Source organism: Streptomyces glomeratus, from assembly GCF_021462825.1.
GTDB classification, from domain to species: domain Bacteria; phylum Actinomycetota; class Actinomycetes; order Streptomycetales; family Streptomycetaceae; genus Streptomyces; species Streptomyces glomeratus.
The window spans coordinates 55,453-109,317 of sequence record NZ_JAKEEB010000024.1 but is presented as its reverse complement, the minus strand read 5'-3'; the positions used below and the strand labels follow the sequence as shown (position 1 = coordinate 109,317).

Annotated in this window: 44 protein-coding genes, 1 pseudogene and 1 riboswitch; of the genes and pseudogenes, 27 read left to right on the top strand and 18 right to left on the bottom strand. The window is 71.9% G+C overall.

What is annotated here, in order from left to right; all coding sequences use genetic code 11:
• Positions 1-78 precede the first annotated feature (78 nt).
• Entirely contained in the window at positions 79-2,844 is a 2,766-nt protein-coding gene (locus LZ604_RS24790; protein WP_234517665.1) for an alpha/beta hydrolase, read from the bottom strand.
• Between the two features lie 156 nt (positions 2,845-3,000).
• Here LZ604_RS24790 and LZ604_RS24785 point away from each other — a divergent pair, with 156 nt between their 5' ends.
• A complete protein-coding gene (locus tag LZ604_RS24785) occupies positions 3,001-4,146 on the top strand; it encodes an FUSC family protein (protein WP_425577889.1) in 1,146 nt (381 codons plus the stop codon).
• Between the two features lie 136 nt (positions 4,147-4,282).
• Here the strand turns inward: LZ604_RS24785 and LZ604_RS24780 are convergent, their stop codons facing one another.
• Together LZ604_RS24780 and LZ604_RS24775 are read right to left on the bottom strand one after the other, a co-directional pair.
• Positions 4,283-5,128 carry an alpha/beta fold hydrolase gene (locus LZ604_RS24780; RefSeq protein WP_234517663.1) on the bottom strand — a complete coding sequence of 282 codons (846 nt, stop codon included), beginning with the start codon at positions 5,126-5,128 and terminating at the stop codon, positions 4,283-4,285.
• A 165-nt stretch (positions 5,129-5,293) separates the two neighbouring features.
• The gene (locus LZ604_RS24775) at positions 5,294-6,496 is read right to left on the bottom strand and encodes an MFS transporter (RefSeq protein ID WP_344414251.1); all 1,203 of its coding nucleotides are present in this window, start codon (positions 6,494-6,496) and stop codon (positions 5,294-5,296) included.
• Positions 6,497-6,793: 297 nt separating this feature from the next.
• Here LZ604_RS24775 and LZ604_RS24770 point away from each other — a divergent pair, with 297 nt between their 5' ends.
• The 3 genes from LZ604_RS24770 to LZ604_RS24760 all read left to right on the top strand — a co-directional run bounded on the left by LZ604_RS24770 (position 6,794) and on the right by LZ604_RS24760 (position 9,164).
• Positions 6,794-7,603 (top strand): SGNH/GDSL hydrolase family protein, encoded by an 810-nt coding sequence (locus tag LZ604_RS24770; RefSeq protein ID WP_234517662.1) that lies wholly within the window; start codon positions 6,794-6,796, stop codon positions 7,601-7,603.
• A 184-nt stretch (positions 7,604-7,787) separates the two neighbouring features.
• The gene (locus tag LZ604_RS24765; protein ID WP_234517661.1) at positions 7,788-8,312 is read left to right on the top strand and encodes a hypothetical protein; all 525 of its coding nucleotides are present in this window, start codon (positions 7,788-7,790) and stop codon (positions 8,310-8,312) included.
• Positions 8,313-8,669: 357 nt separating this feature from the next.
• Entirely contained in the window at positions 8,670-9,164 is a 495-nt protein-coding gene (locus LZ604_RS24760; RefSeq protein WP_234517660.1) for a lamin tail domain-containing protein, read from the top strand.
• Between the two features lie 92 nt (positions 9,165-9,256).
• Here LZ604_RS24760 and LZ604_RS24755 read toward each other — a convergent pair whose 3' ends face one another.
• Entirely contained in the window at positions 9,257-10,318 is a 1,062-nt protein-coding gene (locus LZ604_RS24755) for an NAD(+)/NADH kinase (RefSeq protein ID WP_234517659.1), read from the bottom strand.
• A gap of 261 nt (positions 10,319-10,579) precedes the next feature.
• Between LZ604_RS24755 and LZ604_RS24750 the strand changes: the two genes are divergently transcribed.
• From LZ604_RS24750 to LZ604_RS24735, 4 genes and pseudogenes are all read left to right on the top strand, one after another.
• Positions 10,580-11,032, top strand: a complete 453-nt coding sequence (locus LZ604_RS24750; protein ID WP_234517658.1) for a hypothetical protein — start codon at positions 10,580-10,582, stop codon at positions 11,030-11,032.
• Positions 11,033-11,213: 181 nt separating this feature from the next.
• Positions 11,214-11,570 carry a PRC-barrel domain-containing protein gene (locus tag LZ604_RS24745; RefSeq protein WP_234517657.1) on the top strand — a complete coding sequence of 119 codons (357 nt, stop codon included), beginning with the start codon at positions 11,214-11,216 and terminating at the stop codon, positions 11,568-11,570.
• 126 nt (positions 11,571-11,696) lie between these two features.
• A complete protein-coding gene (locus LZ604_RS24740) occupies positions 11,697-11,867 on the top strand; it encodes a hypothetical protein (protein ID WP_234517656.1) in 171 nt (56 codons plus the stop codon).
• A 196-nt stretch (positions 11,868-12,063) separates the two neighbouring features.
• Positions 12,064-12,696: pseudogene (locus tag LZ604_RS24735) on the top strand (SDR family NAD(P)-dependent oxidoreductase); the annotation flags it as partial.
• Between the two features lie 216 nt (positions 12,697-12,912).
• On the opposite strand, the gene rpmG reads toward LZ604_RS24735, so the two are convergent.
• Positions 12,913-13,077: a 50S ribosomal protein L33 gene (gene rpmG / locus LZ604_RS24730; protein ID WP_234517654.1), complete on the bottom strand. Its 165-nt coding sequence runs from the start codon at positions 13,075-13,077 to the stop codon at positions 12,913-12,915.
• Positions 13,078-13,249: 172 nt separating this feature from the next.
• Here rpmG and LZ604_RS24725 point away from each other — a divergent pair, with 172 nt between their 5' ends.
• The gene (locus LZ604_RS24725; RefSeq protein WP_234517653.1) at positions 13,250-14,086 is read left to right on the top strand and encodes a DUF1206 domain-containing protein; all 837 of its coding nucleotides are present in this window, start codon (positions 13,250-13,252) and stop codon (positions 14,084-14,086) included.
• A gap of 87 nt (positions 14,087-14,173) precedes the next feature.
• Complete coding sequence (locus LZ604_RS24720; protein ID WP_234517652.1) at positions 14,174-14,887, top strand: DUF1275 family protein; 714 nt, start codon at positions 14,174-14,176, stop codon at positions 14,885-14,887.
• A gap of 180 nt (positions 14,888-15,067) precedes the next feature.
• On the opposite strand, the gene LZ604_RS24715 is transcribed toward LZ604_RS24720, so the two are convergent.
• The 7 genes from LZ604_RS24715 to LZ604_RS24685 form a co-directional block, all read right to left on the bottom strand.
• Positions 15,068-17,992 carry an ATP-binding protein gene (locus LZ604_RS24715; protein WP_234517651.1) on the bottom strand — a complete coding sequence of 975 codons (2,925 nt, stop codon included), beginning with the start codon at positions 17,990-17,992 and terminating at the stop codon, positions 15,068-15,070.
• 232 nt (positions 17,993-18,224) lie between these two features.
• Positions 18,225-19,235, bottom strand: coding sequence for a (-)-alpha-amorphene synthase (locus LZ604_RS24710; RefSeq protein WP_234517650.1), 1,011 nt, complete (start codon positions 19,233-19,235; stop codon positions 18,225-18,227).
• 113 nt (positions 19,236-19,348) lie between these two features.
• Positions 19,349-20,731, bottom strand: coding sequence for a cytochrome P450 (locus LZ604_RS24705; protein ID WP_234517649.1), 1,383 nt, complete (start codon positions 20,729-20,731; stop codon positions 19,349-19,351).
• 281 nt (positions 20,732-21,012) lie between these two features.
• Complete coding sequence (locus LZ604_RS24700; protein WP_234517648.1) at positions 21,013-22,020, bottom strand: DNA polymerase Y family protein; 1,008 nt, start codon at positions 22,018-22,020, stop codon at positions 21,013-21,015.
• 438 nt (positions 22,021-22,458) lie between these two features.
• Positions 22,459-23,610, bottom strand: coding sequence for a glutathione-independent formaldehyde dehydrogenase (locus LZ604_RS24695; protein ID WP_234517647.1), 1,152 nt, complete (start codon positions 23,608-23,610; stop codon positions 22,459-22,461).
• Between the two features lie 259 nt (positions 23,611-23,869).
• Positions 23,870-24,796 carry a DMT family transporter gene (locus LZ604_RS24690; RefSeq protein ID WP_234517646.1) on the bottom strand — a complete coding sequence of 309 codons (927 nt, stop codon included), beginning with the start codon at positions 24,794-24,796 and terminating at the stop codon, positions 23,870-23,872.
• 7 nt (positions 24,797-24,803) lie between these two features.
• Positions 24,804-25,655, bottom strand: a complete 852-nt coding sequence (locus LZ604_RS24685) for an SDR family NAD(P)-dependent oxidoreductase (RefSeq protein WP_234517645.1) — start codon at positions 25,653-25,655, stop codon at positions 24,804-24,806.
• A 246-nt stretch (positions 25,656-25,901) separates the two neighbouring features.
• Here LZ604_RS24685 and LZ604_RS24680 point away from each other — a divergent pair, with 246 nt between their 5' ends.
• The gene (locus LZ604_RS24680) at positions 25,902-27,005 is read left to right on the top strand and encodes an MGDG synthase family glycosyltransferase (protein WP_234517644.1); all 1,104 of its coding nucleotides are present in this window, start codon (positions 25,902-25,904) and stop codon (positions 27,003-27,005) included.
• Between the two features lie 13 nt (positions 27,006-27,018).
• Here the strand turns inward: LZ604_RS24680 and LZ604_RS24675 are convergent, their stop codons facing one another.
• Both LZ604_RS24675 and LZ604_RS24670 read right to left on the bottom strand, forming a co-directional pair.
• Complete coding sequence (locus LZ604_RS24675; protein ID WP_234517643.1) at positions 27,019-27,465, bottom strand: SPW repeat protein; 447 nt, start codon at positions 27,463-27,465, stop codon at positions 27,019-27,021.
• 237 nt (positions 27,466-27,702) lie between these two features.
• Positions 27,703-28,281 carry a hypothetical protein gene (locus LZ604_RS24670; protein WP_234517642.1) on the bottom strand — a complete coding sequence of 193 codons (579 nt, stop codon included), beginning with the start codon at positions 28,279-28,281 and terminating at the stop codon, positions 27,703-27,705.
• A 486-nt stretch (positions 28,282-28,767) separates the two neighbouring features.
• Between LZ604_RS24670 and LZ604_RS24665 the strand changes: the two genes are divergently transcribed.
• From LZ604_RS24665 to LZ604_RS24650, 4 genes are all read left to right on the top strand, one after another.
• Complete coding sequence (locus LZ604_RS24665) at positions 28,768-29,448, top strand: hypothetical protein (protein WP_234517641.1); 681 nt, start codon at positions 28,768-28,770, stop codon at positions 29,446-29,448.
• Positions 29,449-29,837: 389 nt separating this feature from the next.
• A complete protein-coding gene (locus tag LZ604_RS24660) occupies positions 29,838-30,083 on the top strand; it encodes a ferredoxin (protein ID WP_234517640.1) in 246 nt (81 codons plus the stop codon).
• On the top strand, positions 30,073-31,467 hold the full coding sequence (locus LZ604_RS24655; RefSeq protein ID WP_234517639.1) for an NAD(P)/FAD-dependent oxidoreductase: 1,395 nt from the start codon (positions 30,073-30,075) through the stop codon (positions 31,465-31,467). The genes LZ604_RS24660 and LZ604_RS24655 overlap by 11 nt, the downstream gene beginning before the upstream one ends.
• Positions 31,468-31,511: 44 nt before the next feature.
• Complete coding sequence (locus LZ604_RS24650) at positions 31,512-32,747, top strand: cytochrome P450 (RefSeq protein ID WP_234517638.1); 1,236 nt, start codon at positions 31,512-31,514, stop codon at positions 32,745-32,747.
• 113 nt (positions 32,748-32,860) lie between these two features.
• Here LZ604_RS24650 and LZ604_RS24645 read toward each other — a convergent pair whose 3' ends face one another.
• On the bottom strand, positions 32,861-33,337 hold the full coding sequence (locus tag LZ604_RS24645; RefSeq protein ID WP_234517637.1) for an SRPBCC family protein: 477 nt from the start codon (positions 33,335-33,337) through the stop codon (positions 32,861-32,863).
• Positions 33,338-33,500: 163 nt separating this feature from the next.
• On the opposite strand from LZ604_RS24645, the gene LZ604_RS24640 reads away from it, so the two are divergent.
• Positions 33,501-34,694 carry a PP2C family protein-serine/threonine phosphatase gene (locus LZ604_RS24640; protein ID WP_234517636.1) on the top strand — a complete coding sequence of 398 codons (1,194 nt, stop codon included), beginning with the start codon at positions 33,501-33,503 and terminating at the stop codon, positions 34,692-34,694.
• Between the two features lie 58 nt (positions 34,695-34,752).
• Here LZ604_RS24640 and LZ604_RS24635 read toward each other — a convergent pair whose 3' ends face one another.
• Entirely contained in the window at positions 34,753-35,280 is a 528-nt protein-coding gene (locus LZ604_RS24635) for a hypothetical protein (RefSeq protein ID WP_234517635.1), read from the bottom strand.
• A gap of 278 nt (positions 35,281-35,558) precedes the next feature.
• Positions 35,559-35,732, top strand: a riboswitch (cyclic di-AMP (ydaO/yuaA leader).
• Between the two features lie 7 nt (positions 35,733-35,739).
• Here LZ604_RS24635 and LZ604_RS24630 point away from each other — a divergent pair.
• The 3 genes from LZ604_RS24630 (at position 35,740) to LZ604_RS24620 (ending at position 39,930) form a co-directional block, all read left to right on the top strand.
• Positions 35,740-37,170: a C40 family peptidase gene (locus LZ604_RS24630; RefSeq protein ID WP_234517634.1), complete on the top strand. Its 1,431-nt coding sequence runs from the start codon at positions 35,740-35,742 to the stop codon at positions 37,168-37,170.
• 231 nt (positions 37,171-37,401) lie between these two features.
• The gene (locus LZ604_RS24625; protein WP_234517669.1) at positions 37,402-38,409 is read left to right on the top strand and encodes a PP2C family protein-serine/threonine phosphatase; all 1,008 of its coding nucleotides are present in this window, start codon (positions 37,402-37,404) and stop codon (positions 38,407-38,409) included.
• 156 nt (positions 38,410-38,565) lie between these two features.
• Positions 38,566-39,930 (top strand): FAD-dependent oxidoreductase, encoded by a 1,365-nt coding sequence (locus tag LZ604_RS24620; protein WP_234517633.1) that lies wholly within the window; start codon positions 38,566-38,568, stop codon positions 39,928-39,930.
• A 242-nt stretch (positions 39,931-40,172) separates the two neighbouring features.
• Here LZ604_RS24620 and LZ604_RS24615 read toward each other — a convergent pair whose 3' ends face one another.
• Entirely contained in the window at positions 40,173-40,946 is a 774-nt protein-coding gene (locus LZ604_RS24615; RefSeq protein ID WP_234517632.1) for an NPP1 family protein, read from the bottom strand.
• 266 nt (positions 40,947-41,212) lie between these two features.
• Here LZ604_RS24615 and LZ604_RS24610 point away from each other — a divergent pair, with 266 nt between their 5' ends.
• The 5 genes from LZ604_RS24610 (at position 41,213) to LZ604_RS24590 (ending at position 49,228) form a co-directional block, all read left to right on the top strand.
• Positions 41,213-42,232 carry an LLM class flavin-dependent oxidoreductase gene (locus tag LZ604_RS24610; protein ID WP_234517631.1) on the top strand — a complete coding sequence of 340 codons (1,020 nt, stop codon included), beginning with the start codon at positions 41,213-41,215 and terminating at the stop codon, positions 42,230-42,232.
• 129 nt (positions 42,233-42,361) lie between these two features.
• Complete coding sequence (locus tag LZ604_RS24605; protein ID WP_234517630.1) at positions 42,362-43,312, top strand: TauD/TfdA dioxygenase family protein; 951 nt, start codon at positions 42,362-42,364, stop codon at positions 43,310-43,312.
• Positions 43,313-43,460: 148 nt separating this feature from the next.
• Positions 43,461-45,392, top strand: a complete 1,932-nt coding sequence (locus tag LZ604_RS24600; protein ID WP_234517629.1) for an AMP-dependent synthetase/ligase — start codon at positions 43,461-43,463, stop codon at positions 45,390-45,392.
• Between the two features lie 372 nt (positions 45,393-45,764).
• Positions 45,765-48,290 carry a SpoIIE family protein phosphatase gene (locus LZ604_RS24595; RefSeq protein ID WP_234517628.1) on the top strand — a complete coding sequence of 842 codons (2,526 nt, stop codon included), beginning with the start codon at positions 45,765-45,767 and terminating at the stop codon, positions 48,288-48,290.
• 182 nt (positions 48,291-48,472) lie between these two features.
• Positions 48,473-49,228 (top strand): dienelactone hydrolase family protein, encoded by a 756-nt coding sequence (locus LZ604_RS24590; protein WP_234517627.1) that lies wholly within the window; start codon positions 48,473-48,475, stop codon positions 49,226-49,228.
• A gap of 54 nt (positions 49,229-49,282) precedes the next feature.
• Here LZ604_RS24590 and LZ604_RS24585 read toward each other — a convergent pair whose 3' ends face one another.
• Entirely contained in the window at positions 49,283-50,155 is an 873-nt protein-coding gene (locus LZ604_RS24585) for a universal stress protein (protein WP_234517626.1), read from the bottom strand.
• Positions 50,156-50,284: 129 nt separating this feature from the next.
• Here LZ604_RS24585 and LZ604_RS24580 point away from each other — a divergent pair, with 129 nt between their 5' ends.
• From LZ604_RS24580 to LZ604_RS24570, 3 genes are read left to right on the top strand one after another with little or no spacing between them, the layout of a single operon-like run.
• Entirely contained in the window at positions 50,285-51,964 is a 1,680-nt protein-coding gene (locus tag LZ604_RS24580) for an NAD(P)/FAD-dependent oxidoreductase (protein ID WP_234517625.1), read from the top strand.
• 22 nt (positions 51,965-51,986) lie between these two features.
• Positions 51,987-53,486 (top strand): ATP-binding protein, encoded by a 1,500-nt coding sequence (locus tag LZ604_RS24575; RefSeq protein WP_234517624.1) that lies wholly within the window; start codon positions 51,987-51,989, stop codon positions 53,484-53,486.
• On the top strand, positions 53,483-53,833 hold the full coding sequence (locus LZ604_RS24570) for a UBP-type zinc finger domain-containing protein (RefSeq protein WP_234517623.1): 351 nt from the start codon (positions 53,483-53,485) through the stop codon (positions 53,831-53,833). Before LZ604_RS24575 ends, LZ604_RS24570 begins: the two co-directional genes overlap by 4 nt.
• The last annotated feature ends 32 nt before the right edge of the window (positions 53,834-53,865 follow it).

Below are 53,865 nucleotides of genomic sequence, written 5' to 3'. Positions count from 1 at the left end.
CCCGTCGGCGTGTCTGCGCGCCGAGGACGGGACCGCGGCCCGCACCGGCCGCGGTCCCGTCCTCTCATGCGGTACCGGCTAGGAGGCGTCCAGCACCGTACCGGTGACCACGGGCCCGTTCTGCGGTCCGTCGGTGCCGTCGGTCAGCTGCAGGCGAACGGACTCCGTGGGTTCGGCCACCGCGTCCCCGATCGTGGGCACGGCCACTTCGGTGCTGAGCTGCCCGGGCGGCACCTCCGTCCACACGGACAACTGCTCGACCCGGGACAGCGGCCGCTCCGGGTCCGGGTCCTTACCGGAGTTGGCGAGCAGCCACTGCGGATCGACGTCCTTGGTGGACAGTTCGGGGCTGCCGGAGACCGGCAGCACGTCGAACACCGCGGGTATCTGCGTGTCGGCCGGTGCGGACAGCGTGACCCGCCACTTCAGGCTCTGCCCCTCGGTGACCTTGTCGGCCAGGGGAGTCATGGTGATCGTCGGCATCGGGTCGTCGTTCTCCACCGTCACTCCGCCACGGTGCGAACCGACCACGGATCCCCTGACCGCCTTCACGAAGACGTCGTGCTCCACGCCGTAGCCGAAGCGGGTGTTGCCCGTCACCTGCACCGGTACGTCGATGCCGCCGGTGCCGGGCCGCACGGTCACCAGCCGGGTCGTGGCCCTTCCGGTGACGGGGTCGGCGACATACAACCGCACCTGGCCGCTGCCGTGACCGGAGACCCGGACCGGTACGTGGTAGGTGCGGGTTCCGGAGTTCCCTTCCTTGACGTTCAGCCGGCCGAGGTCGACGCGGGCCAGGGGGGCCGGCCGTACCTCGGGAGTGCCGGGCCGCCAGCCCCATGCGTCCATCAGCCATGCCCGGCCGCTGCGGTTGCGCGGTGTCAGCTCAAGGGTGCCGATCCGGCGCAGGTCCACTCCGGCCCGGGCCGCGGCCGTGAGCGGCACACGCACCTCCCGGGCCCAGTACGAGGCGGTCCGGTCCGTTCCGGGCAGACCGTCGACGCGGACACGGCCCAGCGTCGCCCGGTGCCCCGAGGCGTCGGCGACGGCGACGTCCAGCTGTGTCCCGGTGCTGCCGGGCGGCACGATCACACGCAGGGACAGTGCCTTGGCGCCGTCGAGCGACACCGGCCGCGCATTCCGTACCCGTACCGCGGAACCCGGCGCCGACCAGGCCAGCATCACCGCCCGGCGCCCCGCCTCCTTGTCGGTCTCCCACCGGACAAAGTGCGGCGACGCGCCGGGGGTGGCGGAGTCCAGGCAGGCGGTCGCCCGGTCCGGGTCCACGGCGGCGCACAGCCGGCCTCCGTGCACGGTGACCGAGGTGTCCGGAAGGAAGGCTCCGGTGCGGCGCGCGCCCACCGCGTGCGTCAGCACGCGCGCCGGGTCCGCCGACGGCGCCCGCAGGTTCGAGCCGTCCAGGAGGGGACGCGCCCGGTCGTCGCCCGCGACGAACAGCCGGGCCGCCGCCGCGATGTACGTGGCACCCGCCTTCTGCTGCTGCGCCGCGGTCAGCCGGGTCGCGGTGCCCGGTGAGCACACCCGGTCCCGCTGGTCGCCGGAGAAGAAGTCGTCCTCGGCCGGCGCCTGGGCCTGCCCGGGAGTCCACTCGCTGTTGAAGAAGTTGTGGTCGGCGCCCACCACGTACACGGCGCTGTGCAGGGCGGTACCGCGGCTGACCCCACGGGTGCCGTCCACGTACACCTCGCCCTGCAGATCGGACACGTCGCCGTCGCAGCCCGGCAGGATCGTCGCCGACGGCACGTCCGCGACCGGGTTCTGCCCGAAGATCGTCGGACCGATGAGGACGGTGCCGCGGATGCGCCAGCGCACCGGGCCCCGGTAGCCGTCCTGCCCGGCGGGCGGCGCGTCCAGGCTGTCCATGGCGGCGCGGTTGACGCCCTCGCCGCCCCGTGAGTGCCCCACGAGCAGGACACGGGACAGATCGGCGCGCGGCGCCCGGCGCACCGCCGCCGGCGCCGTGCCGGGGTGGGCCGCCCAGTCCGCCCAGCGGGCGAGGTGGAGGCGTACGAGCGAGGAACGGGCCTGCGCTCCGCCGTCCTCCGCGGCGAAGTCCTGCCCGTTGATTCCGTTGGCGGAGACGGACACGGTCACATACCCCTGGGAGGCCAGGAGTTTCTGGTCCCGCAGATAGCCCCGGTAGCTCGGCACGGGGCGGGCGCCGGCCGGGCACGGCCATGCGCCGGTCGCCTCGTTCCCGGCGTAGCAGGTGGAGTGACGACCGTGCAGGAACAGCGCGAGGGGGCGGTGGCCGGTGGCTCCGGTCGGCGCCACGACCACGGCCTTCATCTCCACGGGCGCCGGGAAGCCCGGCAGCCGTACGGAGGGGAGGGTGTACTCGCCGGTGACGGTGCGGTACCGGCCCGGGGTGCCGGGGTCGACGGGGTTCGCCGGCAGCGCGGCCGGCGCCCCGCCCGCCGAATCGTCCGCCGGTATTCGGGAGGCGCCGTCCCTCGCGTCGAGCCGGCGGCCCCCTGCCCGCACTTCGAGGTGTGTCAGGGAGTCGGGGCGCGCATGGCCGAGCGCGAGCCGGAACGTATGCCCGTCCTGGGCGGCTCTCGGCAGACCGAGCAGACGGTCTCCGGCGTAGAACTCGACGCGGGCGTTCCCCATGGGCACGCGTGCGTCGGACCGCCACACCAGCTGACGGCGGGTGCCTTCGCCGGTGATCCGCCAGCGGGGAGGCAGCGTGTCGCCGGTGTCGGCCGAGGTGGCTAACGGTCTTTGCTGATGGGGCTGTTGGGCCTGGGCCGCCGCTGTCGGCGCTCCCATCACCGCGAGTACCGCCGCTGCGGTCGCCCATGTGCGCCGGGCACGGATCACAGTGTTCTCCTCCTCCGGATCGCCGGGTCTCCCCGGGAAGCCACGTCGCATCGGAGGACGGCAAGGGTGACCCGTGCGTTGCCTGTGAAGGACCGGCACTCATGAGTTGTGCAACAGCGGTGCATTTCTCGCGCCTGAGGTGGCACCCAGGCTGTCATGGGACGGATGGCACGACGCATGCGGGCCCTGCGGGGTGATCTGCAGGCCGGGGCACATGCGGTACGACAGGCGGCCGCGGCACCCGGCCGGGAGCGGGATCTTGCAGCGCAGGCGGTGAAGGCGGCGCTGGCCGCATGGGTGGCGTGGGCGGTGGCGGGCTGGTGGCTCAAGGCGCCGGTGGCGTTCGTGGCGCCATGGGTTGCGGTCGTCCTGGTGGAGTCCACCGTGTACCGGTCGATCGCCCACGGCCTGCAACAGCTGGCGGCGATCGCCACCGGCACCGTCATCGCCACCGCGGTAGCGCTGGCCCTGGACGACACCATGGTGGCGATGGCGCTGGTCCTGCCCACCGCCGTGCTGCTGGGCAACTGGCAGCGTCTGGGGAGCCAGGGGATCTACGCAGCGACGGGCGCGCTGTTCGTCCTCACCAGTTCCCCGGTCACGGTCGCCACCTCGGCGGCCCGGATGGCCGAGGCGCTCTTCGGGGCCGCGGTCGGGATCGCGGTCAACGCGCTGATCCGGCCCCCGGTGTATCTGCGCGACAGCCGCGCCGCGCTCCGGGACGCCGCCGACGAGGCGCATCACATCCTGCGGGATGTGGCCCGGGCCCTGGCCGGGAGCCGGTGGGACACCGAGGAGGCCGCGGCCCGGCACGAAAGGGCCCTGCGCCTGCAACGCCTGGTCGACCAGGCGCGCGCGGCGCTCGTCTGGAGCAGGGAGAGCCTGCGGATCAACCTGCGCCGGCGCCCCCGTGTCACCGCGCCGGGCAAGGAGTACGACGACGCCATCGTGGTGCTGGACCACGCTGCCGTGCACACCGCCGAGGTGACGCGGACCGTCCTGAAGGTGGCGGGGGACGAATCCCCGCAGGCCCGGCCGCATCCGCAACTCGCCGAGCGGTACGCGGAGTTTCTGCGGCGGACCGCCGAGGCGGTCCGGCTCTACGGTCTGATGCGGTTCGGCCACCGCTGCGAGCGGGATTTCCAGGATGCAGTGCGGGAGTTGCGGGAAACGCTCGACGGACTCCGCCACCGGCTGCACGGCTCGGCGCCGGAGGATCCCGACCTTCTGGCGACCTACGGGACCTTGCTGGCCCAGGCCCACCGCCTGTCCGACCAGCTCGCCGCCGCGGCGGCCCCGTGATCCGGAGTCGCCTGCCCGGATCGCGGCCGGCCGGCACATCCGCAGGAGCCGACGCCGGCGACCGTGGGACATGCCGTCATGTGACGGGGCGACGGGCCTTGTTCACCACCTCGGGCGCCCGCAGGAACCCGGAGAGTCACGGCGCGGAGCCGGCCGACTTGGCGGCCTGGAGTACGAGACCGGTGACGGCGTCGGGGTGGGAGATCATGGCCACGTGGGAGGAGTCGATCTCCACTGTGTGCGAACCCGCGCGGCGCGCCTCGAAACGCTCCTGGGCCGGATTGATGGTCCGGTCCTGCTTCGCGACGAGGGCCCAGGACGGAAGGGTACGCCAGGCCGCCACTTCGGCCTTCTCGGAGAAGGCGGCCGTGCTCACGGGCCGCTGGGTCGCGGCCAGCACTCTCGCCGTGCGCTCCGGCAGGTCGGCGGCGAAGATCCGGTGCAGCTTGTCCGGCTGAAGGTAGAGGTCGGTGCCGGTCACTCCCCCACCGGCCCGGAACGGAACGGACCGTGTCGCGCCGGCCAGCTCGGTCGGGAACCGGCCGGCCAGCGACATGGCGGTCTCACCCTTGTCCGGCATCAGGGCCGACACGTACACCAGCGACTTCACCCGGCTGTTCCCGGCCGCGGCGGTGCTGATCACCGCACCGCCGTACGAGTGACCCACCAGCACGATCGGCCCCTTGATGCCGTCCAGCACCGAGGCGATGTAAGTGGCGTCGTTGTACAGCCCGCGCAGCGGATTGGCCGGGGCGACGACGGGGTAGCCCTGGCGTTCCAGCCGTTCGACGACCCCGTTCCAGCTGGAGGCGTCCGCGAACGCCCCGTGCACCAGGACGATCGTGGGTTTGGTGCCGGGGGCGGTGTCGGCCGCCTCGGCGGGGGCCGCCCAGACGGCGCACACGGCCAGGGCAGACCCGGCCGCGGTGACCTGCACGCCGCGTATGCGGCGCCGTATGCCGTGGATCGCAGATGCTCTCATGCCCTTCTCGCTTTGCTCGGGGTCCTTGTGACCCGAGTGTTCACCCATCCGGGGCGGCCGGCCCGGCCGCATGAGCCGATCGGGTCACAGGGGGCCGTCGGAGTGACGGAGCCGCACTGCGCCCCGCCCCGGCGTGCCGTTGTGACGGGGCACGGCCAGGTCCGGTCAGGACGGCGGGGGCGGCCGGCGCCACAGGATGGTGCCCACCACGGCGACGAGGAGGGTGTCGCAGCCCGTGAAGACCAGGCCGGCATCGCGGACTCCGAGGGTCACGGCCAGGGCTCCAACGCCGACGACGGGCAGCGAGATGCCCACGTACGCGACGACGAAGAAGGCGGAGATGGTGGCGCCCCGGTGAGCGTCGGGCGCCGCGGAGCTGACCGCGGTCAGTCCCGCCCGGAACGCCAGACCCTGCCCCACGCCGCCGGTCACGGCCCCCACGAGGAGCACCGGCAGCGACGCCAGCAGCAGCGAGGCTCCGACGAGGAGGAGACCGGCGACGAGCACCAGACAGCCGAGCGGCAGCGCCGTGCGCGTCCCGACGCGCCCCAGAAGCAGTTGCCCGCAGGTCGAGGCGCAGAACACGGAGAAGACGACGGCTCCGACCACCGCCAGATTGCGCTCGCCGAGCGTCTGGCCGAGGAAGGCCGGGGCGACCGCGGTGAACAGGCCGAGCAGCGAGAATCCGGCGAAGGCCGCGAGGGAGCAAGGTGCGAACACTCCGCGCACTTCGGGCGGGACCTTCATGCCCTGCGGTCGCAGTGGGGGGCGGGGGCCGGCGCGGCGCACGGTCTCGGGCAGCAGAAGGACGACCACGGCAGCGCCCAGCAGAAGCAGCAGATGGACGAGGAAAGGCAGCCTGAGCGGCCAGGGCGCGTACTCGGCGAGTGCACCGGAGACGAGGGGACCGAGTCCGAGGCCGCCCATGTTGGCCGCGGTCGCCGCGAAACCGGCGCGTGCGCTTCGCTCGGGAGGTGCCAGGTCCAGGACGGCCGCGGTCCCGGTGCCGCTCAGCAGGCCCGCGGAGAACCCCGACAGAACCCGGCCCGCGTACAGCAGCGGCAGTCCGACCTCGCAGAGGAAGCACACGGCGCTGAGCGCGGCCAGTGCGAGCGCGCACAGCAGCACCGGGCGCCGCCCCAGCACGTCGGAGAAGTCGCCGGCCACCAGCAGGGCGGTGATGACGCCCACCGCGTAGACGGCGAAGACCACGGTGACGATCAGTTCCGAGAACCCGATCTGCCGGCGGTACAACCCGTACAGCGGAGTCGGCAGGGTGGTGCCCAGCATGCCGACGGCGAAGACGCCCGCCGCGGCCGCGTACCCCGGCCGGCGGGCCGGTCGACGGCGTTCGGTGTCGCGACTGATCACGTCTCACCATAGGCACCCGGCCCGGCGGGGCGCGGGCCGGAAGGCCGGGCACGGGCTGTGGCCGCGCGGTCTCCGGGCGGTCCGGACGCCCGATGGGAGGGGGCCGGACGGGTGACGGCTTTTCGGGTGACGCCCGCACCGGGCCCGGCACGACATCGCCCCCGCCGCCCGGGCGTAAACACCGTGTCGTGCGGGGCAGTTGGGCAGCGTCATACCCCCGAGCGCCGTCCCGCGGCTGCGAACAGCACGCCGTCGAGCACGTCCGGGTGGGCCCGGACGTGCTAAGCGAGGGCTATGAGACAGTCCCGAATCGCGGCATGTGTGTCCTCGCTCCTCCTCTCCGCCGCCTGCGCCCTCACGGGTACCGCCGCGGCGCAGGCAGCCCCGCAAGCAGCGGCCACCGGCTACGTGGCCCTCGGGGACTCCTACTCCTCGGGGGTCGGAGCCGGCAACTACCTGGCCGGCAGCGGCGGCTGCCTGCGCAGCAGTCGGGCGTATCCCGCCCTGTGGGCCGCATCCCATCCACGGTCGTCGTTCAGCTTCACCGCGTGCAACGGCGCCCGCACGAGTGATGTCATGGACCATCAGCTCGGCCCGCTCGGCTCGCGCACCGGCCTGGTCAGCGTCACCGTCGGGGGCAGCGACTCGGGCTTCGGCCACGTCGTGACGACCTGCGTGCTGCGGGGCACCAACGCCTGCCTGTCCGCGGTGGCCGAGGCGCGCACCTACATGGACGGCACCCTCCCGCACGATCTGGACCGTCTCTACTCGACCATCAGAAGGAAGGCCCCGGCCGCCCATGTGGTGATCCTCGGCTATCCCCACCTGTACAAGCTCCACGGCACCTGTGCGGGCGGCATCACCGACGCCTCACGGTCCGCCCTGAACAGCGCCGTCGACCACCTCAACACCGTGACCGCGAAGCGCGCCGCCGACCATGGGTACACATTCGCCGACGTAGGCGCCGCCTTCAGGGGTCACGAGATCTGCTCGCCCAGCCCCTGGATGCGCAGCGTCAACCTGCTGGCGCCCGTCGAGTCGTACCATCCCACCTCACTCGGGCAGTCCCGCGGCTACCTTCCCGTCTTCGCGCGCACAGCCTGACGGACGCCACCGGCGGGCGCGGCCGGGACGGAGAACCCACGACGTCACAGCGGGACGGACGTCGCGTCGGACCGTCCTGACCCGCCCTCTGGCGAACGCGCGTAGACCTCGGGCACCATCTCCGTGCACCACCTGCACAGCCGATCCCACAGGATGCACGGCCCCACCGCAGGAAGGTCCCCGCATGAAGATGCGCTCCGCCCTCACGGCCCTCGCACTCACCGTCGCACCCGGGCTGGCCGTACTCGGCGGCTCCGGCGACGCGCTCGCCGCCCAGGACGGCGCCCAGGCCGTCACCGTCACCAAGATCTCTCACGCCACGGCCACCTCGATGTTCCGCCAGGTCGGCATCACCTGGTCGTCCTCCGGCAACTGCTCCGACCGCAACAATCCGACCTGTACGTCCTTCGAGCAGCTCAACCTCGCCACGGCCCAGGGCGCCCAGACCCTCAAGCGTGCCTCCGGCTGCGCGCTGAACATCACCGGAGGCACCGAGGCCGGCCATGCCGCCGGCACGTACTCGCACTGGAACGGCTACAAACTCGATTACGGCAAGAACACCTGCATCACCAACTACATCAAGGGCTCTTTCACCTACATCGGCCTGCGGGGCGACGGCGCACCCCAGTACCGGTCCGGTTCCGGCAACATCTACGCCGACGAGGGCAGTCACTGGGACGTCCTCTACTACAACTGCGGAGGCTGCTGACGTCCGTCGGCGGCAGGGCAGACGGAGAACCCCGCTCCCGGTACGGGGAGCGGGGTTCCGTCGAGCGCCGGGCAGGCCTTGCACCTGCATCTCCCCGCAGGAAGCGGGGCGTCTTTCCTTGGACCACCAACGCATGGCACAGCACCGGTTGCCGGGCGGCCTGTTCGAGGTCGAGCATATCCCACACGCATCCGGCGGCGCACATCGAGGCCGGACGGGAGCTCCGCTCTCCGGACCGGCTCCCGCCCCCGGCCGTCTTCACACTCCCCCCACTTCTTCAACACCCCCTACTTACCTGACACTTACGCGTTGGGTAGGCTCCTCGCGCTCATCGGCACCATCGAGGGGGGATTCCTCATGCGCATACGCTCTGTGCTGGCCGCTGCCGCCACTGCCGGGACGCTCGTCGCCGTCGCCGCCGTTCCGGCGCAGGCCACCGAGTACTCGTCGGCCCTGAAACTCAAGGGCGTTCAGTACGACGCGCCCGGGCGGGACTCCAACAGCTGCTCCCGGGGCAACACGAAGGACGAGTACCTGACGATCAAGAACTACTCCCGCGGCACGACGGTCAACCTCAAGGGGTACGTGGTCAAGGACGCCGCCGGCAACCGTTTCACCTTCCCCGCCAACCACTACCTCGAGCCGGGCGACTACGTGAAGCTGCGCGGAGGCCACGGCACGGACTCCGACTCCGGGAACGTCGTCTACCGCCAGAACTGCAACTTCATCTGGAACAACGACAAGGACACCATCTACCTGTACAAGCCCTCCGGCAGCCGTGCCGACGTCCACTCCTACACCAAGTCCGGCTCGGACCGCGACGGCAACGGCTACATCTCCTTCCACGGCTGACGTCCCGTCACACAACGGCCGCCGTCCGGCACCTCCCCATGTGGTGCCGACGGCCTTTCGGCGCGGGGCCCTCCGGGGTCCCGCGCCGCAGGTCACGGAGCCGGGGGCAGATGCAGGTGCCGCAGGTCGTCCGGCAGCGGGCCCGCGGGCCGGAACACGGGTGCCGCTTCCCCGTCGGCAGCCGTCGCGGGCGCGTCGGTGAGCCGCATCCGCTCCCTCAGCCGCCCGTAGAAGTTCGCGGGGGCCAGCCTGACCAGGCGCAGGGGCCGTGGGGCCGCGGCCACCCCGATCCAGTCGCCGGGCTCGAGGATGCCGCGCGACTGCCCGTCCACGCTGACCGCCGCCCGTCCGGAGTGGGGCAGCACCCGCAGGGCGATCGGCTCGTCCACGTTGGCGATCACCGTGCGGTTGAAGGCCATGTGCGGGGCGACGGGGGTGAAGATCAGGGCCCGCATCCGGGGGGAGAGCACCGGTCCCCCCGCGGCGAAGCTGTAGGCGGTGGAGCCGGTCGGGGTGGCGAGGATGACGCCGTCGGCCGAGTACGAGGCCAGCAGCCGGCCCGAGATGTAGACCCCCACACCGACCTGCCGATCCCGCGCCAGTTTCTCCACCACGACGTCGTTCAGGGCGTTGACGTCCAGCGGAATGCCCCAGGAGCCGTCCTCCTCCGCCTTCGCCCGCGGCTGCGGCTGGGGCGGCGGGAGGGCCGGGCCGCGCCCGTAGCAAAGGGTCTGCTCCATCCCGACGGGTATCTCCAGCAGCCTGGAGGACCGCAGCATCAGCATCATGCGTTCCTCGCACTCGGATCTCCCGGCCTGGACCGCGTCCAGCGCCTGCGCCACTTCGGTGACCGGGGTCTCGGTCAGGAAACCGACCCTGCCCACGTCGACGCCCAGCACCATGGCGTCGTTCTGGGCGGCGATGCGCGCACCCCGCAGGAAGGTGCCGTCCCCGCCAAGCGTCACGATGAGCTCCGGACCGCCCGCCGCCTGCACTTCCTCACGGGCGTGGCGGCGGCCTCCCCCGTCCTGCCACACGTCGATGTCGACGCACCCGATGGCGTGCCGGGCGCACCATTCCCGTACGGTTCGCGCCCCGGCCACCGCCTGTGGACGGCCCCCGTGCACGACGAGTCCCAGCCGGCTGATGGTCATGACACCACCTCCCGGCCGCCACACCCGCGGCAGGCCGGAGGCGATGGTCATGGCTTCCGGCGAAGCCTGCCGGGGGAAGGCGGCCCGCCCCACCATCGTCCCGCAGCGCACGCCACGCCTCCTCCCGCGCGGCGGGCCGGACGCCTCCGCGGGACGCGTCCGCACCGAGAACCTCTCCTCCGCTCCGTTTGCCGGGGGCCGACGACGAAACCCGAAGGATCTGTCCGGCACAGCCGCACCCGCACCAAGGGAGTGCCGCGTATGCAGCCCGTGACCAAAGGCCTGCCGGCCGGGGCGGTCGGCACCGTCGCACTGAGCCTGGCCACCTACGGCGACATGCTGCTTCGAGGGCGGCCGTCCAGCGACATGCCGGCCCAGGTCGCCGATCGCCTCGCCGACCGCACCGGCGCCGGACTGGGCGAGGGGGAAGCGAAGTCCAACCGTGAGCAAGCCGTCGGCGCCGTGCTCGGATACGTCACCGGCCTGGGCGTCGGATGCGCGTACGGGCTGCGGCGGCGCCTGGGCGGCCCGCCCTCGCCCTGGACGGCCGGGCCGCTGCCCGGCGCGGCCGCCATGGCGGGCAGCGACCTCCCGGCCTTCGCTCTGAAGGTGACCGATCCGGCCTCCTGGGACCTGACGTCCTGGGCGTCGGACGTGGTACCGCATCTGGTGTACGGCTTCACCACCGCTTCGGTGTACGAGGCACTGCGCTGACGGCCGCCACCCGGGGCAGCCGCCACCCGGGGCATACGGCCTCACGGCGCCCCGCCGCCGTGAGGCCGTAGCCGCTGGTTGAGGCTCTGCGGACGTACAGTGAAGACAGTGCCGGCTTTCGCACAGCCGCTCCCCTCGGCTTGGGGTGCCTGTGGGAGCCGCGGGCCGCAAGGAGCGAGGCATGATCCATTCCGCCGACATCCGTGAATGGCGCAACCGCGACGTGGTGGACCCCAAAGGGCGCAGGATCGGGGCGCTGGAAGCGGTCTACGTGGACACCACCACCGACGCGCCGTCCATGGCCACCGTCCGTACCGGGCTGCCGACCCGGCAGCGGCTCGTCTTCGTCCCCCTCGACGAGGCGACCCTCGGTCCGGGCTACGTCAAGGTGGCGCATTCGAGGGGGCTGGTGAGGAAGGCGCCGTCCATCGGCGTGGACGACATCCTGCCGGCCGAGCGTGAAGCCGAGATCTTCCAGCACTACGACAAGGCCTACCAGCCCGGGGCAGAGCGCGGACGCCGCCTCGCGCGGGGCTGACTGCCGTGACGCCGGCCTGCCCCGGCGCCGACGCGCCCCGGCGCGGAGACGCCCGACGGCCGACCGGCACGTTGCCCGCCGCGGCGACCCGTCATCCGCACCACCGGCCGGAGGATGTGTTCATCCATGGTGTTCTTCCTGTTGCTGATCCTCGTGGCGATCATCCTCGGGCTCATCGGAGCGGTGGTCAAGGGGCTCACCTACCTCCTGATCATCGGAATCGTGATCTTCGTGTTGAACCTGGTGCTGTGGGGCGTGCGCTTGTCCCGCCGCTCGCATCGGCGACGCGTGCGCTAGGCCACCACTCGTATGGGCGACACGGCTCGGTCGCGTGCCCGCCGGTAGGCGGCGTGCGTTCCCGGACGCGGATTCCGGGCTGTCAGCCACTGGCTGGGAGACCGGCGGACCTGCACGGCCACAGGAGCGGGAAACGCCGCCGTGCCCATCCCCGGTCAGGTAACCCCGCGGTGTCCGCCGACCACGGCACCCGGCCCGTGGCGAGTCCGTGGTCGCCGGCATCCGCGACCGGGGCGGCAAAGCCGACTTCGTAGCGGCCGATCTGGGTGAGCCGGAGTCGGTACGGCAACTGGCCGGGGAGGCCGTGGGCCTGGGCGGCGGCTCGGTGGACATCCTGGTCAACAACGCGGGCATCTTTCCCTTCAGCCAGACGGAGCAGACAACGCAGGGCGACATGGACGCCGTCTACGGGCTGAACGTGATGGCCCCGTACCAGCTGGTGGCCGCCCTGGCCCCGGCGATGGCCGAACGCGGGCGCGGAGCGATCGTGAACGTCAGGACCGTGGCCGCCGCGCGGGGCTTCGCGGGATTGGGTCTGTACGGGTCCAGCAAGGCGGCGCTGGACCTGCTGACCAAGGCGTGGGCCGCCGAGTTCGGCCCGCGTGGGGTCCGGATCAACGGGTGGCGCCCGGCCCGACGCGTACGGAGGGCACCGCCGGCCTGGGCGACGACCTCGACGCCCTCGCCGCGGATGCGCCAGCCGGGCGGCCGGCCGAACCCCGGGAGAACCCCGGGAGAACCCCGGGAGATCGCCTACCTGGCCAGCGACGCCGCGAGTTATGTCCAGGGTGCGGTGCTCGCCGTGGACGGCGGCCTCACGGCCGTCTGAGGTGCCGGCTCGGCTGTCGGCGCGCGCACCGCACCCGCGTCCCCGCCGCACAGCCGGGCGGGCAAGGGACGGCGAAACGGGACCGGCCCCTCCTCCGCGCGAGACGGAGAGGGGCCGGGTGCCTTGCCGGCGAGGCGGCCGGGCGTCGGCGACGTGCGACCGGCCGGCGCAACGGATAGCTCGCCTCGGCCGTCCGAGCGCCGACTCCGATCCGGTTCAGCGCTCCTCGCGGAAGAGGACGTGCCGGCCGGCCACCGGGTCGTACTTGCGCAGCACCAGCCGGTCGGGGTGGTGCTGTCGGTTCTTGCGCGTCACATAGGTGACGCCGGTGCCGGCCGTCGACTTCAGCCTGACGACCGGGCGCGCGGTGCTGCGTGCCATGAGTTCTCCTTTCACTCACATCCGCGACCTTGACTCGCGCATGTCAGCCACGTGGCGGTAACAGCTGGTTCCGCCCTCGCATTCCCTGCGCACGCGCCGGCGCCGCGACGGTGACGGGCGGCGGGGTGTATGTCCGACCACCGCCGGGGCATCCGGTTTCGGGGAGGTCGAGATGGACACAAGTGCGATGACGCAGGTCGGCCGGGTACGGGCCCGGCGCGCGGCCAAGGGCTCGCTGACGCGGAGTGCCGCCCGGGCGGGGCTGACCGCACGCGGAGTGATCTACCTGCTGGTCGGCTTCCTGGCCCTGCGGATCGCCTTCGGCGACGGCGGGCAGCAGGCCGACCGCAGCGGGGCCGTCGCCGAGATCGCGGCCGAGCCGTTCGGTGCCGTTCTCCTGTGGGCCCTGGGCATCGGGCTCGCCGGGATGGCGCTGTGGCGGCTGTCCGAGGCGCTGTTCGGGTCGGCCGGGCCGGACGGCCGCAAGGCGACGAAGCGCCTGCAGGCCGTCGTCCGGTCCGTGTTCTACGCATGCGTCGCCTACTCGGTGCTGTCGTTCGCCGCGGGCTCCGGCGACGGGGGCCGCTCCAGCGACGAGCAGTCCCGGGATGTCACGGCCAAAGCGCTCGGGATGCCGGCCGGACAGTGGATAGTCGGCGCCGCCGCGGTCGGCATCGTCGTGGCGGGCGTGTGGGTCGGCGTCCGGGCCGTTCGCCGCGACTTCCACGACAAGCTCGAGTCCGGCGGGATGTCTGCGCGGGTCCGTCGGCTGGTGGACGTCACCGGCGTCGGCGGAGGCGCGGCACGAGGGGTGGTCTTCGCCGCGGCGGGGGGCTTCGCGGTGCGCGCGGCCGTCGACTACCGGCCCGACCGGGCCAAGGGACTGGACGACACGCTCCGCTCCTTTGCAGACACGCCGTTCGGGCCGTGGCTGCTGGTGCTGGTCGCCGCCGGGCTCGCACTGTTCGGCCTGTTCTCCTTCGCCCTGGCCCGCTGGCGCAGGGTCTGAGCGCCCGCGCCCGGACCTGGAGCGCAGGTCCACGAGACCGGGCTCACCAACGGTTACCCTCGGTGACTACCGTCGAGAGGAGCGGCGATGGAGGACCACGGGGAACCGGAGGGCAGCCCGGGACGCGAGATCCGGATCGCGGTGGTGGCGCTGGTGGCCGCGTCCGGTGCGGTGGAGACCATCTCGTTCACCGCGCTCGACCATGTCTTCGCCGGTGTCATGACCAGCAACCTCGCCCTGCTGGGAATGGCCATCGGCCGCGCCGGAGGCACGGGCACCGTCTCCGCTCTGCTGGCCCTGGCGGGCTTCGGCGCGGGCGCCGGGCTGGTCGCCTGGGTGACCCACGGCCGGACGGGCTTCGCCACACACTGGCCTCCACGGGTGATGTACTGCCTGATCGGCGAGGCCGCGCTTCTCGCGGTGGGAGCGGGCGTCTGGGCGGCCTCGGGCGGCGCACCTGACGGGGTGACCCAGGACGCCCTTCAGGCCGGGGCCGCGGTGGCCATGGGCGCACAGGCAGCGGCGATGGTGGCCGCCGGACGGGCCGCCGCTCCCACCACCTATCTGACCGGAACGCTGGCCACATACATCGTGCACGGCGTCGGCAGGGGGCGACCGGACCGATGGGTGCCCGCCCGGCTCGGAGCCCTCATCGCCGGCGCCGCGGCCGCCATGGCGTTGCGCCGGGCGGCGCCCTCGTGGGCCGGGGCGCTTCCCTTCGTGCTCGTCGTGGCCGCCGTTCTGACCGCGATTCGGCCCCTGCGCGTGCGCCGGTCGGCAACGGACGGACAGCGGGCGTAGCCGGCACCTGGCGCAGGCGACACCTGGCGGCCCGGCCGCGTCACGGTCGACCATCACCGGCCGCTGCCACCGCCCGTCACAGTGCCGTGGGGCCGTGCGCTGCCAGGGCCTCCAGGGCCACCACGGCCTCGCCCCTGTACAGCAGGTACGTCAGCGTCGGGGGCTTTCGGTGCACGGCCGTCACTCAGGGGCGCCGGAAAGCCGGGGGCGGGGGAAGGACTCCAGGGCTCCCGCGAGTCCGGTGGAATCGGTGCCGATCTTCCGGTAGGCGGAGGAGAGCAGCTGCCGCACGCCTTGTTCGGTGAGCCGGAGTTCCTTGGCGACCACCGCCACCGAGTGGCTTCGGGCCGTCATTTCGGCGGCCCTTCGTTCCTGGGCGGTGAGTGTGTCCGTCTGCGCGTACCGCAGGGGCAGTGGTCGCAGCCCGGCCGCGGAGAGTTCCTCCCTCGCCCGGGCCGCCAGCCCATCGGCGCCGCAGTGGACGGCGGCTTCCAGACCCCGGTACAGCCGGTCCGCGGCCTGGTGGGGCTGTCCGTTCCGGAACAGTGCGGCGCCCTGGCCGACCAGCGCACGGGCCAGCTCGTAGGAGGCGGGTGAGCACTCCAGGTGGGCGACGGCCTGGGCATACGGCTCGAGCGCGGCCGCTCCGGCCGCCGTCTCGGCCTGGATGCGCAGGGCTTGGCCGATGACGGACGGCGCGCCGAACTCCCGTGCCCGTCCGACGGCGTCCCGGGCCAGGCGGGCGGCCCGCTCGGGGGCGGTGGGGGCGAGCGCGGAGGCCAGGTCCAGCAGCCACGGGCACCACGCCGGATTGCGCCAGCCTCGTGACTCCAGCCACTCCCCCACGGCATGCAGCAGATGCGCCGCCTCACCGTGTCGTCCCTCCGCCAGAAGCAGTTCGGCGTACACCGTTCGCGGGTCGGGGTAGATGACGGCGTTGGGAACGACCTCGCCGTAGCGGTGCGTGTCGGCGAGCCGGCGCGCCTCGGCGGTCCGCCCGCGTGCCAGCAGGATCTGGAGGAGGATGCCGACCGCGAACCACTGGGCGGGCACCCCCTCGTCCACCCGGTCGGCGATACGCAGGCCCTCCCGGACCAGTTCCTCCGCCTCGGCCAGGCAGCCGCGGCGGAGGCGGATATAGCCGAACAGGGTCTGGCCCAGCGCGAGATGGGAGCCGCGCCAGCCCTTCGCCTCGCACTCGGCGATGCCCCGGGTGAACAGCTCCTCGGCCCGTCGTGGCTGGTCGCAGTACATGAACGTCAGTGCGACGGAGACGGGGACCTCGAAGCCCCGGTTCTCGTCGGTCCAGCTCAGTCCGCCGCGCAGGGCCTCCTCGGCATACCTGAGCACGGTCTCCCTCGGCTCGCCACGCTGCAGAGCGTCCCAGGACCGCAGGCCCAGGATGTAGCGCTCCTCCAGACCGCGGCCGGTCAGGCGCCGGGCCAGCCGTGCGAGGCGGCGCGAACGGGCGGAGGAGTCGGGTTCGTCGGCACGGCACGAGCTCCACTGGAAATGGTCGGCCAGCATCCGCAGTCGGGTGCGGGGATGGGGAGCCAGCCGCGCCTCCTTCTCGGCCACGGACGCGGCCTCGGCCACCCGGTCCGTATGGGCCAGTGCCTGGGTCAGCCGGTAGACGAGGGAGGCGCGCAGCTCGTCGGGGATCACGGGTTCCGTGAGCGCCTGGCGCAGATAGCCGACCGTGGCGGTGGGTTCGATCAGGAAGGTGGAGCAGGCGAGTTCGTAGAGCAGGGCGGCGCGCTTCTCGGGGGCGGGCGGCTCCCGCAGGGCCCGGGTCAGCACACGCCGGGCGGCCTCCGGAGCGCCCGCCCGCAGATATTCACGGGCGGCCTCACGCAGGCATTCGACCGCCTCGGCGTTGCCTTCGCACGGAACCTCCAGCAGATGCCGGGCCGCGGCCGTGGCCCCGAGGCCCGCCGTGCGGATGGCCTCGGCGGCCGCGTTGTGCAGTCCGACCCGCAGGGCCGGGGGGATGGCCCGGTGGACGGCCGTGGCGATCAGTGGGTGGACGAACTCGAGGTTGTCCCCGGTCCCGCGACCGTCCGCCAGGATCCGGGCGGTGCGCAGTTTCTCGGTCGCCTCGGCGGCCTGCTCGCTGCCGACCACCGCGATGGCGGCGGCGAGTTCCTGGGAGATGGAGGTGCCCAGTACGGCGGCGGCCCAGGCGAAGCGGACGGTGGGGGTGCCCAGGCGCTGGAGGCGTTCGACCAGCCCGGATCCCTTGACCGCCGAGGCGAGCTCCCGCAGGAGGGGCACGTCACGCTCCGTACCCCTCACCCGTCGCTCGCCGAGACGTATGGCCAGCTCCACCGTCTCGAACGGGCTTCCGTCGGTGATGGCCCAGCACTCTTTGCAGAACGCGTCCTCGGCTTCCTCGCCCAGTTCCCGCCGGACGATGCGTGCGACACCGTCGGCGGTCAGCGGCGCCAGCGAGTAGGGACGGTTCCCGTGCCGTTCGGCAAGCGAGCGGAAGCCGGACGCCGTGGGCGGCAGTTCGTCGGGCCGGTAGGCGACGACGATCAGCAGGGGGAGGTCGTCCGCCCGTGGTGCGAAGGAGGCGAGCCAGCCCAGGGACTCCTCGTCGGCCCAGTGCATGTCGTCCAGGAGCAGAACGAGGGGCGCCCGGCGCACCGCCAGGCGCGTCATGACCCAGTCGAGGCCGTCGCGCACTCCGGTCGGATCCGGCACATGGGCGGCGTCCTGCGCCTCGATACCGAGGGCGGCGGCGACGATGTCGTACCAACCGCCCAGCAGCTCTCGGCGCTTCGGCTCGTCCATCGCCGCCAGGACGGGTTGCAGGAGCTGGCGGACCACGCGGAACGCCATGCCCTTCTCGTTCTCGCCGCCCTGGCCCGACAGCACCGTGCACCCCCGTGCCACGGCTCGGGCGCGCGCTTCGGCAAGGAGTGTCGTCTTGCCCAGTCCGGCCGATCCGGTGAAGGCGAGCAGTCCGCCCGGTCGTCCCGGGGACCCTCCGTCGGCGGCGTCGCGGAGACCCGAGAACGCGGAGTCGAGGCCGTGGAGTTCCCGATGGCGCTCGAGCAGGGCCCGGCGTTCGATGACCGGATACGAGGTTGCGTCCACCATGTGCTGCTTCCTGCCGTCAGCTTGGGAAGTCAGCGTCGAGCGTACGCCCAGGTGGACGCGCGGTAGAGGCTTTGGGGAGTCCTTATCTCTGGAAAGAGTGAATCGCCCTGTGCGGTGTTTTGCCCTTCCGTATCCCGGGTAAAGCGGGTGAACCCGCTGCCGTGCATGGAGCTTGTCGGCCCATCACTTGGGCTCACGTGGAAGGAAGAGCCGCCGATACGGGACGCACCGCTTATATCAGTGGACCGGCGGGCACAGCCGATGTGTCCGCATAGCGTGGAACACTGCGCGACCAGTAATAGCAGCCGCGAATCCAGCCCGCCATGCCTGCCACATAGGCGATGCCCAGGGGACTCAACTCCGGCTCGGTCTCCTGGGAGAGCCGCTCGAACTCGGTGATCGTGCCGTTGATCCGCCGCACGGCCAGCATGACGCCCTCCTGCACGGAGCAGCGGTACTCCCGGCGGTAGGCGAGGGCCAGGTTGATCATTCCGCCGATGCGTTGCTCCTTCACCGCGGAGAACAGGTCCGGTATCCATACGGCCGCGTCGGCCGACAGCCGGCGCAGACGCCGTACGGCGGGGTGGTCGAGTTCCCGGGGCGCCAGCTCACCGTGCAACGCGGCCTCGCACAGGGGGTAGAACGGCTCGACGCCCGCGGTGAGCGAGCGGATCGACGCGCACAGACCGGTGCCCAGCCGTACGGGATCGGACTGGGCGACGGCCTCGTACAGCAGTCCGTGGACGTACTCCCGGCCCGCCCATGCCCATCGCGCGGCCTGGTCGGGGGTGCAGCGCTCCCTGACCTGGCGCTGAAGATCGGCGAGTGCGGCCCCGAGCGGAGTGCTGGGCCGTCCTCCGTCGCGGAGGATGCCGATGCTCTCGCAAAGCATCGGCATCAGCCGGCTCGGCCGCCGGCCGACCTCTTCCGCCCGGTCGTCGAAGACGAACTGGTAGGCGATCTGATTGGCCATGATCTGGAGGAGTTCCGGGTCCATCGTGGGGCCGTTGTAGGAGGCGAGTTCGGCGGGCCGGGTATGGGCGACCATCGCCGCCGCCGACGGGTCGTCGGTCAGTCCGTATGCGTGTAACCAGTTCTCGACGCCGGCCGCCGCCTCGTGCTCATGCGGATTGCTGAGAAAGGGAAAGGGCATGTAGAGCTCGGCCTCGATCAGGTCCTTCAGACTTGCGGCCGGTATCCGGGGGTGCGATGCGGCCGCGCCGCCCTCGTGTGCCGTGGTCACCGTTGTCACCTTCTTCCCGAAGTGCCGTGGGCGGCGGGTCACCGTTGCCCGGGTTGCGGGGGGGGTTGGTTGCTCTGGTCCCTGGAGACCTGCGGGACGGGCGCGCGTTCCCCTCAGGGTGCGGGAGTCGAGCGCGCCGCGTGCGCGGGGCATCCGTCCTGGGCGCGGGTGCCTGGCGTCGGCGGTTCGGCGAGCGGTGCCCGGGGGCGTGGTTGACAGATCATCTTCAGCGCCCTGGGCCCGAGGGTGGCGGCCGGGCGCGGTTGTTCGGCGTGTCCGGGCAGCGGCCGCAGACGCCAGCGGCCTGCGATCACCGCGACGGCCAGCGTGGCCTCCGCCAGGGCGAACGTGTCACCGATGCATTTGCGGCTGCCCGCCGCGAAGGGCAGCATCGCGCCGTGCCGGGCGACCGCGGCGGGCCCCGGCAGCCAGCGATCCGGGAGAAACCGGTCCGGTTCGGCGAAGGACGCGGGATCGTGGTGCAGAAGGTAAGGGCTGTACAGGACGGTGGTGCCCTGAGGGATCCGCACCCCGGCGAGTTCCGTGTCCCTGGTGGTGACCCGGGTGAACAACCAGCCGGGCGGATACGTCCGCAGGGTCTCGGCGACGACGGAGCGGGTGTACAGCAGACGCGGAAGGTCCGCCATCCCGGGCCGCCGCCCTCCGGCGAGCACCGTGTCGACCTCCGAGTGCAGTCGCCGCTCGGCCTCAGGATGCCCGGGCAGCAGCGCGAACAGCGAGCCCAGGCACATGGCCGTGCTCTCGACTCCGGTGAGCAGAAGGGTGATCAGCTGGTCGTGTATCTCCTGTGCGCCGACCGCCGACGCCGAACCGTGGTCCTTCTCGGCCTCCAGCAGGGTTCCCAGCAGGTCGTCGCGATGACGGCTGCGCCGGCGCTCGTCGACGACCGAGTCGATGATCGCGTGCAGCCGGTCGAACGCCCGCCGATAGCGGCGGTTCGCGGGGGTCGGAATGCGGAACAGGGGGGCGACGGGCACGACGGTACGGATGAACAGGCCCCTGACCAGGGCGGCGAGGCAGTCCCGCACCTCGGCGACGGTCGCCGCGTCCAGCGAGTCCGAGAAGAGGACGCGGCTGGTCACCCGGGTGGTCAGGCCCAGCATGGCCGCGCTGACATCGGCCCTCTCCCCCGGTCGCCACGCTCGGGACACCGCCTCCGCTTCCTCCACCATGACCTGGGTGTAGCCGGCGATGCGGGAGGGATGGAAGGTGGGCTGGATCAGCCTGCGCTGCCGTCGGTGTTCGTCGTGGGACGAGGTGACTAGGCTGTTGCCCATCAACGGCCGGAGTCTGTCGTACTGCGGGCCGCCCTTGTCGAAGGTGCGCGCGTCCATGAGGACGCGGTGGGCCAGTTCCGGGTGGCACACCAGCCAGGCGCGCTGGGGGCCGAGACGTATCTCGACCAGATCCCCGTGTGCGGGCAGGGAATTCAGAAAGGCCAGCGGTCGGCGGAACAGGGGGATGGCGTGGCCCACGAGGGGGAATATGCCTGGCGCAACGCCACTCTTCCAGGCTCGCTCCTGCGTGGGTATGGATCCGCTCATGGAATACCACCTGCCTCAATCAGCACATGGAAGTCGGAGAAACGTTCCACCGACGTGGCACTTGCGTCGTTTCCTGCCCAGTGCAACCTCTCTCGGCGTCCGGATTCCTCGTTCCAAGGGGGCGCATGGAGGCACAAAGAAGCATGCGGCAAGCGCAGTTACGGCATGGCCGTTGCCGAACGCCCCCGATTGCTGCCGATTACCGTGGATTCCTACGCACCGTGCAGGCGCGTGGCGGCCGGGCCGATGACGCCGGGGCCGAACCTGTCGCGGACACGGTCCACCGCCTCTTCCGCGAGCAGGCGGGACGCACGCGCGGGGTCGAGGCTCAGCTGCTCGGCGACCCCGTCGGCGTCGACGAGGTCGTCACCCCTGAGCACCAGCCCGGTCAGGCGCCCGCGCTGCAGTCCCGCGGCGTCGATCAGCCGGTACGCCGTCACCCGCAGGTCGTCGTCGTGCGCGGACGCCTCCGGCAGCCGCCGGGTCTTGTCCCAGCGGGAGCCGCCGACGAACCGCAGGGTCAGCGTCAGGGCCCGGGCCGCCTGCCCTCTGTGGCGCAGCAGATGCCCCAGCTGTACGACCAGGTCGAGCAGGGCGGCTCGGACCTCGGCTCCGTCCAGGGCGTGGCCGGGGAAGACTCGGCTGACGGCGGCGGAGGCGGGAAGGGCCCGGGGGGCCACGGGGCGCGGGTCGATGCCGTGGGCCCGTTCGACGGCCAGGCGCCCGTTGCGGCCGCCCAGCAGCCGCTGCACCGTGGCCGGAGGCACGGCGGCGAGCAGGCCGACGCAGTGGATGCCGTAGTCACGCAGGGCCTCGGCCTGGCGGGGGCCGATGCCGTGGAGGGCTTCCACCGGCAGGGGGCCCAGCCATGCGGTGACGTCTGCGGCATCCACGGCGAGGACCCCTCCGGGCGGGGCGACCAGGCCGGAGGCGGTGGCCGCCACGGTGATCGACGGACCGATCCCCACCCGCACGTCGACACCGAGCCGGGAGAGCGTGCGCAGGCGCAGCACCTCCCCCAGCCCGCGGGGGTCGGTTCCGTGATAGCGCAGCGCCCCCTTCAGCTCCACCAGAGCGGCGGAGGGAGGCAGGGCCTGGACGACCGGGGAGAGATCCGCGAGCTGCTCCAGGACCTGGCGGTAGATCTCTTCGGGCAGACCGTCGGGGCAGCGCACATGCATCACCGTCGAGGTGCCGCCTGTGGTCGCGCTCGCCGTCATGGGACCCACCTCCCCACCCCAGGATATCGAACGTAAATTCGAGCACGCGAGCGCGACCGCTTCCCGACGAGCGCCGACATCGGCGCCGCCACGAGGAGGCCGAGGCCCGGGACGCAGGTGGTGGCATGCCTGGTCGCCGAGGGAATCGTGCGCGACGAGCGGACGGACGAGATGCCCGGCAAGCCGCTCAACTCGCCGGAGCCGCGGCGGGACGACGTCACGGAGTGGCCGGCGCAGGGCGGCTGCGACTGGCCGGCCGTCGTCACGGGACGCACCGTCTGCCGGGACTCCCTCGGGTCCGGCAACTCCCCCGTCCGCCCGCACCGTTCGGCACCGGCGACCACCGCGACGGAGGCCGTGCTCTTCGCCTTCGCCCACCTCGGCTTTCGGCTACGGCACGCCCCCGGCCTCACGACGGCCGAGCATGCGGCGCCCGGGTCATGCCGCGAGGGCGTGACCGGGGTGCAGCACCACCTTGGTGCAGCCCTCGACCCGCTTGTCGAACTTCTCGTAGGCCCGTGGCGCCTGGTCGAGCGGCAGTTCATCGGAGACCACGAAGCCGGGTTTGGCGCGTCCGGCCATGATCATGTCGCGCAGCTGGCGGTTGTACTGCTTGACGTTGCACTGACCGGTGCTCATCCGCTGACCCTTTTGGAACATCTTGCCGATGGAGACCAGCAGCCGGCCGTGCTTGGCGTGTTCGTCGGGTCCGCCCGGGTCGGAGGGCACGTACAGGCCCGGCACACCGAGCAGGCCGGTCGGCCGTACGGTCTCGACGAGCGCGTTGAGGACGGCGCCGGGATCCTCGTGACTGGCGTCGTGCGCCTGGGCCTGGTAGCCGACGGCGTCGACGCCCTTGTCGGTCCCCTTGCCGTTCGTCTGCTCCTTGATCTGCTCGGCCGGGTCGCCCTTGGTGAAATCGATGGGGATGGCTCCGATCTGCTCCGCCTTGGCGAGCCGCTCGGGCACCCGGTCGACGGAGAACACCATCGACGCACCGCGCAGCAGAGCGGAGTAGGCGGCCATCAGCCCCACCGGTCCGGCACCGAAGACGGCGACGCTGTCGCCGGTCGACACCTGGGCGAGTTCGCATCCGTGGTAACCGGTCGGGAAGATGTCGGCGAGCAGGACGAAATCGTTCTCGAAGTCGCGTCCGGGCGGCAGGCTCAGACAGTTGAAGTCGGCGAAGGGCACGCGCAGCCGCTCCGCCTGACCGCCCTTGTACGGGCCCATCGCCACGTATCCGTAGGCCGCTCCCGCGAAGCCCGGATTGACGGTCAGACAGAAACCCGTCTTGCCGGCAAGGCAGTTCTTGCAGAAACCGCAGGCGACGTTGAAGGGCATCACGACACGGTCGCCCTGTGACAGGGAGACCACGCCACTGCCGAACTCCTCGACTATGCCGAGGTTCTCGTGGCCGAAGACGATGCCCGACTCCGCGTCCGTGCGGCCCTCGTACATATGCAGATCCGAGCCGCAGATCGCGGTCGACGTGACACGGACGATCACATCGTTCGGATGCTCGATCTGCGGATCGTCGACTTCCCGCACCGCCACGCTGAAAGGCTTCTCGTAGACGACGGCTTTCACCTGGTCACCTCCGCGTCGCACGCCGGATGACGGCGGCGGCAGTCGGGTCGCTGCCGAAGCACACGGAAGAGCGCGGGCCGCCGGACCGTGCCGTGGCCTCTCGGCGCTCTGTTCTCACCGCCGGGCTACTTCCAGGTAACGCCCGTGCGGCAACGGCCGCAACCCACACCGCAGGCGCCCCCGCCCGCTGCACGGCCCCCGGGATCCCATACGGCCGAGGTCTCGGATCGGCGCCCGTTCACGCCTTCCCGGGCGCGGTTCACGACCTCTGCGGCGTCGGCTCCTGGGCACCGGGACCCGATCCGTTCCGCCATCCCGGTGCGGCGTCCCAGGTTCCGCCGGCGGCCAGGGCGCTCGCCAGCCCGACGCTGCCCGCCCCGATGAGCGCCACGCCGACCGCTTCGGGCAGCACCCGGATGCCCAGGGCGATGCGCTCCTCGAAGAGCACCCAGCCCAGGGCCACACTGGTCAGTGCGTCCCCCAGGGTGAGGGCCGGCTGGGAGAACGTCAGGGAGCCGGCCCGCAACGCGCTCTGCAGCAGCAGAAAGCCGACCGTTCCGGCGGCGATCCCGGCGTAGAGCGGCCAGTGCGTCAGCACCGCGCCGTCTCCGTGCCCGAGCTGTCCCATGACCTCCTTCATGAGCGCGGCCGTGGCGGCGAAGGACACGGCCGACGCCAGCCCGAGCAGGACGGCCCGTGGCGCGCCGATCACCGCAAGGGCCGCCGACAGGAGCACCGCCACGATGCACAGCACCGCCCCTCCCGTCGCCGGCCATCGGCCCGGTACGACCGTGGTCCGCCCGGCGGTGGGCGCGGCCGCTCCCAGGAAGAGCGCGAGACCGAGGACGAGTGCCGCGAACGCCAGCCAGGTACGGCGGTTGGGACGCCGGTGGAAGACCGCACTGCCGACCGCGAGGGTGAACAGCAGTTCGCTGGCCAACAGGGGCTGGACGAGGGACAGGCTGCCGACGGCCAGCGCGGAGGCCTGCAGCACGGTCGACAACGCGAGCAGGCCGGTTCCCGCCAGCCAGTACGGCCGGCGCAGCACATGGGCGAGCCAGCGGACGGCCTGTCGCATCCCACGGCCGCCTTCGGCCTCGTCCGTCGCCGCCCTCCGCTGCAGAACGGAGGCCGTGGCGTTGGAGAGCGCGGTGAGCAGAGCGAGTACGACGGTGAGGACGCCCACCCGGCACTCACCCGAACCTGGCGGCAAGCCGCCGGTACACGCCCGGCGCGGCTCCTCGCACCCGGGCGGGCAGCCGCAGCCAGCCGGGAACGTAGATCTCGTCGCGGCCGCGGACCACGGCGCGCCAGACGGCGTCCGCGACACGCTCGGCCGGCACCGGCCTGGGTCTCGACCGCCGGTACGGCACGCCCCGGCGGTCGAAGAACGGGGTGTCCACCACTCCCGGGATGACCAGGCTGACCCCCACGCCGGTCCCCCGCACCTCGTACCGCAGGGCGTCGGCGAAGGTGGCCAGGGCCCCCTTGGCGGCGGAGTAGACGGCCTCGCCGCGGACACCGACGGTGCCGGCGAAGGAGCCGATGATCACCACGCGTCCGGAGCCGGCTTCCACCATGTGCGGGAGCAGATGCCGTACCAGGCGCATCGTGGCGAGCACATCGACCTCGATCACCTCGGCGATGGCGGACGGGGGCATGGTCGTGAAATCACCCGCCCAGCCGATACCCGCTCCGGCCACCAGCAGGTCCACTCGGCCGACACGTTCGAGTGTGAACTCGGCCAGCCGCCGGTCGGTGCCGGGCCGGGTGAGGTCCGCGGGGAAGACGGCGGCCGGTGCCTGGGCGGCGACACGCGTGAGACGTGGCACGTCACGGCCGTTCAGGACCAGCCTCCAGCCACCCTCCGCGGTCAGCCGACGGACCACGGCGGCACCGATACCGGAGGACGCGCCGGTCACGAGCGCCGTGCCCCCCTGGACCGGTGGGTCTTCGGGGCCCCGACGTCCCGGGCGAGCGGTCTGGCCGGGCCCGGCCGTGGGCAGGTCGGGGGGCGATCCAGCGCGGGAGGGAGCATGGGACATGGCGGCTGACCTCGGCTGCGACGGCGAAACCGGATGGGCGGACGGGACGCTGGTGCTCCCGGGTCGGGGCGGAAGGGAGACGGACACTCGCCCGCCCCGCCCCGGAGCTGGGAACGCGTGGACATGTAGGGAAGAGCACGGAAAGGGACAATCGGTACCGATGCCAGTATTTTTCCCTGCTCGGCGACGGCAGGCGACGCGAACGGCTGCCGCCGCTCCCCCGGCGGCCGGTGAGCGGCGCGGTCCATGAGCGCGTCCAGGCGGGTGCTGATCATCAGCGCCAGCATGGGATCCGGGCACGACACGGTAGCGGCGGAACTCGTGCGCCGCGCCCGCGAGTACGGCCATCAGGCCCAGGTCGTGGACGTCCTGGGCCTGCTGCCGTACGGCCTGGGTGCCGGGTTGCGAAGCTTCTACCGGTCCTCGGTACGGCACTTCCCCTGGGCGTACGCCGCCTTGTACCGCGCTTTTCTGCGGCGCGGGACCGGTCACCGGCCCAGCGGCGTGCCGCTGGCCCGCCTGGCCGGGGACCACCTACGGGACCTCGCGGAGCGCACCGGGGCGGACGTGGTCGTCCCCGTCTTCCATCTCGCCGCGCAGCTCACCGGCCACCTCAGGTCCCGGGGGCTGCTGTCGGTGCCGAGCGCCGTCCTGGTGATCGACTTCGCCGTTCACCGGCAATGGCTCCATCCGGGGAACGACACCTACTTCTGCCTGACGGACGACGCCGCACGGGAGGTGCGCCAGGACATCGGCGTGCCCGCCGAGGCGCCCGGCGCGGTGGTCGCGCCCGAGTTCCTGTCCCCGGCGCCGGGAGCGGCCCAGTGGTCCGAGCGGTTCGCCCGGCATGCCCCGGGCCGCCCGTCCGTCCTGCTCTCCGCGGGCGCCTGGGGGGTGGGCTCGCACCTTGCCGCGACCGCCGAGCTGCTGACCGCGGGTGGCTTCCTGCCCGTGGCGCTGTGCGGCCGGAACGAACGGCTGCGCCGCGAGCTGGCCGACGTGCCGGGCACGGTGGCGCTGGGCTGGGTGTCCGACATGCCGGGCCTCTTGCGTGCGGCCGGTGCCCTGGTGGACAACGCCGCCGGTCAGACCGCCGTTCAGGCCCTGGCCTCGGGACTGCCGGTTGTGGGGTACCGCCCTCTGCCCGGACACGGCGCAGACGGCGTACGGCGGATGGCCGCACTCGGCCTCTCGGAGCTCGCGGCGGACGGGGCCGGGCTGCTCGGTTCACTCGACCGGCTCACACCGGCCGGCCCCGACCGGGAACACAGAACGGCACAAGGACACACGCTGTTCCGTGACGACGTCCTCATCCGGGTGCTCGGACTGTGCGGTACGTCCGCCGCTTGAGCGCCGGGTCAGCTCATCGACGAGCGCGGTTGGCGAGGCCGATGGTCAGACCCATTGCGGCCATCCCCAGCAGGAGCGTCACCGCACCGACCACGCAGTTGTTCCAGAGGACGCCTGCCCGTGCGCCGTGGGAGGCGGTGACCACCCAGGGCGAGATCAGCAGCCAGACCCCGAGTGGCGCGACAAGCCATGCCATTCGGAGCATCCGTTCCGGAACCATGGCCAGGCCGACCCCTATCAGGGCGACGGTGAGGCCGACGATCAGGTTGTTGACAGTGAGATTGGGCTCGGCACCCGAAAAGTGCACGACCCAGGGTGATATCGCGGCGTAGACGCCCGCCAGCAGGATCAGACCCTCGATGATGATCGCCTTGCCGGAAGCCGCTCGCTCGAGTCGCTCCCGCATCTCGGCCATCTCGGGGTGCAGGCCCATCTCACTGGAGTGCTGCGGATACGACATCGCTGCCGTCTCCTCTCCACGAGTTCTCTCATGCTCTCTGCCCTTGTACGAGATTCCCCCATTTGGTGGGTTTACGCGACTTTCGAAGTCTTTGCCGAGACGAGAGCGATACATCCCTATCAGGGCCACCCGACGCTCTAGGGTGTAACGCGCCGGTCAGCGGCCGCGCAGACCGGAACCCCGGCCCGATTCCGGCGGGCCGGGGTTCTCGTTCTGCGGTACGGCGCGAGTGACGTGTCACTTGCCGTGGTTGTTGTTGTTGTAGTCGTTGTCGTTGTCGTTGTCGTGGTCGTTGTCTTCCTTGTTGTGCTCGAAGCGGTGCACGACACGGAAGCTGGCCACGACGCCGTTCCGGACCCTCACGCCGCCACGGACGCGACGGGGGACCAGGCCGTTGCTGGAGCTGTGGGGGCCGACCGTGGCGATGGGAGCACCGTTGTCGCAGGTCGCACCGTTGAAGACCTCGACGGTCTCCTTGCTGTCGTTGCGGACGTTGAGGCTGTTCGCCCCAAGGCCGCTGACGACCACGATGCAGCCCTGGTCGTGGGCGTTGTACTCCCGCTCGTTGACGTAGATCTTCTTCTCGTAGTTCTTCTTGTGGTCGTTGTCGTTGTTGTCGTGGTCGTGGTCGTAACCCTCGTTGCCCTTGCCGTTGTCGTTGTTGTTGTTGTTATTTCCGTTGTTGCCCTGAAGCCCGGACGAGACGGCAGCGGCCTGGGCCGGCTCGGAAGCGGCGGAAGCGTACGTGATGCCGGTGGCCACCAGGGCCGCGCCGGCCGCGACGGCCGCGGTAACAGCGATGGAACGCGTTGCCATGTCACTTCTCCTGTTCTCAGACACGTCGGCTGTGAACCGATGCGTGATCGAAAGTACAGATCCGACCGACTCGTGTCATACGAGACATACCGACAATATGAGGAAGAATCCGATTGGAGTAATGGTGTCGTTGACGCCCCGTCATCCCGGGGCTCGGACGGCACCGCCCGCCTGCCGACCGACCGGCAGGGCGCGACACACCCGCGCCGCGGCACTGATGTGGGGTCAACTAGCTGGAATCAGACGTGCGTTGGCTTCGGACGGGCCGTCAGGCGGGACCTTCGCCGACGAGTTCCCGTGTCACGTCTCCCCGCGACGGCGGCGGTGGCAGTCCGCCAGGCCGTGCTCAGGGCGCGGATCCGTGTGCGGCGGTCGTCGGCCGTGCGAAGCCGGTCGCGGTCTGCCGTTCGGCCGCCTTCCGGTGGCGGCTCCCCCCGGCCGACGGCTTGCTGGTGCCAGGGTCCGCCGCAGAGGAAGTGAGCGCGCATGCAGACGACGGGGCCGGCACAGCGGGGACTGCAGACCCCACGAGCCGCCGGGCTGGCAGGGGTCGTCTTCGCGCTCCTGCTTGCGGCGGTCATCGTGCTGATCCGGCTGGGCATTCCCGAGGGCTCCCACGCGCCCGCCCCTGAGGCATCGGCCGATTCCGTGCGGCAGGGCGCGGTTCGAGCGGCGCTCGCGCTCGTGCCCTTCGCCGGGATCTTCTTCCTGTGGTTCGTCGGCGTCGTACGGACCCATGTCGGGGCGGCCGAGGACAAGTTCCTCGCCACCGTGTTCCTCGGCAGCGGGCTCATCTTCGTGGCGACGCTGTTCGAGGCCGCCGCGACCGCCACGGCCGTGCTGGACACCACTTCCCCGTCCGGTGGCGCTCCCGGAGGGCCCACCTGGGACTTCGGCCGCCACTTCGCGTACACGCTGATGACCGGGTACGCGATGCGGATGGCGGCGGTCTGCACGTCCTCCCTGTCGGCGATCGCCTACCGCGTCGGGGTGCTGCCGCGATGGCTGGCCCTGCTGGGCTTCCTGACCGCCCTGACGCTGCTTTTCGTCTCGGCCGCCGTTCCCTGGTCCGAGCTGGTGTTCCCGGCCTGGTCGCTGCTCGTCAGCATTCACATCTTGACGGTGAGCGGCCGCAGCCGGCCCGGCGTCGCGGCGGCGGCACACTGAGAGGGCGCGTGGAATCACGCCGCCATCGCCGGTCGCTCCGTCGGCGCGACCTGCGGGCGCCGACCCGGCCGCCCCCTCGGCACGCCGTGACAAGCACCGGCCCCGGTCGCCCCCGCACACCGTCACAAGCACCGGCCCCGGTCGCCCCCGCACACCGTCACAAGCACCGGCCCCGGTCGCCCCCGATTGCCCCCGCAGCCACCGGCCCGTGTCACCCCCCTCGGCACGCCCCCACCAGCACCGGCCCCGGTCACTCCTTCGGCGCGCCCCCGCGCGCGGGGGTCCCGCCCCGTCTTCGATGCTGGGCCTGGGGAGAGGACCGCCGTCCGGGGGTGCCCGCGGAGCATGAGGCGCCCAGCGGACCTGCCGCCGGAAGGGGCGCAGTGGTGATGAGGCTTGTCGTCGATCTCAACAGATGCCAGGGATACGCGCAGTGTGCCTTCCTCGCACCGGATGTCTTCGCCATGCACGGCGAGGAGTCGCTGGTCTACAACCCACGCCCCGACGACGAGCAGCGGGAGCAGGTGACGCGTGCCGTGGCGGCCTGTCCCGTGCAGGCGATCACGGCCGAGGGACTGGACGACGCGGCCGATCCGCCGGCCTGGGCGTGCCAGGAGGCGTCCCATGACTGCTGACGACCATCTGGCATGGCTACGGTGCGAGGGACGGATCGTGATCGTGGGTGCCTCGCTGGCGGGCCTGCGGGCGGCCGAGACACTGCGCGCCGAGGGCTTCACCGGCTCACTGACCATGATCGGCGACGAGCCGTACGAGCCGTACGACCGGCCGCCGCTGTCGAAGGCGGTCCTGCTGGGCAAGGCCTCCGCACGCCACACCGCGCTGCCGCGGCGCCGGGACGTCGACGCCAAGTGGCGCCTGGGCGTCGCGGCGACCGGCCTCGACCTGTCGGCCCAGCGGGTGCGGCTGGCGGACGAGGACGAGGTGGAGTACGACCGGCTGCTGATCGCCACCGGCGTACGCGCCCGGCCCTGGCCCAAGGAGGCGGAGGCCCAGCTGGACGGCGTGTTCGTACTGCGGACCCGGGACGACGCGGTCGGGCTTGAGCAGCGGCTGAGGGCCTCGCCCCGCCGTGTGCTCGTCATCGGCGCCGGTTTCACCGGTTCGGAGATCGCCTCCGCCTGCCGCGAGCAGGGCATCGCGGTCACGGTGGCCGAGCGCGGAGGCGCGCCCCTGGTGGGCGCCCTCGGCGGTGTCATCGGCGCGGTGGCGGCGGTACTGCACCGCGAGAACGGCGTCGACCTGCGCACCGGCGTCACGGTCACCGCCCTGGAGGGCGACCCGGCGGGCCGGGTGCGGTCCGCCCATCTCTCCGACGGCGCCGTCATCGAGACGGACGTGGTGGTGGTCGCGCTCGGCGCGACCCGCAACACCGAGTGGCTGACCGGGTCGGGGCTCGGCGCGGGTCCCCGGGGCATCGCCTGCGACGCCGGCTGCCGCGCCTTCGACTTCCGGGGCATCGTCACGGACGACGTCTATGTCGCCGGGGATGTCGCTCGGTCGCCGCACCCGCTGTTCGGCTACCAGTTCCTGTCCCTCGAGCACTGGGGCAACGCCGTCAGCCAGGCCGAGGTCGCCGCGCACAACATGATCAGTGCCAGCGCCGACCGGCGCCCGCACATGTGGGTGCCCGCCTTCTGGTCGTCGCAGTTCGGCGTGAACATCAAGTCGGTCGGCGTGCCCCCCATGGGCGAGGAGATCATGATCACGCAGGGGTCGCTCGCCGAGCGCCGCTTCGTCGGGGTCTACGGCTACCAGGGACGGGTCATCGCCGCCGTGAGCTTCGACAACACACGGTGGCTGGATTTCTACCAGAGGCAGATCGAGACGGCCGCGCCCTTCCCGGTGGAGTCGCCGACCGTCGACCGCCGTCCCGAGGGCCGGCGGCCGATCCCCTCCGACTTCCCCGACCCGTCCCTGCCGAGCCACGGCCCGACCGTGACCCTCAGCGGCTACTCCCCGGCCGACCGGCGGCTGGTCTTCAGCCCGGCCCGCCGCTGACCGGCGGACCTCACGCCCTGGACTTCACGAGCCAAGGACCCCTCATGACGCACCATTCGCTCCTGCGCCAGATCACCGACTACGCCAATCGCGCCAATCCGTACCCGCTGTACAAGGAGCTTCACAACACCCCGGTGCTGCACGAGGAGGACGGCGGCCCCTACCTGGTGAGCTCCTACTGGGACATCCTCAGCCTGCTCCACGACCCGAGGATCAGCTCCGACGCCGCCAATCTCGCTGCCGCGGGCGCCGACGAGATGGGCGGAGTGGCGGAGACGGGACTGCCACCGAGCTTCATCCGGCAGGACCCGCCGGAGCACGACCGGCTGCGGCGGATCGCCAACCGCCCCTTCGGCCCCCCGCACAGCCCACGCAAGATCGACTCGATGCGCGGCGAGCTCGCCGGGATCGTCTCCGGCCTGATCGACGGCTTCGGTCAGGCCCGGCAGATCGATGTGGTCGACCAGTTCGCTTACCCCTTCCCGGTGACCGTGATCTGCCGACTGCTCGGCGTGCCGCGCGAGGACGAGCCGCGCTTCCACACCTGGGTCGAACCCATCGTCGCGGGCCTCGACCCGGACACCGGGAAGGACGACGCCGAGCGCCGGCGGGGGGCGCAGGAGGCGCGTATGCAGCTGGGCATGTACCTGGCCCAGCTGGTGGAGCAGCGGAGCAAGGAACCCACCGGGGACATGCTGTCCGAGCTGGTGACCAGTCACGGCCCGGACGGCCCCATGACGACGATGGAGGTGCTCAGCACCGCGGTGCTGCTGCTGATCGCGGGGCACGAGACGACCGTCAATCTGATCACCAACGGGATGCTCACCCTGCTGCGCCACCCCGAGTACCTCGAGAGGCTGCGCAACGACCCCGGGCTGGTCGTCGGCATCGTGGAGGAGCTGCTGCGCTACGAGCCGCCGGTGCAGCTCGTGCCGCAACGGACGTGCATCGCGGACATCGAGGTACGCGGCACCACCATTCCCAAGGGCTCGAAGATCTGGCTCGTGCTGGCCGCGGGCAATCGGGACCCCGAGCGCTTCACCGACCCCGACCGGTTCGACCCCGACCGCAAAGACATTCAGCACCTGGGCTTCGGCAGCGGCATCCACAGCTGTTTCGGCGCACCACTGGCGCGGCTGGAGGCCCAGATCGCCCTGTCCGAACTGGCTCGCCGCCTCGACAACCCCCGCCTGGTGAAGGACCCTCCGCCCTACCGCCAGAACGCGGTGCTGCGCGGCCCGCGCCATCTGCTCGTCGATTTCGACGCTCTGCGTCCTTGAGCGGACGGGGTCCGGGTCACGAACCACCGCGCGGCGTCCCTGGGACCGGCCGCCCGCAGACACCGCGGCGCCCAGGCCGCGCACAGACGCCTGGGCGCCGCGGATCCACGGTCTCAGCCTGTCGCACCGGGGTCACCGGGGCGGATGCGTCCACGCCAGGCTCCGGATGCGCGCCCTTGCTGTTCGACGAACTCCTTGAAGCGTCGCAGGTCCCCCTTGATCCGCCGGTCGATGATCCCCAGCGTGTCCGCGGTCTTCTCCGCGGCGCCGCCGGGCTCGACGTCCATCGCGAGTTCCACCCGGGTGTGCGTGTCGTCGACGCGCTGGAAGCGGACCGTGCCCTTCTGCTGCGTGTCGCCGCTGATGGTGCGCCAGGTGATCCGCTCGTCGGGGAGCTGGTCGACGATCTCGGTGTCGAACTCCCGGCGTATGCCGCCGATCTTGGTGGTCCAGTGATTGTGGCGGTCGTCGAGCTGCCTGACCTCCTCGACGCCCTCCATGAAGTTCGGGAACTCCTCGAACTGGGTCCACTGGTTGTAGGCGGTACGGACGGGGACCTCGACCTCGACCGTTTCCTTGACCGTGCTCATCTGCGCCTCCTTCTCGGCTGATCGACTGCGGACGGGCCGTCGGCCCGCCGCCTGAGTCCGGCACATGGCGGCGAGTACCCAGCAGGGACGGGTTTACGGCCGGGACCGGCCGTGCACGCCCACCCGGTGGCCGGGCGACCGATGGCGAGGCAGGGTGGTAGGCATGGGATTCCGGCAAGGGGTCGTCGCCGGGGTACGGCAGTCGTGGCAGTCGAGCCATGCGCTGCTGCTGTTTCCCATCGCACTCATCGTGGCGATCACGGTGGTGGACATCCACTCCCCCGAGAGCATCCACCTGGGACCCGCGCTGGTGATCGCGCCCGCGCTCACCCCTTCGTTCGCCGGCCCCCGGCTGACCGGCCTGGTCGGGGCGCTGGCGGTGGGCGCGCAGGTCCTCATCGCCGTACTGCACGGCGGGCTGTCCACGACCAACCACATCGTGCAGATCCTCACCCTGTTCGTGCTGTCGTTGATCACCGTGGTCTACTGCGCCTTCCGGGACCGGCGACGTGCGCAGCTGGCCCAGGTCCGGTCGGTGGCCGAGGCCGCACAGCACGTCCTGCTGTGGCCGCTGCCGGAACGCATCGGCCCCCTGACGGTGGCCTGCCTCTACCTGGCGGCCGAGGACGAGGCGCAGATCGGCGGTGACCTCTACGCCGCCACCCAGGCCGACAGCAGGGTGCGTGTCATGATCGGCGACGTCCGCGGCAAGGGCCTCTCCGCCATCGGTGAGGCCGCCCTGCTGCTCGGCGCCTTCCGAGAGGCGGGCCACCGGCAGACGTCCCTGCTGGAGCTGGCCGCCACCCTGGAGCAGAGCGTGACCCGCTATCTGGCCGACTTCGAGCCGCCGGAGGAGTCGGGCGAACGCTTCGCCACCGCCCTGCTGATGGAGATCCCCGACAGGGACCCCGTCACCCGCATGACCAGCTGCGGGCACCCTCCGCCGCTGCTGCTCAGCCCCGGTCACGTGGTCACCGTCCCGAGCGTGCACCCCGCCCCGCCGATGGGAATCGGCTCGGCACACGCGGAGGACTACCACCTGGACGTGTTCTCCTTCGAGCCGGGCGACACCCTGCTGCTGTACACGGACGGCGTCATCGAGGCCCGGGACGTCGACGGCCGCTTCTATCCGCTCGCGGACCGTGCGGCGGAGTGGACCGAGGAGAGCCCGGAGTCGCTGCTGCACCGGCTACGGCGTGACCTCCTCGCCCACACGGGCGGACACCTCGACGACGATGCCGCGCTCATCGCGCTCCACCGCACCCCGAGCGAAGACCACGCCCGTCCGCACCCGCGGATCATTCATGCCGACGGGTTCCGTCACCGGCCCGGGAGCCTGCCGCAGGACACCGGCTGACGGAACCCGCCGCATCCGCGGTCCCCTCATATACCCGAAAGGCCGTCGGCCCGCGCGGTCAGTCCTTCAGGGCGAGCTTGCACGCGATGACCAGCAGGCCGATCACGAGGTTGATCGCCGCGGCGACGACCACGAGGCGCCAGGAGGCACCGGCATGGCGCGCGCCGGCCGCCGACCAGCCCACCTGCCCGGCCACGGCGACGGCGAGCGACAGCCAGACCCCGCCCCGCACGTCCAGACCCAGCAGCGGGCTGACGGCGACGGCGGCAGCCGGCGGGACGGCTGCCTTGACGATCGGCCACTCGTCACGGCACACATGCAGGACGGTCCGGCGGTCCAGACTCGGCTGCGCCAGGCGTGCGCCGAACAACTGGGCGTGCACATGCGCGACCCAGAACACCACGCCTGTGCTCATCAGCAGCGCCACCAATTCCGCCCGCGGCAAAGGGCCGTTGGTCCCGGCGCCCACCACCACCGAGGCGGCGAGCAGAGAGCCGTAGACACCGCCGGTGTAGTCGGCCCGGGCCCGGCGCCCGGCGAGGCGTGCACGGCCTTCGGAGTCGTCCGCCTTGGACGTGCGTCGCATGGGGATGACCTTCCTGATCGCTCCGCCTCATCATGCCGGGCCAGGGCGCCGCCCACCGTCATCGGCGCGGCGCCCGGATGGCTCGCACTCGCCTCCGGCCGGAAACCGGCGTCGGGTGGAGGCACGGACCGGGAAAGAGGGAAGCTCCACTGGAACGCCAAGACGAAATTCACACATAGGTATCGGACATTTCGCGCTTCAATCTTCACGCCAGGCACACAAGTTGGCTAGGTTGACGCATGGGCCACGCAACTGCCTCCGGCGAACCGCGCCGGGTTGCACGGCCTCCGCCGAATCCGGTGCACCCCGAGTGCAGCCGGAACCGGGGACCCAACCGACCACGGGGTGAATCGGTCCAACTGCCCGGCGGGGCAGGGGCCGTAGGGCACGCCTTCCGGATCCGTCCGCCCGAACCCGACAGCTAACCCGGTAGGCGGAGCACGGAAGGAGTACGACCCCATGGCGCCGGAGCGAACCCCGGGCCCCGGAGGCTTCGGCCTTCCCGGCATGCGCAGGTTCACCGAGGACGACGGGCCGAGCCGCGACGAGGTCCAGCAGCGGATCCACAACCTGTACGACCGCGCGGAGACCGACAGCGGAACCTTCAATGCGACGCGCGCGGCGGCGACGGGGATGCGGAGAGGCGCCAACGCGGTGTTCGGCGGGGAGCGGCGCCGTGCCGATCCGGTCCTCGACGACGTGGCCAAGCAGTGGTTCGAGGCGGCACGCCTGAGGATGGGTCCGACCGTTCCGGCCGCGTTGCCCGCCGACAGAATGCCGGATGGCCCGGCGGCTGCCCGGTCCTCGGCCTCGGCGAAGCGTCCGGGGAGCGACCTCGTGCGCCGTGAGCTGGGGATGGCCGACCGGCCCGTGCGCGAACTGACCGCCGGACCGGCCGCGGGCCCGGTGGCGGAACTGACGGCCGTTCCCGTGGCGGAACTGACGGCCGGCCCCGCGGCGGAACGGACCGGGGCTCCCGTGGCGGAACTGACCGCCGGCCCTGTGGCCGCGCTGCCGGCGGTCCCCGAGAAGCGCCTGGAGACGTCCAGGGCTCTGCCCGCACCGGTCGCCGGGCCCGGGCCGTCCACGCCGGGGACCGCCAAGGAGCGCAATCAGCGGAAGCTCGCCGCGGCCCGTGACCTGCTGGCGCGGCACATCGCACGGCACGCCACGCCACTCCCGGCGATCGAGTCCCGGCCCGCCGAGGACACCTGGCGCACGGGGGAGGGGCAGCTCGGCCGTGCGGTCGAGGAGCCGTGGCAGCAGCAGCTCCCCGCCGCCGAACCGCTGCTCACCGCGCTCCCATCGCTCCCCACCGCCGAACCACTCCTGACCGCGCCCTTGCCGCTCCCCACCACCGAACCGCTGCTCACCGCGCTCCCGTCGCTCCCCACCACCGAACCGCTCCTGACCACCGAACCGCTCCTGACCGCGCCCCCGCCGCCCCTCACCACCGAACTGTTCGGCACCGATGCCATGCCCGGTGCCGGGGGCCTCCTTCGCACCGGTGGGATGCAGGAGCCGGGGTATGACACCAAGGCCGCGAAGGCGGTGGCCTTCGCCCGTGCGCAGATCGGGCGGCCCAGTCTCTGGGGCGCAGCCGGACCGGACTCGTACGACGCCGCCGGTCTGACCCAGGCCGCCTGGAAGGCCGCCGGGGTGACCCTTCCTCGTACGGCCCGCGATCAGGCGGGCGTCGGCACGGTGATCCCCCTCGCCCACATCCAGGCCGGTGACCTCGTCTTCTTCAACCAGGACGCCGGCCACGTCGGCCTGTGCACCGGCGGCGGCACGATGATCCACGCGCCGGGCCCGGGCGCCTTGATACGCGAGGAGTCGGTCTTCTACGCCGGGGAGGCGGCGATCCACAGCGCGATACGTCCCGCGTGACCCGTCGGCGGCAGCCCCGTTCCAGCAGTCGCCGTACCGGTCGCCCGGGCCGCTCACCAGGGCGTTCGGGCGAATCCGCCGCCTCGGTCGGCATTGCGGCAGGCGGCTTCGCGTAGGAGCGTAGGGGATGTGAAGAGCCTCGGCGCCCATCGATCACACCGGAAAGGGGAGCGGCGGGGCTGGCTGAGCGGCGCGCCGCCCCCTTGGTGGGTGAAGGTGCTGCCCGTGCTCATGCTGGTGGTCGTCGGCGTCGTCAGCCTGGCCGCACCCTCGCCGATAGACATCGGTTTCCTCCTCGGAGCCATCCCGCCGCTGGCCGTCCTTTCCTACGGCCCCGCGACCACCGCCCTTCTCGGCGCGCTGGTCGTCGGAATTCAGCACACCCGCGCCTTCCACCTGGACCACCCGGGCAGCGTGGACCTGCTCACCATCATCTTCGTCTCCGTACTGAGCGTCTTCGTGTCGTATGTCCGCAGCCAGCGCGACGCCCAGCTGGACATGGAACGCACGGTGGCCGAGGCGGCCCAGAACGCACTGGTCCCCCCGCTGCCCGAGCGGGTCGGCCCGATCCGCTGCACCGGCCTGTACCGGGCGGCCCAGCGCGGGACGCTCGTCGGCGGAGACTTCTTCGATGTACGGGAGGGTCCGACCGGGATACGGGCGGTCATGGGCGATGTGCAGGGGCATGGGCTGTCGGCGGTCGCGACCGTCTCCTCCCTGCTCGGGGCCTTCCGGGAGGCGGTGCTCGACCAGCCCGACCTGCCGTCGGTCGCGGCCCGCCTGGACCGCAGGCTGCTCGTGGACTCGGGGGACTCCCGGCTCGCGGAACTGTTCGCGACGGCGGTGCTGCTGGAGTTCACCCGCGATGCCCGGTGGGTACGGATCATCGCCTGCGGCAGCCCGGCGCCGGTGCTGCTCCACGACGGCAAGGCCACCGAGGTCCAGGTGTCGTCCGGTACGCCCCTCGGGATCGGGCTGGGTGAACAGGACCCGTACGACGAGGTCACCTGGCCGCTCGAACGGGGCGACCGGCTGTTCCTGGCCTCGGACGGCATCTGGGAGGCGCGGGACGCGGCCGGGACGTTCTACCCGCTGGTCGACCGGCTCCCCCAGTTCGCCGACGACGATCCCGCCGGGACGACCCAGCGGGTGTGGGACGACCTGGTGCGCTTCTGCGGCACCGTCCGCGACGACGCCACCATGCTCCTGCTCACCCCGGAGCCGGTTGCCGGCCGGTGAGCTGTGGCGCTTGGAGCGACCCGCCGAGTGCAGCCTCCGGCTCGGCACATAAGCCGGCTTTATGGGGTCATAGGGCGGACCCGCGTACCTGGTTAGGGTTGCCTTAGTTTAGTGTTTCCGACGAGCTGTCCGTCACCGCTCGAAGGGAACCTCATCATGCCGCGCCGCCTGCGGGTAGCCATCGTAGGAGCCGGCCCCGCCGGGATCTACGCCGCCGACGCCCTGCTGAAGTCCGAGGTGGCCGCCGAGCCCGGTGTGTCCATCGACATCTTCGAGCGGATGCCGGCCCCGTTCGGGCTCATACGCTACGGCGTCGCCCCCGACCACCCGCGGATCAAGGGCATCGTCACGGCTCTTCACCAGGTGCTCGACAAGCCGCAGATCCGACTGTTCGGCAACGTCGACTACCCGTCCGACATCAGCCTGGACGATCTGCGCACGTTCTACGACGCCGTGATCTTCTCCACGGGCGCGACGGCCGACCGGGCCCTGGACATACCCGGCATCGGCCTCGACGGCTCCTACGGCGCGGCCGACTTCGTCTCCTGGTACGACGGACATCCGGACGTGCCGCGGACCTGGCCCCTCTCGGCGGAGAAGGTCGCCGTCCTGGGCGTCGGCAATGTCGCTCTCGATGTGGCCCGCATCCTGGCCAAGACCGCGGACGAGCTGCTGCCCACCGAGATCCCGCCGAACGTCTACGACGGCCTCAAGGCCAACAAGGCCCTCGAGATCCATGTCTTCGGCCGCCGTGGCCCGGCGCAGGCGAAGTTCAGCCCGATGGAGCTGCGGGAGCTGGATCACTCCCCCAGCATCGAGGTCATCGTCGACCCGGAGGACATCGACTACGACGAGGGCTCGATCGCCACGCGACGGGGCAACAAGCAGGCGGACATGGTCGCCAAGACGCTGGAGAACTGGGCCATCCGCGACGTCGGCGACCGGCCGCACAAGCTGTTCCTGCACTTCTTCGAGTCGCCCGTCGAGATCATCGGCGAGGACGGCAGGGTCGTCGGCCTGCGCACCGAGCGCACGGCCCTCGACGGCACCGGCAATGTCCAGGGCACCGGGACCTACCGGGACTGGGACGTGACGGCGGTCTACCGTGCCGTGGGATATCTGTCCGACCCTCTGCCCAAGCTGCCCTGGGACCTCGAGTCGGGCACGGTGCCGGACCGGGGCGGGCGGGTCGTCGAGGAGAGCGGCGAGCATCTGCGGTCCACCTATGTCACCGGCTGGATCCGGCGCGGTCCCGTGGGCCTGATCGGCCACACCAAGGGTGACGCCAACGAGACGGTGGCCAATCTGCTGGTCGACCACGCGAACGGACGGCTGCACACGCCGGCCTCGCCCGCACCCGAGGCGGTGGACGCGTTCCTGGCCGAGCGGAACATCCGCTTCACCACCTGGAAGGGCTGGTACCGCCTCGACGCCGCGGAGAAGGCGCTCGGCGCGCCGCAGGGCCGTGAGCGCGTGAAGATCGTCGAGCGCGAGGACATGCTCCGGGAGAGCGGCGCCTGAGCGCAGAAGGCCGCCCCGCCGTGGCGGTGTGCACCGGGGCGGGGCGGCGGACCCGCCTGCCGGGACGTCCCGGCAGGCGGCCTCGGTGCGGGCGTGTCAGGGGTGGGCGACCAGGTTCGCCACGTCCAAGACGCGAGTCAAGAAGTGAACTGAGGGAGTGTCAAGTACTTGGTCCGGACCACCGGTTGGCTTCCGGGAATCGCCGGCCGGCGCCCGCCGCTCACGGACGCCGACCGGATCCGTCAGGCGTTCGGGTCGAACCCGATACCGGGCGGCTCGGCCTTCGCCAGATGGGCGGCGAAGCTGTCGTCCCTCAAGCCGAAGTGGGCGCTCCCGAAGTCGGCCTGACTCAGCTTGTCACGCACCCCCGCGGGGTAGCCGTTCCAGCCCACGAGCGCCGGGAACTGCCAGGTGTGACGGTGGTTCTCCGGCGGTTCGTCGTTGCTGTTCGCGGGGCGGAAACAGTGGGTGCCGATGCCGTCCTTGTGATAGACGATCTTGGGGTGCGTCCCGTCCCAGCGGATCCGGTCGCGGCCGTAGACATCGAAGTCGCCGTGCGCCGATGTCGAGACATATTGAGCCTGGTTGTTCTGTACCCACACCACCACATGCTCCCAGTCGTGGCGGTGGCCGCCGAGGCTGATGCCGGGCACCGCCTGGTCCTTCTCGAAGTAGAGGGCGTACATGATGGCGCACCAGCCGTGGTTGCACTTGTAACGGCTGTAGCCGTTGGTGTTGTCGAGGTCCGAAGCGTCGTGGCAGCTGCCGTTGAGCGCCCCGGTGGGCTTGAGGCCACCGTTCAGGGTGCCGTCGGGGCCGATGGCGGGCGTCGGGTAGCAGCCGTCCGTGTCGTAGTCGTAGGCCGGCTGGAAGGTCTGCTCCAGATCGTCCGCGTCGGCGGGCAGAGCTCTGGGCGGGGCGGCCAGCGCGATGCCGGGGAAGGCGACGACCAGCGCGACGGCGCTGCCGACGACGAACGACACACTGCGGAATCCGGAGCCCTTCTTGGCTTTCAACTGCGTCCTCCTCGTGGACTGCGGCAGTGGGCGGGTGAAATCCAGGGTTGACATGCCCAGAACAACACAGCGGAACCCTTGCCGGGCGGCGAACAGTGTTCGACCGCACCCGGCAGGACCGGTCGAGGAGGGGAGGTCGAAGGCAGCGGTCGCGGGGCCCGGTGCGGCCGGAACACACTTCCGTCACGCCCGCGCAACGATCACCTGCGACAATCGAACGTGTTCCGGGCGTATGCCGGGAACATCCCGGACCTCGGAGGAGCTCTGTGCCGCCGACCTCGACACCACTGGCGAAGCTGGGCTTTCTGACCATCGGCCTGTTCGACGAGGCCGATCCCCGCCGTGGGCACGAGTCGACGCTGAAGCTCATCGAGTTGGGCGAGCGGCTCGGCTTCGACAGTGCCTGGGTGCGCCACCGTCATCTGCAGTACGGGATCTCCTCACCCGTCGCGGTGCTCGCGGCCGCCTCCCAGCGCACCAGCCAGATCGGCCTGGGCACGGCGGTCATCCCGCTGGGCTGGGAGAATCCGCTGCGGCTGGCCGAGGATCTGGCGACCGTCGACGTGCTCTCAGGGGGGCGGCTCAACCCGGGGATCAGTGTGGGGCCGCCGATGCACTACGACCATGTGAAGCAGGCGCTCCACCCGCACACCGCCGACCTCGAGGACTTCGGTTACGAACGCGTGCAGCGGCTGCTGGACTTCGTCCGCGGAAAGCCCGCCACCGACTTCAGCGGTGTGCGGGGCTTCGAGGTGTTCTCCGAGCGGGTGCAGCCCTTCTCCCCCGGTCTCGGCAGGCGCATGTGGTACGGCGGCGGGAGCCTGCGCTCCGCCCGGTGGGCGGGCGAGCACGGGATGAACCTGCTGACCAGCAGCGTCGTCAAGGCGGAGGAGTCGGAGGACTTCGCGGAGGTGCAGCTCTCCCACATCCGCGCGTTCCGCGCCCACCACCCCGACGGCGACCGCGCCCGCGTCTCGCAGGGGCTCGTCGTCGTCCCCACCGACAGCGCCTCGCCCGAACAGCGCGCCAGGTACGAGGCATACGCGGCCCAGCGGCTCCCTCGCACGGCGGCGCCGCAGGGTCCGGCGCGGATGCTGTTCGCCCCGGACATCGTCGGGCCGTCCGAGCGGATTGCCGAACAGCTGTACGCGCATGCCGCGTTCCGGGAGGTGAACGAGGTGGCGTTCGCGCTGCCGTTCACCTTCGAGCACGAGGACTACGTGCAGATCGTGACCGACATCGCGACCCGGCTGGGCCCGGCGCTCGGCTGGCGGCCGACCGGCTGAGCGCAGGTCCCCGAGCCGCCGGGGGCCGTGGACCTCCGCGGGGCCGTGGATCCCGGTGATCTTCCGCGCGGGCCCCGGACGGGTGATGCTTGGCCCGTGAGCTCCGCTTCCACGACCGACGGAGGCCGTATGACGACGGACAGGGGTACGGGGATCTCGGTGAGGCCCGTCGCCGGGCACATCGGCGCCGAGATCAGCGGGGTCGATCTGGCGGGCGACCTCGACGACGCGGCCGTGGCCGCGATCCGGTCGGCCCTGCTGCGCTGGAAGGCGGTGTTCTTCCGGGACCAGAAACTGGACCACGCCGCGCACATCGCGCTCGCACGGCGGTTCGGCGACCCCGTCGTCCTGGGCAGACGCGGCAGCGCCTCACCAGCGGACTTCCCCGAGGTCGAGACGACGGCGGACCGACTGGAGCTGGGCGGCCGCTACGGCATGGACCACGACGAGTGGCTGCGGCGCAGGCGTCACTCGCTGCTGCGGGGCTGGCACTGCGACCACGGTGCCCGCGTCGATCCACCCGCGGCGACGATCCTGCGGGCCGAGACCGTACCGCCGTACGGCGGCGACACCCAGTGGTCGAATCTGGCGGCCGCGTACGCGGGCCTTTCCGAGCCCCTACGGCGCTTCGTCGACGGTCTGCGCGCCGAGCACCGGCTGGGCGTCGGCTACCAGGCGCGGCCCGCCGACGACGCGTACCTGCGTCATCTGCTGGACCACCAGGTGGCCACCGAGCACCCTCTCGTCCGGGTGCACCCCGAGACCGGCGAGCGGCTGCTTTTCGTCAACGGCTACTACGTCGAGCAGATCCGCGGGCTCTCGCGCGCCGAGAGCGGGCATGTGCTCCAGATGCTCCTGGAACAGGCCACCCGCCCGGAGTACACGGTCCGGTTCCGCTGGGAGCCCGGCAGCGTCGCCTTCTGGGACAACCGGGCCACCATCCATCTCGCTCCCGGCGATCTCGTCGTCCCCGAGCACCCCAGGATCATGCACCGGGTGATGCTCACGGGTGACGTCCCGGTGGGCCCGGACGGCCGGCCCTCGGAACCCGTCACCGGTACGGAGCCCGGCCGCTGGTGAGCCCGCCCTGCCTCGACGGGGCGGGCCGCGCGGTTCGGCGTCGGTTCCTTGCCGGTTCCCCTAACGTCGGGCGGCAACCTGGGCTAGATTCGAGCCCCGCCGACCCCGCACCCGTCGGCGGCGTGGCAGGAAGGCTCGGAAACGGCGCATGCGCGACTTCGGGAACGCCCGGGCGGCCGCCCCGGCGACGGCGTCAGGACCGGTCATGTCGGGAGGGCTCGTCGACAGTGTCTTCGACCGGGCCAACCAGGACCCCGGCCTGCCGGCGATCGCCCGCCGCCTGGGTCCGGCGGGCACGGCCTGGACCCGGATGACGGCGGGCGAACTCCGTGACGAAGTGGTCGCTCTGGCCAAGGGACTCATCGCCTCGGGCATCCGCCCCGGCAACCGCGTGGCCGTCATGGCGCGCACCCGCTACGAGTGGACCCTGTTCAGCTGCGCGCTGTGGGCGATCGGGGCCGAGGTCGTGCCGATCTACCCGACGTCCTCGCACGAACAGGTCGAGTGGATCCTCAAGGACGCGGGCTGCGTCGCGGTGGTCGTCGAGGACGAGCCGGGCATCATGACCGTCGGGTCGGTCTGCGCCTCCCTGCCCCGGCTGCGGCACGTCTGGCAACTGGACGCGGGCGCGCTGGAGGCTCTGGTGCAGAAGGGCCGTCCGGTGCCGGCCACGACCGTCGACTCGCTCCGCCGGATCGTGCTGCCGGACTCCACCGCGGTCGTCGCCTACACCTCCGGCACGACCGGCCGTCCCCGCGGCTGCGCCCTCAGCCACCGCAATCTGGCCAGCCCCTGCGACACGCTGCTGGAGGGCTGGGGGCACACCGGCGCACCGCCCGGCGAGCAGCCCGCCGTCCTCGCCTTCCTGCCGTTCTCCCATGTGTACGGTCTGATGATCCAGGGGCTGTGCCTGCGGGGCGGACTGCTCATGGGCCATGAGCCCGACCTGAACGCGGACGCCCTGGCGTCGTCCTTCCAGACCTTCCGCCCCACGTATCTGTACGCGGTCCCGTTCGTCTTCGAGAAGCTGTACAAGAATTTCCTGCGCGCGGCCCAGCAGGCGGGCCGCGGCGCGCTGTTCGAGCGGGCCGTGCGCACGGCGCAGGACTACGCCCTGGCTCTCGAGCGGCAGCGGATGGGGGCCGGGCACGGCCCCGGCATCGATCTGAGGCTTCAGCACGCCCTGTACGGCAAGGCGGTGTACCGGAAGCTGCGTGCCGCACTGGGCGGCCGGGTATGCGGAGCCGCCTCCGGCGGATCACCGCTGAACCGCGAACTCGCCCTGTTCTACGCAGGTATCGGGATCCCCGTCCACGACGGGTACGGACTGACCGAGACGGGCGGAGGCATCACCGCACAGCCCGTCGGGCGGGAGAAGACCGGCACCGTCGGGCGCCCGCTGCCGGGCGTCGAGGTACGGGTGGCCGACGACGGGGAGATCCTGGTGCGCGGGCCGTCGGTGTTCCAGGGGTATGTCAACGACGATCCGGGCACCCATATGGCGCTGCGCGACGGCTGGCTGGCCACGGGGGATCTCGGGCACCTGGACCCCGAGGGGTATCTGTCCATCACGGGCCGCAAGAAGGAGATCATCGTCACCAGCGGCGGCAAGAGCGTGGCTCCGGCGGCCCTGGAGGAGCGGCTGCGGGCGCATCCGCTCATTCACCAGGCGGTGGTCGTGGGCGACAACCGGCCCTGTGTGGGTGCCCTCATCACCCTGGATCCCGAGTTCGTGGCGCACTGGCGCGGTGGGCTGTTCGCGCAGGACGAGGTGCCGGGCCGGGAGGCACGGGAGGAGAACGCGCTGCGGCAGGAGATCACGCGGGCGGTGGCCGCGGCCAACGCCACGGTCTCCCGGTTGGAGTCGATCCGGGTCTTCCGCGTCCTGCCGGAGCCCTTCGACGTCGCGAGCGGACTGCTGACCCCGTCGATGAAGCTGCGCAGGGACGAGGTCACCCGCCGGTACGCGGTGGAGATCGACGCCATGTACCAGTCCTCGTCCCGCGTTCCCCGGGAACGGAGGACGGAGGAGCTGCCTACCTGGGACGACTCCGACGACGTGTTCCGGCGGGTGAGGTGAGCGGGCGTCGCGTTCCCCGTGTCCCGGGTGCGAGTCCCCGGCCCGCCCCCGCGCCTGGGGCCGGGACCGGGACCGGGACAGCGTTCGCCGGCCGGGTCTCCGGCCGGAGCACGCCCGGACGTCGCCGGCCGATCCCCGGGCCGAGCCGGTCGAGGTCCCCGGGCCGAGCCGGGCGAGGTCCCCGCGTCACGGCCCGGATTTCTCGGCACCCGTAGCCGCGTGCGGGCCCCGGCGCGGTGTCCGGGACCGGGCCGCGCGCGGCCGGTGCGGTGCCCGCCCCGGAACCGGGTGGCCGTCCGGATGCGCGTGCGGGGCGATGCGGCGCATTCTTGCTGTGTTACCGACCCGACGGCCCGGGACGAGGGCAGACCGATGCAAGGGAGCGCCGAGAGCGCGGACAGCGCGCCCGGGACGGCCGCTGTGCTCACCGGCGCCGTGGCGGACGCGATCCATGCCGCCGGCGGCCTGGTGGGCGGCGTGTACCTGCGCTCGAGCACGCCAGGGGTACTGCGTCTGGCCGTGCTCGCCGGGCTGCCCGCGCCCCTGTTCCGGCCCTGGTCACGGCTGCACATGGACCGGCCGTTCCCCGTCGCGGACGCCTTCCGGCTCGGTGTCCCGGTGGTCCTCAACGACGCCACCGAGACGATGCGGCGGTACCCCCAGCTGGCGGCGGGACTGCCGTTCCGCTTCGGTTCGGTGTACGTGCCCGTGGTGCGCGGTACGACGACCTACGGCGTCCTCATGGTGCTGCGCCCCTCGGAGCAGGAAGCCCTCGAGGGCCTGCCGGACCTGGACCGGATGACGGCGACCGCGGAGCGCCTCGCCGAGGCCCTCGGTGCCCTCGAGAAGGCCGGGGATCCCGTGGTGTGGGACGGTCCCCCGCAGTGCGTGCGCCCCCCGGCCGTCACACGGCTGCGGGGCCGTATCGGGCACTTCGTCTGGGACCCGGCCAAGGCGACGGTGACCGGGGACGACACCTTCCGCGACCTGACGGGGGGCGCCGTGGAGGACCTCGCCGGGTCGCCCGAGGCGCTTGCCGAGGCGGTGTCCCCGGACGACTCGTATCTGGTGCTCACGGCACTGCGCGGGACCGCCGCGGGCTGCCCGCCGCGCCGCCCGCTGCGGGCGCGGGCCAAGGACGGCGGACAACGGCTGCTGGAGTTCTGGGCCGAGACCTCGGGGCCGGAGCCGCACCGGGTCGGCGGCCTCGTGGTCGATCCGGGACCGGGTCCGGCGGCACAGGGAGCCACGGACCTGCTGCCCGACGGTGTGTTCGCCTTCGACCGGATGGGCCTGATCACCTACGCCAACCCGCGGGCCGCCGACCTGCTCGGCCGCCCGGCCCAGGAGCTGGTCGGCCGGCACCTCTGGTACGCCCTGCCGTGGCTGGACCGGCCCGCCTACGAGGACCACCTGCGGGCGGCTCTGCTGGCCCCGGAGCCCGTGCACTTCCAGGTCCGCCGCCCCACTGAGGGCACCGAAGGGGAGAACGAAGGCGATTGGCTCACCCTGTCGGTGTATCCGGGCGCGGATGTCCTGACCTGCCGGGTGGTACCGCTCGGTCACACCGCGGAGGCGCCCTCACTGGCCGAGACATCCGTCCCGACGGCGGATGCGCTGAACGCATGGGACGCGCCGGCACCGGTGTACCGCCCCATCATCCTCGCCATCGCCCTGTCCGAGGCCGTGACCGCGCGCCAGGTCTCCGAAGTGGTGATGCGGGAGCTGCTGCCCGTGTTCGGCGGGCGCCGGCTGGCCATCTACCTGCTCCAGGAACGGCATCTGTACCTCGCCTGGGAGACGGGCTTCCCGCCCAGGTTCCTGTCGCAGTTCGAGGGCGTGGGGCTGGACGCCAAACTGCCGGGGGTGGAGACCCTCACCACGGGCCGCCCCCTGTTCTTCGAGTCGATGCAGCAGCTGGCTGCGGCCTATCCGGGCATCCCGCTGGACACCACCGAGGGCTCCCGGGCCTTCCTGCCGTTGATCGCCTCCGGGCGGCCGGTCGGCTCCTGCATCCTCGGCTTCGAGCGGCCCCGCTCCTTCAGCGCCGAGGAGCGCACGGTGCTCACCGCCCTGGCCGGGCTGATCGCCCAGGCCCTGGAGCGGGCACAGCGCTACGACTCCGAGGCCGCCCTCGCGCGCGGTCTTCAGGAGGCCCTGCTGCCGCACCGGCTGTCCACCCACCCGCAGGTGGAGACGGCGGGCTGCTATCTGCCCGGAACCCAGGGCATGGACGTGGGCGGCGACTGGTACGACGTCATCGAGGCGGGCGACGGGCTGGCCCTGGTCATCGGCGACGTCCAGGGGCACGGGGTGCAGGCCGCGGCCACCATGGGACAACTGCGCAGCGCCGTCCGGGCCTTCGCGTTCGGCGACCACGCCCCGCACCAGGTGATGAGCGGCACCAACCGGTTGCTGATCGACCTCGACCCGGGCCAGTTCGCCAGCTGCTGCTACGTACGGCTGGACCCGGTCACGGGACACGCCCGGGCCGCGCGGGCCGGGCATCCGCTGCCCCTGCTGCGCCACCCGGACGGCCGTACCGACGTCCTGGACCTGCCCGGTGGACTGGTGCTGGGGGTGGACCCCCAGGCCCGCTACCCGGTGACCCATCTGCGGCTGGAACCCGGTGCCGTGCTCGCCCTGTACACCGACGGCCTGGTGGAACGGCCGGGTGCCGACATCGACGACGGGGTCGAAGCGCTGCGCGCCGCACTGTCCAGCGTGAAGTACGGCACCGGCGGCCGGGGCAGCCTTTCCCTGACGGGCATCGCGGACCGGCTCATCGAACCGGCCCGGCGCACGGCGGACCGCCCGGACGACATCGCGGTCCTCCTCGCGACACGCCTCCACGGCACGGAAGGCATCGACGACGTCGACGACGTCGGTGCCCTCTAGCGCGGCCGCTGCCCGGTGCCGAGGGACGCGCTCGCCGTGCTCGTGGTGCGGCTGCACGTTTCGGCACGAGGGTCCGCCACGTGGTAATGCCCCGCGCAGGCGGCCGGACGCCGCCGGGACGGTGTTGTCAGCAGGCTCGGCCGGTCCGCCGTCGGCCGGTTGTCGAGAGGCAGGAGACCCCCATGACCGCCACACGTGGCACGTCCCTGGACATCCCCACCCGGGACGGCACGGCCGACGCCTACCTGGTCCACCCGGACGACCGGAGCCCCCACCCCGCGGTCCTGCTGTACATGGACGCCTTCGGACTGCGCCCCCGGCTGAAGGCGATGGCCGACCGCCTGGCCCGGAACGGCTACACCGTGCTCGTCCCCAATCTCTTCTACCGGCACGGGCGTGCGCCCCTGGTGGAGCTGCCCGACCTCATCGACACGTCCGAGCGGCCGGACCTCTTCCGGCAGATCATGCCGTTCATGCGGGCACTGACCCCGCAGGCCGCCGAACGCGATGCCGACGCCTATCTGCGCCGGCTCGCCGACTGCCCGGAGGCCGCCGATGGTCCGGTAGGCGTCACCGGCTACTGCATGGGTGCCCGGCTGGCGCTGCGCACCGCCGGCACCCACCCGGACCGGGTCGCCGCCGTGGCCGGCTTCCACGGCGGGCGACTGGCCACCGACTCCCCCGACAGCCCGCATCTGGTGGCCGGACGCGTCACCGCGGAGGCCTACTTCGGCCACGCGGACCGGGACCCTTCGCTGCCGCCGGAGCAGATCGAGCGGCTCGAAAAGGCACTGACGGAGGCAGGGGTGCGCCATCGGTGCGAGGTCTATCCGGGCGCCCGGCACGGCTTCACCCAGGCCGACACCTCCGCCTACGGCGCCGAGGCGGCGGAACGCCACTGGACGGAACTCCTCGCCCTCCTGGACCGCGCCCTTTAGCGGCGGAGCGGGACGACCGCCGCGGCGAGCGGGCACGACCGCCGCGGCGAGGGGTCAGGCGGCGGGCGGGACGACCGCGACCGGGCAGGGCGCGTGGTGCAGCAACGCGTGCGCCACCGAGCCGATGCGCGGTCCCACGGGCAGACCGGTGTGCCGTCCCACGACCACGAGCTGGGCGCCGGCCGCCGCGGACAGCAGGACCTCGCCCGCGCTGCCCATCTCCACGTGCTCGGTCACCGGCACGTCCGGGAACCGTTCGCGCCAGGGCCGCAGCGCCCCCTCGAGTGCCTTCCGCTCGTACGGTTCCATACCGCCGGCCTCGTCGAGCAGCTTCAACGAGCCGGGGCTGTAGGCGAACACGGGCGGCAGGCTCCAGGCCCGGACGACCCGCACGGCCGCTCCCCGGGCCGCGGCGGTCGCGAAGGCGAACCCGAGCGCGGCCGCGCCGTCCTCCGGGTCCCCGTGCTGGCCCACGACGATCTCCCGGCCTGCCGCCTCGGGGGCCGCCCGGTCGTCCGCTCGCACGAGCACCACCGGTCCGGCGGACTCGGCGATCACCTGCCGGCCCACCGAGCCCAGCAGGAAGCCCACCAGGGCGCCGTGGCCGCGCGAGCCCAGCACCAGCAGCTCCGCCTCGGCCGCCTCCGCGACCAGGGTGTCCACGGGGCCGCCCTCAGGGGCCTCGGCGGTCACCGTCAGCCGAGGGTGCCGCTCGGCGATCGTGCGCCGGGCCTCCGTGAGGAGCTGCCGCGCCCACTCGTCCTGGGCCTCCCGGTCTGCGCTGGGGGCGAGGTCGTAGGAGTGCCACTGCCAGGCGTGCACGATCCGCAGCGGCAGGTCGCGGCGTACGGCCTCCCGGGCCGCCCAGGCCGCCGCGGCGACGCTCTCCGGTGATCCGTCCACTCCCACGGTGACGGGGCGGGTCATACGGCTGCCTCCTCGTGCGCGCTCCGGCGATCAACGCTACCGGCTCCGAGGCCCCCGCTTCCGAAGCGAAACCGGGCGATCGAACATACGATGGGCGGGACGCCGAAGAGTTTCGGGGTGGGAGACTTTATGGCACAGGCTGCCAGCGCAGCTGCACGGACCGTCATCCTGACCGTGGACGACGACCCCGGGGTGTCGCGTGCCGTGGCCCGCGATCTGCGCCGCCGGTACGGCGAGTCGTACCGCATCGTGCGGGCCGAGTCCGGCGAGAGCGCGCTGGAGGCGCTGCGGGAGCTGAAGCTGCGCGGCGACCTGGTGGCCGTGATCATGGCCGACTACCGGATGCCGGAGATGAACGGCATCGAGTTCCTGGAACAGGCCCTGGACGTCTATCCCGGCGCCCGGCGGGTGCTGCTGACGGCGTACGCGGACACCGGCGCGGCCATCGACGCCATCAACATCATCGACCTCGACCACTACCTCCTCAAGCCGTGGGATCCGCCGGAGGAGAAGCTCTACCCGGTCCTGGACGACCTGCTCGAGGCATGGCGGACCTCCGACTACCGGCCGGTTCCCACCACCAAGGTGGTGGGGCACCGGTGGTCGGCGCAGTCCTCGAAGGTACGGGAGTTCCTGGCCCGCAACCAGGTGCCCTACCGCTGGTACTCGGTCGACACGCCGGAGGGCGGGCGGCTGCTGGCGGCGGCGGGACAGGACGGGGAGCGGCTGCCGCTCGTCGTCACCTCGGACGGCACCGCGCTGGTGGCACCGGAGGACTCGGAGCTCGCGGCACATGTGGGGCTGGCGACGACGCCGACCGCGGAGTTCTACGACCTCGTGGTGATCGGCGGTGGGCCCGCCGGGCTCGGGGCCGCGGTGTACGGGGCGTCGGAGGGACTGCGGACGCTTCTGGTGGAGCGGTCCGCGACCGGCGGCCAGGCCGGGCAGAGCTCCCGCATCGAGAACTATCTCGGCTTCCCCGACGGCGTGTCGGGCGCGCAGCTGACCGACCGGGCGCGACGGCAGGCCAAGAAGTTCGGCGCGGAGATCCTCACCGCACGGGAGGTGTCCGCCCTGGAGGTCAACGGGGCCGCGCGGATCGTGCGGTTCTCGGACGGGCCCGCGATCGCCGCGCACAGCGTGATCCTGGCGACCGGTGTGTCGTACCGGCAGCTCGCTGCCCCCGGGCTGCTGAAACTGACGGGGTGCGGGGTCTTCTACGGCTCCGCGCTGACGGAGGCTCCGGCCTGTTCCGGCATGGACGTGTTCATCGTCGGCGGCGCCAACTCCGCGGGTCAGGCGGCGATGTACCTGTCGCGGAACGCCAAGTCGGTCACCCTGCTGGTGCGGGGCGAGTCGCTGTCTGCGTCGATGTCGCACTATCTGGTCCAGCAGATCGCCGAGGCACCCAACATCGTCGTGCGCACCCGCACCGTGGTGGAGGAGGCGCACGGCTCCGACCGTCTGGAGCAGCTGACGCTGCGCGACGTGGCCACCGGAGAGACCGAACTCGTCGACGCCCAGTGGCTGTTCGTGTTCATCGGGGCGGCTCCGCTCACGGACTGGCTGGAGGGGACCGTGCTGCGCGACGAACACGGATTCATCCTCACCGGCCCCGACATGACCTGCGACGGGCAGCCGCCGCCGGACTGGGAACTGGACCGGCCCCCGTACCACCTGGAGACCAATGTCCCCGGCGTGTTCGTGGCGGGTGACGCGCGCGCCGAGTCCGCCAAGCGGGTCGCCTCCGCGGTGGGCGAGGGGGCGATGGCGGTGATGCTCGTCCACCGGTATCTGGAGCAGTCATGAACCCACAGCCCGGGGAGCGGCCGTGAGCGGGAAGCCGATGACCTGCGACCAGGCGGAGCTGAGGACGCTCTTCCTGTTCGAGAAGCTGAGCGAGGACCAGTTGGCGCGGCTGTGCCGGGAAGGCCGGGTGGAGCTGTTCGAGCCGGGGCCGGTGTACACCGAGGGCGAGCCCGCCACCTGCTTCTTCGTTCTGCTGCACGGCACGGTGGTGCTCTCGCGCCGCGTCGGCACCGACGACGTGGAGATCAGCCGGACCTCGCAGCGCGGTGTGTACGCGGGCGCCTTCCAGGCGTACCTCGGCGACCGGGCCCGGGCGGCCCAGTACAACGGGTCGATGCGGGTCACCGAGCCCTCGCGGTTCTTCGTCCTGCCCGCCGAGACGTTCGCCGCGGTCATGCGGGACTGGTTCCCGATGGCGGTGCATCTGCTGGAGGGATTGTTCTTCGGCAGCAAGAACACCCAGCAGGTCATCAACCAGCGGGAGCGGCTGCTGGCGCTGGGTTCCCTGTCGGCGGGTCTCACGCACGAGCTGAACAACCCGGCGGCGGCGGCCGTGCGCGCCACCTCGGCGCTGCGCGAGCGGGTGGCCGGGATGCGGCACAAGCTCGGGGTGATCGCGGCCGGACGGTACGAGCCGAACACGCTGCGGGCGCTGGTGGACATCCAGGAACGGACGGCGGAACAGGTGGCGAAGGCCGTCCCGCTCAGCCCTCTGGAGGCGTCCGACCGCGAGGACGCACTCGGCGACTGGCTGGACGACCACGGCATCCAGAGCGCCTGGCAGCTCGCGCCGACCTTCGTGCAGGCGGGCCTCGACACCGACTGGCTGGACCGGATCGCGGCGGCCGTCGACGAGGGGACCCTGGAAGGCGCGCTCCGCTGGCTCAACTACACGGTCGAGACCGAGCTGCTCATGAACGAGATCGAGGACTCCACGACCCGGGTCTCCACCCTCGTGAACGCGGCGCGGCAGTACTCGCAGCTCGACCGGGCGCCGTACCAGGTGGCCGACGTGCACGAACTCCTCGACAGCACCCTGATGATGCTTTCCGGCAAGATCGGCAACCGGATCACCGTGGTCAAGGACTACGACCGCACCCTGCCGAGCGTTCCGGCCTACCCCGGTGAGCTGAACCAGGTGTGGACGAACCTCATCGACAACGCGGTGTCGGCGATGGAAGACGGGGGCGGGGAGGGAACGCTGACCGTGCGGACGGCGCTCGACCGGGACCGGTTGCTGGTCGAGTTCCGCGACACGGGTCCCGGCGTGCCGCAGGAGATCCGGAACCGCATCTTCGACCCGTTCTTCACCACCAAGCCGGTGGGCCAGGGCACCGGGCTCGGTCTGGACATCTCCTGGCGCATCGTCGTCAACAAGCATCACGGCAGTCTGGAGGTCCACTCGGAGCCGGGGGACACACGGTTCCAGGTGTGGCTGCCCCTCACGGCCGCGGAGTCCGACCTCCCGCCGCAGGACTCCGCGGCACGACCCGGTTCCGAGACACCAGTGGAGGCATCATGACCACAGCGAGCGGAATCGACCCCAGCGTCCCGCCGAGCGGCTCGGGCTGCGTGGAGTGCGACGAGGCGGGCGGGTGGTGGTTCCATCTGCGGCGCTGCGCGCAGTGCGGGCACATCGGCTGTTGTGACGACTCCCCCGCCAAGCACGCGACCGCCCACCACCGTGCCACCGGGCATCCGCTGATCCGCAGTTTCGAGCCGGGTGAGGAGTGGTTCTGGGACTACACCACCTCCGAGTTGTACGAGTCCGGACCCGAGCTGGCTGAGCCGGTCTGCCACCCCCTCGACCAGCCGGTGCCGGGGCCCGCGGGGCGGGTTCCGGCTAACTGGCCGGACGCGCTCGGCTAGGCGCGGACCGTCTGACGGCCCGTCGGCGGCTT

Excerpts from the sequence above, each read along its gene's own strand:
- LZ604_RS24595 (WP_234517628.1), top strand. The coding sequence starts at position 45,765 with ATGCAAGGGAGCGCCGAGAGCGCGGACAGCGCGCCCGGGACGGCCGCT.
- LZ604_RS24640 (WP_234517636.1), top strand. The coding sequence starts at position 33,501 with ATGGGATTCCGGCAAGGGGTCGTCGCCGGGGTACGGCAGTCGTGGCAG.
- LZ604_RS24765 (WP_234517661.1), top strand. The coding sequence starts at position 7,788 with ATGAAGATGCGCTCCGCCCTCACGGCCCTCGCACTCACCGTCGCACCC.
- LZ604_RS24675 (WP_234517643.1), bottom strand. The coding sequence starts at position 27,465 with ATGTCGTATCCGCAGCACTCCAGTGAGATGGGCCTGCACCCCGAGATG.
- LZ604_RS24660 (WP_234517640.1), top strand. The coding sequence starts at position 29,838 with ATGAGGCTTGTCGTCGATCTCAACAGATGCCAGGGATACGCGCAGTGT.
- LZ604_RS24600 (WP_234517629.1), top strand. The coding sequence starts at position 43,461 with ATGCGCGACTTCGGGAACGCCCGGGCGGCCGCCCCGGCGACGGCGTCA.
- LZ604_RS24645 (WP_234517637.1), bottom strand. The coding sequence starts at position 33,337 with ATGAGCACGGTCAAGGAAACGGTCGAGGTCGAGGTCCCCGTCCGTACC.
- LZ604_RS24580 (WP_234517625.1), top strand. The coding sequence starts at position 50,285 with ATGGCACAGGCTGCCAGCGCAGCTGCACGGACCGTCATCCTGACCGTG.
- LZ604_RS24680 (WP_234517644.1), top strand. The coding sequence starts at position 25,902 with ATGAGCGCGTCCAGGCGGGTGCTGATCATCAGCGCCAGCATGGGATCC.
- LZ604_RS24630 (WP_234517634.1), top strand. The coding sequence starts at position 35,740 with ATGGCGCCGGAGCGAACCCCGGGCCCCGGAGGCTTCGGCCTTCCCGGC.
- LZ604_RS24780 (WP_234517663.1), bottom strand. The coding sequence starts at position 5,128 with ATGAGAGCATCTGCGATCCACGGCATACGGCGCCGCATACGCGGCGTG.
- LZ604_RS24670 (WP_234517642.1), bottom strand. The coding sequence starts at position 28,281 with ATGGCAACGCGTTCCATCGCTGTTACCGCGGCCGTCGCGGCCGGCGCG.
- LZ604_RS24720 (WP_234517652.1), top strand. The coding sequence starts at position 14,174 with ATGGAGGACCACGGGGAACCGGAGGGCAGCCCGGGACGCGAGATCCGG.
- LZ604_RS24750 (WP_234517658.1), top strand. The coding sequence starts at position 10,580 with ATGCAGCCCGTGACCAAAGGCCTGCCGGCCGGGGCGGTCGGCACCGTC.
- LZ604_RS24590 (WP_234517627.1), top strand. The coding sequence starts at position 48,473 with ATGACCGCCACACGTGGCACGTCCCTGGACATCCCCACCCGGGACGGC.
- LZ604_RS24620 (WP_234517633.1), top strand. The coding sequence starts at position 38,566 with ATGCCGCGCCGCCTGCGGGTAGCCATCGTAGGAGCCGGCCCCGCCGGG.
- LZ604_RS24655 (WP_234517639.1), top strand. The coding sequence starts at position 30,073 with ATGACTGCTGACGACCATCTGGCATGGCTACGGTGCGAGGGACGGATC.
- LZ604_RS24740 (WP_234517656.1), top strand. The coding sequence starts at position 11,697 with ATGGTGTTCTTCCTGTTGCTGATCCTCGTGGCGATCATCCTCGGGCTC.
- LZ604_RS24570 (WP_234517623.1), top strand. The coding sequence starts at position 53,483 with ATGACCACAGCGAGCGGAATCGACCCCAGCGTCCCGCCGAGCGGCTCG.
- LZ604_RS24715 (WP_234517651.1), bottom strand. The coding sequence starts at position 17,992 with ATGGTGGACGCAACCTCGTATCCGGTCATCGAACGCCGGGCCCTGCTC.
- rpmG (WP_234517654.1), bottom strand. The coding sequence starts at position 13,077 with ATGGCACGCAGCACCGCGCGCCCGGTCGTCAGGCTGAAGTCGACGGCC.
- LZ604_RS24635 (WP_234517635.1), bottom strand. The coding sequence starts at position 35,280 with ATGCGACGCACGTCCAAGGCGGACGACTCCGAAGGCCGTGCACGCCTC.
- LZ604_RS24585 (WP_234517626.1), bottom strand. The coding sequence starts at position 50,155 with ATGACCCGCCCCGTCACCGTGGGAGTGGACGGATCACCGGAGAGCGTC.
- LZ604_RS24725 (WP_234517653.1), top strand. The coding sequence starts at position 13,250 with ATGGACACAAGTGCGATGACGCAGGTCGGCCGGGTACGGGCCCGGCGC.
- LZ604_RS24770 (WP_234517662.1), top strand. The coding sequence starts at position 6,794 with ATGAGACAGTCCCGAATCGCGGCATGTGTGTCCTCGCTCCTCCTCTCC.
- LZ604_RS24650 (WP_234517638.1), top strand. The coding sequence starts at position 31,512 with ATGACGCACCATTCGCTCCTGCGCCAGATCACCGACTACGCCAATCGC.
- LZ604_RS24760 (WP_234517660.1), top strand. The coding sequence starts at position 8,670 with ATGCGCATACGCTCTGTGCTGGCCGCTGCCGCCACTGCCGGGACGCTC.
- LZ604_RS24745 (WP_234517657.1), top strand. The coding sequence starts at position 11,214 with ATGATCCATTCCGCCGACATCCGTGAATGGCGCAACCGCGACGTGGTG.
- LZ604_RS24605 (WP_234517630.1), top strand. The coding sequence starts at position 42,362 with ATGACGACGGACAGGGGTACGGGGATCTCGGTGAGGCCCGTCGCCGGG.
- LZ604_RS24685 (WP_234517645.1), bottom strand. The coding sequence starts at position 25,655 with ATGTCCCATGCTCCCTCCCGCGCTGGATCGCCCCCCGACCTGCCCACG.
- LZ604_RS24700 (WP_234517648.1), bottom strand. The coding sequence starts at position 22,020 with ATGACGGCGAGCGCGACCACAGGCGGCACCTCGACGGTGATGCATGTG.
- LZ604_RS24665 (WP_234517641.1), top strand. The coding sequence starts at position 28,768 with ATGCAGACGACGGGGCCGGCACAGCGGGGACTGCAGACCCCACGAGCC.
- LZ604_RS24785 (WP_425577889.1), top strand. The coding sequence starts at position 3,001 with ATGGGACGGATGGCACGACGCATGCGGGCCCTGCGGGGTGATCTGCAG.
- LZ604_RS24755 (WP_234517659.1), bottom strand. The coding sequence starts at position 10,318 with ATGACCATCAGCCGGCTGGGACTCGTCGTGCACGGGGGCCGTCCACAG.
- LZ604_RS24625 (WP_234517669.1), top strand. The coding sequence starts at position 37,402 with ATGCTGGTGGTCGTCGGCGTCGTCAGCCTGGCCGCACCCTCGCCGATA.